This is a genomic window from Nesterenkonia halobia (assembly GCF_039536005.1).
Lineage (GTDB): Bacteria > Actinomycetota > Actinomycetes > Actinomycetales > Micrococcaceae > Nesterenkonia > Nesterenkonia halobia.
On sequence record NZ_BAAAYG010000002.1, the window covers coordinates 55781 to 113451 of the forward strand.

At 71.3% G+C, this 57671-nt stretch carries 48 protein-coding genes and 1 riboswitch (2 of these 49 running past the window's edge); of the genes, 38 read left to right on the top strand and 10 right to left on the bottom strand.

All coding sequences use genetic code 11. The features are described 5' to 3' along the window. The 13 genes from ABD652_RS01050 to ABD652_RS01110 all read left to right on the top strand — a co-directional run. Nucleotides 1–576: the 3' portion of a PHP domain-containing protein gene (locus tag ABD652_RS01050; RefSeq protein ID WP_344717342.1), read on the top strand. It extends 282 nt beyond the left edge of the window; 576 of the gene's 858 nt are visible here — the last part of the coding sequence; the start codon falls outside the window, past its left edge; it ends in the stop codon at nucleotides 574–576. 83 nt (nucleotides 577–659) lie between these two features. Continuing rightward, a complete protein-coding gene (locus ABD652_RS01055; RefSeq protein WP_344717343.1) occupies nucleotides 660–1328 on the top strand; it encodes a TetR/AcrR family transcriptional regulator in 669 nt (222 codons plus the stop codon). A 241-nt stretch (nucleotides 1329–1569) separates the two neighbouring features. Then, nucleotides 1570–1803, top strand: a complete 234-nt coding sequence (locus tag ABD652_RS01060; RefSeq protein ID WP_010525176.1) for a DUF3107 domain-containing protein — start codon at nucleotides 1570–1572, stop codon at nucleotides 1801–1803. A gap of 8 nt (nucleotides 1804–1811) precedes the next feature. Then, nucleotides 1812–3521, top strand: a complete 1710-nt coding sequence (locus ABD652_RS01065; protein WP_344717344.1) for a DEAD/DEAH box helicase — start codon at nucleotides 1812–1814, stop codon at nucleotides 3519–3521. A 28-nt stretch (nucleotides 3522–3549) separates the two neighbouring features. Next, complete coding sequence (locus ABD652_RS01070) at nucleotides 3550–4488, top strand: DNA-methyltransferase (protein ID WP_344717345.1); 939 nt, start codon at nucleotides 3550–3552, stop codon at nucleotides 4486–4488. Further along, the gene (locus ABD652_RS01075) at nucleotides 4485–5333 is read left to right on the top strand and encodes an ABC transporter ATP-binding protein (protein WP_344717346.1); all 849 of its coding nucleotides are present in this window, start codon (nucleotides 4485–4487) and stop codon (nucleotides 5331–5333) included. Before ABD652_RS01070 ends, ABD652_RS01075 begins: the two co-directional genes overlap by 4 nt. Before the next feature lie 5 nt (nucleotides 5334–5338). Then, nucleotides 5339–6028 carry an ABC transporter permease gene (locus tag ABD652_RS01080; protein WP_344717347.1) on the top strand — a complete coding sequence of 230 codons (690 nt, stop codon included), beginning with the start codon at nucleotides 5339–5341 and terminating at the stop codon, nucleotides 6026–6028. Beyond that, entirely contained in the window at nucleotides 6025–6687 is a 663-nt protein-coding gene (locus ABD652_RS01085; protein WP_344717348.1) for an ABC transporter permease, read from the top strand. The genes ABD652_RS01080 and ABD652_RS01085 overlap by 4 nt, the downstream gene beginning before the upstream one ends. A 22-nt stretch (nucleotides 6688–6709) precedes the next feature. Next, entirely contained in the window at nucleotides 6710–7660 is a 951-nt protein-coding gene (locus tag ABD652_RS01090; RefSeq protein WP_344717349.1) for an ABC transporter substrate-binding protein, read from the top strand. 87 nt (nucleotides 7661–7747) lie between these two features. Beyond that, a riboswitch (SAM riboswitch) is annotated at nucleotides 7748–7858 on the top strand. Between the two features lie 5 nt (nucleotides 7859–7863). Continuing rightward, entirely contained in the window at nucleotides 7864–9591 is a 1728-nt protein-coding gene (locus tag ABD652_RS01095; RefSeq protein WP_344717350.1) for a nitrite/sulfite reductase, read from the top strand. Beyond that, nucleotides 9588–10346, top strand: coding sequence for a phosphoadenylyl-sulfate reductase (locus tag ABD652_RS01100; protein WP_344717351.1), 759 nt, complete (start codon nucleotides 9588–9590; stop codon nucleotides 10344–10346). Before ABD652_RS01095 ends, ABD652_RS01100 begins: the two co-directional genes overlap by 4 nt. Beyond that, complete coding sequence (gene cobA, locus ABD652_RS01105) at nucleotides 10346–11125, top strand: uroporphyrinogen-III C-methyltransferase (RefSeq protein WP_425574524.1); 780 nt, start codon at nucleotides 10346–10348, stop codon at nucleotides 11123–11125. The genes ABD652_RS01100 and cobA overlap by 1 nt, the downstream gene beginning before the upstream one ends. Further along, a complete protein-coding gene (locus ABD652_RS01110) occupies nucleotides 11122–12588 on the top strand; it encodes an FAD-dependent oxidoreductase (RefSeq protein WP_344717352.1) in 1467 nt (488 codons plus the stop codon). Before cobA ends, ABD652_RS01110 begins: the two co-directional genes overlap by 4 nt. Before the next feature lie 156 nt (nucleotides 12589–12744). On the opposite strand, the gene ABD652_RS01115 is transcribed toward ABD652_RS01110, so the two are convergent. Further along, nucleotides 12745–13119: a nuclear transport factor 2 family protein gene (locus ABD652_RS01115; RefSeq protein WP_344717353.1), complete on the bottom strand. Its 375-nt coding sequence runs from the start codon at nucleotides 13117–13119 to the stop codon at nucleotides 12745–12747. A 13-nt stretch (nucleotides 13120–13132) separates the two neighbouring features. Next, nucleotides 13133–14593 carry a glutamyl-tRNA reductase gene (locus ABD652_RS01120; RefSeq protein WP_344717354.1) on the bottom strand — a complete coding sequence of 487 codons (1461 nt, stop codon included), beginning with the start codon at nucleotides 14591–14593 and terminating at the stop codon, nucleotides 13133–13135. A 212-nt stretch (nucleotides 14594–14805) separates the two neighbouring features. Between ABD652_RS01120 and hemE the strand changes: the two genes are divergently transcribed. The 13 genes from hemE to ABD652_RS01185 all read left to right on the top strand — a co-directional run bounded on the left by hemE (nucleotide 14806) and on the right by ABD652_RS01185 (nucleotide 27556). Further along, a complete protein-coding gene (hemE, locus tag ABD652_RS01125; protein ID WP_425574525.1) occupies nucleotides 14806–15981 on the top strand; it encodes a uroporphyrinogen decarboxylase in 1176 nt (391 codons plus the stop codon). Then, entirely contained in the window at nucleotides 15978–17450 is a 1473-nt protein-coding gene (locus tag ABD652_RS01130; RefSeq protein ID WP_344717355.1) for a protoporphyrinogen/coproporphyrinogen oxidase, read from the top strand. Before hemE ends, ABD652_RS01130 begins: the two co-directional genes overlap by 4 nt. A 142-nt stretch (nucleotides 17451–17592) precedes the next feature. Further along, nucleotides 17593–18318, top strand: a complete 726-nt coding sequence (hemQ, locus tag ABD652_RS01135) for a hydrogen peroxide-dependent heme synthase (protein WP_344717356.1) — start codon at nucleotides 17593–17595, stop codon at nucleotides 18316–18318. A gap of 2 nt (nucleotides 18319–18320) precedes the next feature. Next, entirely contained in the window at nucleotides 18321–19457 is a 1137-nt protein-coding gene (locus ABD652_RS01140) for a ferrochelatase (RefSeq protein ID WP_344717357.1), read from the top strand. Further along, a complete protein-coding gene (hemC, locus tag ABD652_RS01145) occupies nucleotides 19457–20491 on the top strand; it encodes a hydroxymethylbilane synthase (RefSeq protein ID WP_344717358.1) in 1035 nt (344 codons plus the stop codon). The genes ABD652_RS01140 and hemC overlap by 1 nt, the downstream gene beginning before the upstream one ends. A gap of 117 nt (nucleotides 20492–20608) precedes the next feature. After that, complete coding sequence (locus tag ABD652_RS01150; RefSeq protein WP_344717359.1) at nucleotides 20609–21409, top strand: ABC transporter ATP-binding protein; 801 nt, start codon at nucleotides 20609–20611, stop codon at nucleotides 21407–21409. Continuing rightward, nucleotides 21406–22716 carry an FtsX-like permease family protein gene (locus ABD652_RS01155; RefSeq protein WP_344717360.1) on the top strand — a complete coding sequence of 437 codons (1311 nt, stop codon included), beginning with the start codon at nucleotides 21406–21408 and terminating at the stop codon, nucleotides 22714–22716. The genes ABD652_RS01150 and ABD652_RS01155 overlap by 4 nt, the downstream gene beginning before the upstream one ends. A gap of 5 nt (nucleotides 22717–22721) precedes the next feature. Further along, nucleotides 22722–23465 (top strand): uroporphyrinogen-III synthase, encoded by a 744-nt coding sequence (locus ABD652_RS01160; RefSeq protein WP_344717361.1) that lies wholly within the window; start codon nucleotides 22722–22724, stop codon nucleotides 23463–23465. A gap of 220 nt (nucleotides 23466–23685) precedes the next feature. Next, nucleotides 23686–24666, top strand: a complete 981-nt coding sequence (hemB, locus tag ABD652_RS01165; protein WP_344717362.1) for a porphobilinogen synthase — start codon at nucleotides 23686–23688, stop codon at nucleotides 24664–24666. A gap of 82 nt (nucleotides 24667–24748) precedes the next feature. After that, nucleotides 24749–26062 (top strand): glutamate-1-semialdehyde 2,1-aminomutase, encoded by a 1314-nt coding sequence (hemL, locus tag ABD652_RS01170; protein WP_344717363.1) that lies wholly within the window; start codon nucleotides 24749–24751, stop codon nucleotides 26060–26062. Nucleotides 26063–26150: 88 nt separating this feature from the next. Continuing rightward, a complete protein-coding gene (locus ABD652_RS01175) occupies nucleotides 26151–26621 on the top strand; it encodes a hypothetical protein (protein ID WP_344717364.1) in 471 nt (156 codons plus the stop codon). Between the two features lie 260 nt (nucleotides 26622–26881). After that, a complete protein-coding gene (locus ABD652_RS01180) occupies nucleotides 26882–27205 on the top strand; it encodes a prevent-host-death protein (RefSeq protein ID WP_344717365.1) in 324 nt (107 codons plus the stop codon). A 3-nt stretch (nucleotides 27206–27208) separates the two neighbouring features. Beyond that, a complete protein-coding gene (locus ABD652_RS01185; protein WP_344717366.1) occupies nucleotides 27209–27556 on the top strand; it encodes a hypothetical protein in 348 nt (115 codons plus the stop codon). Between the two features lie 86 nt (nucleotides 27557–27642). Here the strand turns inward: ABD652_RS01185 and betC are convergent, their stop codons facing one another. Continuing rightward, the gene (gene betC, locus ABD652_RS01190; RefSeq protein WP_344717367.1) at nucleotides 27643–29226 is read right to left on the bottom strand and encodes a choline-sulfatase; all 1584 of its coding nucleotides are present in this window, start codon (nucleotides 29224–29226) and stop codon (nucleotides 27643–27645) included. A 412-nt stretch (nucleotides 29227–29638) separates the two neighbouring features. On the opposite strand from betC, the gene ABD652_RS01195 reads away from it, so the two are divergent. The 4 genes from ABD652_RS01195 (at nucleotide 29639) to ABD652_RS01210 (ending at nucleotide 35286) form a co-directional block, all read left to right on the top strand. Beyond that, nucleotides 29639–29764, top strand: a complete 126-nt coding sequence (locus ABD652_RS01195) for a hypothetical protein (RefSeq protein WP_344717368.1) — start codon at nucleotides 29639–29641, stop codon at nucleotides 29762–29764. 398 nt (nucleotides 29765–30162) lie between these two features. Next, a complete protein-coding gene (locus ABD652_RS01200; RefSeq protein ID WP_344717370.1) occupies nucleotides 30163–32052 on the top strand; it encodes a BCCT family transporter in 1890 nt (629 codons plus the stop codon). A 168-nt stretch (nucleotides 32053–32220) separates the two neighbouring features. Further along, nucleotides 32221–33699 carry an aldehyde dehydrogenase family protein gene (locus tag ABD652_RS01205; RefSeq protein ID WP_344717371.1) on the top strand — a complete coding sequence of 493 codons (1479 nt, stop codon included), beginning with the start codon at nucleotides 32221–32223 and terminating at the stop codon, nucleotides 33697–33699. 12 nt (nucleotides 33700–33711) lie between these two features. Next, nucleotides 33712–35286, top strand: coding sequence for a GMC family oxidoreductase (locus ABD652_RS01210; RefSeq protein ID WP_344717372.1), 1575 nt, complete (start codon nucleotides 33712–33714; stop codon nucleotides 35284–35286). A gap of 123 nt (nucleotides 35287–35409) precedes the next feature. Here the strand turns inward: ABD652_RS01210 and ABD652_RS01215 are convergent, their stop codons facing one another. Together ABD652_RS01215 and ABD652_RS01220 are read right to left on the bottom strand one after the other, a co-directional pair. Then, complete coding sequence (locus ABD652_RS01215; RefSeq protein WP_344717373.1) at nucleotides 35410–36495, bottom strand: hypothetical protein; 1086 nt, start codon at nucleotides 36493–36495, stop codon at nucleotides 35410–35412. Then, complete coding sequence (locus ABD652_RS01220) at nucleotides 36492–37256, bottom strand: DUF6318 family protein (RefSeq protein WP_425574526.1); 765 nt, start codon at nucleotides 37254–37256, stop codon at nucleotides 36492–36494. The genes ABD652_RS01215 and ABD652_RS01220 overlap by 4 nt, the downstream gene beginning before the upstream one ends. A gap of 191 nt (nucleotides 37257–37447) precedes the next feature. On the opposite strand from ABD652_RS01220, the gene ABD652_RS01225 reads away from it, so the two are divergent. Next, nucleotides 37448–38428 carry an SUMF1/EgtB/PvdO family nonheme iron enzyme gene (locus tag ABD652_RS01225; protein ID WP_344717375.1) on the top strand — a complete coding sequence of 327 codons (981 nt, stop codon included), beginning with the start codon at nucleotides 37448–37450 and terminating at the stop codon, nucleotides 38426–38428. Nucleotides 38429–38464: 36 nt separating this feature from the next. On the opposite strand, the gene ABD652_RS01230 is transcribed toward ABD652_RS01225, so the two are convergent. Beyond that, nucleotides 38465–39178 carry a 3'-5' exonuclease gene (locus ABD652_RS01230; protein WP_344717376.1) on the bottom strand — a complete coding sequence of 238 codons (714 nt, stop codon included), beginning with the start codon at nucleotides 39176–39178 and terminating at the stop codon, nucleotides 38465–38467. 174 nt (nucleotides 39179–39352) lie between these two features. On the opposite strand from ABD652_RS01230, the gene ABD652_RS01235 reads away from it, so the two are divergent. From ABD652_RS01235 to ABD652_RS01245, 3 genes are all read left to right on the top strand, one after another. Next, entirely contained in the window at nucleotides 39353–43081 is a 3729-nt protein-coding gene (locus ABD652_RS01235; RefSeq protein WP_344717378.1) for a UrvD/REP family ATP-dependent DNA helicase, read from the top strand. 80 nt (nucleotides 43082–43161) lie between these two features. Next, nucleotides 43162–46938 carry an ATP-dependent DNA helicase gene (locus ABD652_RS01240; RefSeq protein WP_344717380.1) on the top strand — a complete coding sequence of 1259 codons (3777 nt, stop codon included), beginning with the start codon at nucleotides 43162–43164 and terminating at the stop codon, nucleotides 46936–46938. Nucleotides 46939–47002: 64 nt separating this feature from the next. Then, entirely contained in the window at nucleotides 47003–47938 is a 936-nt protein-coding gene (locus tag ABD652_RS01245) for an HNH endonuclease (protein ID WP_344717381.1), read from the top strand. A 197-nt stretch (nucleotides 47939–48135) separates the two neighbouring features. On the opposite strand, the gene ABD652_RS01250 is transcribed toward ABD652_RS01245, so the two are convergent. The 4 genes from ABD652_RS01250 to ABD652_RS01265 all read right to left on the bottom strand — a co-directional run bounded on the left by ABD652_RS01250 (nucleotide 48136) and on the right by ABD652_RS01265 (nucleotide 52214). Continuing rightward, nucleotides 48136–48363: an SHOCT domain-containing protein gene (locus ABD652_RS01250; protein WP_344717382.1), complete on the bottom strand. Its 228-nt coding sequence runs from the start codon at nucleotides 48361–48363 to the stop codon at nucleotides 48136–48138. Between the two features lie 167 nt (nucleotides 48364–48530). Continuing rightward, on the bottom strand, nucleotides 48531–48764 hold the full coding sequence (locus tag ABD652_RS01255) for a hypothetical protein (protein ID WP_344717383.1): 234 nt from the start codon (nucleotides 48762–48764) through the stop codon (nucleotides 48531–48533). A 152-nt stretch (nucleotides 48765–48916) separates the two neighbouring features. Beyond that, nucleotides 48917–50176: an MFS transporter gene (locus tag ABD652_RS01260; protein WP_344717384.1), complete on the bottom strand. Its 1260-nt coding sequence runs from the start codon at nucleotides 50174–50176 to the stop codon at nucleotides 48917–48919. A 259-nt stretch (nucleotides 50177–50435) separates the two neighbouring features. After that, nucleotides 50436–52214 carry a phosphotransferase gene (locus ABD652_RS01265; RefSeq protein WP_344717386.1) on the bottom strand — a complete coding sequence of 593 codons (1779 nt, stop codon included), beginning with the start codon at nucleotides 52212–52214 and terminating at the stop codon, nucleotides 50436–50438. Nucleotides 52215–52413: 199 nt separating this feature from the next. On the opposite strand from ABD652_RS01265, the gene ABD652_RS01270 reads away from it, so the two are divergent. From ABD652_RS01270 to ABD652_RS01285, 4 genes are all read left to right on the top strand, one after another. Then, a complete protein-coding gene (locus tag ABD652_RS01270) occupies nucleotides 52414–53403 on the top strand; it encodes an arsenic resistance protein (RefSeq protein ID WP_344717387.1) in 990 nt (329 codons plus the stop codon). Nucleotides 53404–53715: 312 nt separating this feature from the next. Further along, a complete protein-coding gene (locus tag ABD652_RS01275) occupies nucleotides 53716–54897 on the top strand; it encodes a sensor histidine kinase (protein WP_344717388.1) in 1182 nt (393 codons plus the stop codon). A 76-nt stretch (nucleotides 54898–54973) separates the two neighbouring features. Next, nucleotides 54974–56029 (top strand): NAD(+) diphosphatase, encoded by a 1056-nt coding sequence (gene nudC, locus ABD652_RS01280; RefSeq protein ID WP_344717390.1) that lies wholly within the window; start codon nucleotides 54974–54976, stop codon nucleotides 56027–56029. Beyond that, nucleotides 56026–57671, top strand: partial view of an ATP-dependent DNA helicase UvrD2 gene (locus tag ABD652_RS01285; protein ID WP_153143426.1) — the 5' portion only. 535 nt of this gene lie beyond the right edge of the window; only the first 1646 of its 2181 coding nucleotides appear in the window; the start codon lies at nucleotides 56026–56028; the stop codon falls past the right edge of the window. The genes nudC and ABD652_RS01285 overlap by 4 nt, the downstream gene beginning before the upstream one ends.

Below are 57671 nucleotides of genomic sequence, written 5' to 3' on the forward strand. Positions count from 1 at the left end.
GCCCGCGGCGGTCGCTGGGAGCGGGCGCGGCGGATGACCGAGCTGCTCGCCCAGGACTTCCCGCTGACCTGGGAGGACGTCCTGGCACACGTGGCCGACGGCGCCACGCTGGGCCGGCCGCACCTGGCCGACGCGCTGGTCGCCGTCGGGGTCGTCGCCGATCGACAGCAGGCCTTCGACCGTCTGCTGCACCGCAGCTCGCCCTACTACGTCCCGCAGCTGAACATGCGTCCGGACGAGGCGATCCGGCTGATCCGCCGGGCCGGGGGAGTGCCGGTGCTCGCCCACGGGATGGCCTCCGCACGCGGCCGGACGCTCGCGGCCGAGCAGCTGGAGGACCTCGTCGAGGCCGGGCTCGGCGGCGTCGAAGTCCGGCACCGGGACAATCCGCCGCAGGGGCGGCAGGTGCTGCTCGAGCTGGCCGCGCGCCACGATCTGCTCGTCACCGGGTCCTCGGACTACCACGGTGCGGGCAAGCCGAACCTGATCGGGGAGAACACCACGGATCTGGACACTGTCGCCGAGCTGCTCGATCTCGCCACCGGCGTCCCGGCGTACGGACATCTGCCGCGCTGAGGCGCGGGCGAGCTGGGGCCGGAGCGGCGGCTCCGACCCCGCGGGCGGACAGCCGCGGGCGAGGTCCCGTAGACTGGGAGACCATGACCGACGACGTGCTCCCCGCCCCCGCGCCGCAGCGGGCCCGGCGGCTGCCGCGCGCCCAGCGTCGGCGCCAGCTGCTCGACAGCGCGCTGCAGGTCTTCGTCGCCAAGGGGTACCACAGCACCTCGATGGACGACATCGCCGAAGTCGCCGAAGTCTCCAAGCCGGTGCTCTACCAGCATTTCCCGGGCAAGCATGAACTCTTCCTGGATCTGCTGGAGACGCATCTGGGCCAGCTCGAGGAGATGCTGGTGGCCGCGCTGAGCTCCACCGAGGACAACAAGGAGCGCGTCACGGCGACGATGACCGCCTTCTACGAGTTCATCTCCCGCGAGGACGAGGCCTACCGGCTGCTGCTCGCCTCCGGGATGGACAACGACGAGGCCGTCGAGTCCCGGCTGGACCGCTTCTTCGACCGCATCGCCGTCCGGATCGCCGAAGTCATCGTCGACGACACCGGCCAGCCGATGGCCGAGGCCACGCTGCTCGGCCACGGGCTGATCGGCATGGTCACCGCGGCCGCGCGGCACTGGTCCCGGCTCTCGGAACGTCCTGACCTCGACGTCTCCTCGCAGCTGACGGCACGGCTGGCCTGGCGGGGGATCTCGGGCTTCCCGAAGGAGGGCGAGGCCGCCTCCGGCGACTCGGCGGCCTCGGCTCCCGAGTGAGCCGGCGACGGCGCGGGCCGACGTCGCGCCGACCGCCGACCTGACCGCCGTCCCGATCGCCGACCCGTCCACGGGCCCGCCCGCCGGTCCGGTGAGGTGCTGAGCCGACGTGGTGGGTAGTATCGGGGAGGATGACGACGTCGCCCCGTCGGCCGTGCGCGGCCGCGGGGGCCGGCGTCGGAGCGGAGACGTCAGGGCCGCGCGGGCTCCGTGCGGCCCTGCAGAGACACGGAGGAGCACCATGGAAGTACGTATCGGAGTGCAGAACGTCACCCGCGAGATCGTCGTCGAGACTGATGCCACCGCCGAGGACGTGCAGCAGCGCGTCGCCGAGGCGGTCGAGCAGAACAAGCCGCTGCTGAGCCTGCAGGACCGTCGGGAGAAGACCATCGTGGTCCCCGTCGCGTCCATCGGCTATGTGGAGATCGGCTCCGACACCAAGCAGACTGTCGGCTTCGCCGCAGTCGCCGAATGAAAGAACCTATGACTGAACAGACCACTGCATCGGCCGACGAGGCCGAGTCCGCCGAGACCGTCGAGGCGCCGCAGACCGCCGAGGAGCAGGTGACCTTCGCCGACTTCGCGGTCCGCCCCGAGATCGTCGAGGCGCTGGATCAGAAGGGCATCGTCACGCCCTTCCCGATCCAGGCGGAGACGCTGCCCATCGCGCTGGGCGGCAGCGACATCATCGGCCAGGCCAAGACCGGAACGGGCAAGACCCTCGGCTTCGGCATCCCCGCGCTGCAGCGGGTGACCACGCCCGATGACGCCGGCTTCGACGAGATGGAGGCGCCGGGCTCCCCGCAGGCGCTGATCGTCACGCCCACGCGCGAGCTCGCCGTCCAGGTCGCCCAGGACATCAGCGTCGCCGGCGCGAAGCGCGGCGCCCGGGTGGCCACGATCTACGGCGGCCGCGCCTACGAGCCGCAGATCGAGGAGCTGCAGCGCGGCGTCGAGATCGTCGTCGGCACCCCGGGCCGACTGATCGACCTGCACCGTCAGCGCTACCTGAAGCTGAAGAACATCAACATCGTCGTGCTCGACGAGGCTGACGAGATGCTCGACCTCGGCTTCCTGCCCGACGTGGAGAAGATCCTCTCGGCGGTGCCGGAGATCGGCCGCCAGACCATGCTGTTCTCGGCGACCATGCCGGGGCCGGTGGTCTCCATGGCCCGCCGGTACATGACCAAGCCGACCCACATCCGCGCGGCGGATCCGGCCGACGAGGGCGTGACCAAGAAGGACATCCGGCAGGTCATCTACCGGGCCCACCAGCTGGACAAGGACGAGGTCATCGCCCGGATCCTGCAGGCCGAGGGCCGGGGGCGGACGATCATCTTCACCCGGACCAAGCGGCAGGCCGACAAGCTCTCCGCCGAGCTGATCTCCCGCGGCTTCGCCGCCGGGGCCATCCACGGCGACCTGGGCCAGGGTGCGCGCGAGCAGGCGCTGCGGGCCTTCCGCACCGAGAAGATCGACGTGCTGGTGGCCACCGACGTCGCCGCCCGCGGCATCGACGTCACCGATGTCACCCACGTCATCAACCTCACCGCGCCCGAGGACGAGAAGGCCTATCTGCACCGCGTCGGCCGCACCGGCCGTGCGGGCCAGAAGGGCACCGCGGTGACCTTCGTCGACTGGCAGGACGTCCCGCGCTGGAAGCTGATCAACAATGCGCTGGGTCTGGGCGTGGAGGAGCCGGTGGAGACCTACTCCTCCTCGCCGCACCTCTACGAGGACCTGGACATCCCGAAGGGCACCAAGGGGCGCCTGCCGCGCCACAAGCGCTCGAAGACCGGACTGGACGACGAGACGCTCGAGGAGCTGGGCGGCGCCGACGCCGACAGCCGCAAGAGCTCGTCCTCGCGCGGCCGGAGCCGGGACGACGCGGCGCAGAGCGGTTCGGGACGCGGCGGTTCGGGCCGGAGCGGCTCGGGACGCGGCGGCCGACGGCGCACGCGCCGGTCCTCCGACGAGGCCGGAGGCCGGAACGGCCAGGCCGAGGGCCAGAGCGGCCAGGGCCGCCAGAACGGCCAGGACGGCGGCACGGCGGAGGCCGGCGAGTCGAGCCGGAGCGGATCCGGCGGCGGGCAGCGGCGCCGGCGGCGTCGTCGTCGCGGCGGGTCCTCGGGCTCCGGCGCGCAGAGCGGCTCCACGAACGGCGACGGCGGACAGGCGGGCTCGGGCGCCTGAGCCCGGGGCCGAGTGAGGACCTGCATCGGTGACGACCGCATTCGACCCGGACGGTCCGTCGCTGGTGCTCGAGGGCGAGAACCTCGAGCACCTGCGCGGGCTGCCGGACGGCGGCTTCGCCATGATCTATCTGGACCCGCCGTTCAACACCGGCCGGGCCCGGACCAGCGTCCGCACCAGCACCACCCGGCACGCCGAGGGCGACCATGTCGGCTTCGGCGGCCGACGCTATGAGACGGTGCGTCGGCTGCTGGCCGCCTACGACGACTCCTTCACCGACTACTGGGAGTTCCTCGAGCCGCGGCTGCTGGAGGCCTGGCGGCTGCTCGACCGGACCGGCACGCTGTATCTGCACCTGGACTACCGCGAGGTGCACTACGCGAAGGTGATGCTCGACGTCGTCTTCGGCCGGGAGTGCTTCCTCAACGAGATCGTCTGGGCCTACGACTACGGCGGCCGGACGAAGAAGCGCTGGCCGACGAAGCACGACACCATCCTGGTCTACGTCAAGGATCCGCAGGCCTATCACTTCGACGCCGAGGCGGTGGACCGCGAGCCGTACATGGCGCCCGGGCTGGTCACCCCGGAGAAGGCCGCCCGCGGCAAGCTGCCCACCGACGTCTGGTGGCACACCATCGTCTCTCCGACGGGCCGCGAGAAGACCGGCTACCCGACGCAGAAGCCCACCGGACTGCTGCGCCGGATGGTCGCCGCCTCCTCCCGGCCCGGCGACTGGGTGCTGGACTTCTTCGCCGGCTCCGGCACGCTGGGCGCAGTCGCCGCGGAGACCGGCCGGCGCTTCGTCTGCATCGACTCCTCGCCGCACGCCGTCGAGGTGATGGGCCGCCGGCTGGGCGCCCACGCCGAGGTGCATCCGATCGATCCGGAGCGGAGCTCCGGCACGGGGACGGACGGACGGAGCCTGCCGCTCGGACCGCCCGCCGCGGGACAGGAGGCGCCGTCGTGATCGAGTTCCGTCAGGTGTCGAAGACCTACTCCGACGGCACCGCCGCCGTGGAGGACTTCAGCCTCACCGTGCCCTCGCACACCACCACAGTGCTGCTGGGCTCCTCGGGCTGCGGCAAGACCACGCTGCTGCGGATGGTCAATCGCATGGTCGAGCCCACGGCCGGCTCGGTGCGCATCGACGACGTCGACGTCGGCACTGTGCGGCCGGTGGCGCTGCGGCGCAGCATCGGCTACGTCATGCAGAACTCCGGGCTGATGCCGCATCGTCGCGTGGTCGAGGACATCGCCACCGTGCCGCGGCTGAACGGCGTCCCGCGGGCCGAGGCCCGCCGGCGCGCGATGGAGCTGATGGAGGTCGTCGGCCTCGATCCGCAGCTCGCCCGGCGCCATCCCGGCCAGCTCTCCGGCGGCCAGCAGCAGCGCGTGGGCGTCGCTCGCGCGCTGGCCGACGACCCGAACATCCTGCTGATGGACGAGCCCTTCGGCGCCGTCGACCCGCTGGTGCGACTCGAGCTGCAGCGGGAGCTGCGCCGGCTGCAGGACGACCTGCGCAAGACGATCGTCTTCGTCACCCACGACATCGACGAGGCGCTGGCGCTCGGCGACCAGATCGTGGTCCTCCGGCCCGGCGGCCGCACCGCCCAGACGGGCACGCCGCGCGAGCTCGTCGAGGCGCCCGCCGACGACTTCGTCTCCCGCTTCCTGGGGCTCGGCGCGGGGCGGCGGAAGCTCCGCGCCGCGCCGCGTCCCGGCGGGGGACAGGTGGTCACCGACGACGCCGGCCGGCCGCTGGGCGTGCTCGACGACGCCGACGGCGGGCCCTCCGCCGGCGCCGGGGAGTGACCGCCGTGCAGTGGATCCTGGAGAACCTCCCGCAGATCCTGGAACTGACCGTCGACCACCTGCTGCTCACCGTCCCGGCGGTGCTCGCGGCCTTCCTGCTGGCGCTGCCGCTGGGCCGGCTCGCCGTGCGGCTGCCGCGGCTGCGCGAGGCGCTGGTCGGCGGCATCGGACTGCTCTACGCGATCCCCTCGCTGCCGCTGTTCATCGTGCTGCCGCTGATCCTGGGCACCAGCATCCGGGAGCCGGTGAATGCGGTGATGGCGCTGACGCTGTTCGGTCTGGCGCTGATGGTGCGCTCGGCCGCCGACGCCTTCGGCTCGGTGGAGGAGGACGTGCGGCTGGCCGCCGTCGCCGTCGGGCACTCCGCCGCCGGCCGCTTCCTGACCGTCGAGCTGCCGCTGGCCGGCCCGGCGCTGCTGGCGGGGCTGCGGGTGGTCTCGGTCTCGACGATCAGCCTGGTCAGCGTCTCGGCGGTGCTGGGCATCACCAGTCTCGGCTCGCTGTTCACCGATGGCTTCGAACGTGGCATCGTCGCCTCGATCGTCGCCGGCATCGTGATGACCGCCGTGCTGGCGCTGGTGCTGGATCTGCTGCTGGTCGCCCTCGGCCGGGTGCTGATGCCCTGGCGGCGGCCGGCGCCGCGCCGTGCCGGCTCCCGAGAGGCGGCGCGGGCCGCGGAGCGGGGCGCGGCATGACCCCGCTGCTGGAGGCGCTGGACTGGGTGCTGACCGCCGACTCCTGGACGGGGCCGGGCGGACTCGGCGTCCGCGCCGGCGAGCACCTGCTCTACTCGCTGCTCGCCGTCGGGCTCTCGGCGCTGGTCGCGCTGCCGGCAGGGCTGTTCATCGGCCATACCGGCCGCGGCCGGGGGATCGCCGTGGTCAGCACCGGAGTCACGCGGGCGCTGCCCACGCTGGGGGTGATCACCCTGGTGGCGCTGGCCGCCGGGATCGGACTGACCGCTCCGATGGTCGCCTTCATCGTGCTGGCGGTTCCCTCGATCCTCGCCGGCGCGTACTCCGGCGTCGAGGCGGTGGACCCGCAGGTCGTCGACGCCGCCCGCGCCCAGGGGATGAGCCCGCGGCAGGTGCTGCTCGGCGTGGAGGTGCCGCTGGGCCTGCGGCTGATCCTCGGCGGCGTGCGGCTGGCGACGCTGCAGGTCGTGGCCACGGCGACGCTGGCCGCCTACGTCGGCGCCGGGGGCCTCGGCCGGCCGCTGTTCCTGGGCCTGCGCAACCACGACTATGCCATGATGCTGGGAGCGTCGATCGTGGTGATCCTGCTGGCCGTCGTGCTCGACGCGCTGTTCGCCCTCGGGCAGCGCCTGCTCGCCCGCCGGCCCGGCATCGCCTGATCCACCAGGAAGGGGAACGACTATGAACCATGCCTCGCCTCGCAGCACCCGTCTCCGCGGCAGGACGGCGAGCATCACCTCGCTGGCGACCGCCGCGCTGCTGGGCCTGACCGCCTGCTCCTCCTCGGATCCGCTGGCCGAGGGCGACGACGGCGGCGGGGGAGCGGGCGACGGCTCGGCCCTCGTCGTCGGCTCGCAGCAGTACTACTCGAACACGATCATCGCCGAGCTCTTCGCCCAGCGGCTCGAGGCCGAGGGCCACGAGGTCGAGCGCGAGTTCGAGATCGGACAGCGCGAGGTCTACATGCCCGAGGTCGAGTCCGGCGCCATCGACCTCTTCCCGGAGTACGCGGGCAACTTGCTGCAATACCTGGACTCGGAGGCCGAGGCCGCCACGCGCGAGGAGATCCTCGCCGGGCTGGAGGAGGCCCTGCCCGAGGGCGTCGAGACGCTGTCCGCCGCCGAGGCCACCGATCAGGACTCCTACGTGGTCACTGCCGAGTTCGCCGAGGAGCACGACCTGTCCAGCGTCGGCGACCTCGCCGACGTCGACGGCGGGGTGCGCATCGCGGCCAACTCCGAGTTCGCCACCCGGCCCTACGGGCCCGAGGGGCTGGAGGAGGTCTACGGGGTCGACGCCGAGGTGGTGCCGGTGGAGGACTCCGGCGGGCCGCTGACGGTGCGCGCGCTGACCGACGGCGACGCCGACGTCGCCGACATCTACAGCGCCGACCCCACGATCGAGGAGAACGACCTGGTCGTGCTCGACGATCCCGAGGAGCTGGTCCCGCCGCAGCCGGTGGTCCCGCTGGCCTCCGAGGCCGTCGGCGAGCAGGCGCGCGCGGCCGTCGAGGACGTCACCGCCGAGCTCACCAGCGAGGAGCTGCTGGCGCTGAACGGGCGCAGCATCGACGAGCAGGCCGCGGCCGAGGACATCGCCGCCGACTGGCTCGCCGAGAAGGACCTCGACTGAACACATGAACATTCATGACGATATGTGACATGTCGTCTTCTCTTCCTCCGGGGACCTGCAGTAGCGTGGGGCCCTGAACAACAGAATGACCCATCCAGAGCGGCTGAGAGATCTGGCTCGACGATGCCGCAGCAACCCGGATGACGTCCCTGCCGAGCAGGGCTTCGTGCCGGGTGCTAACGCCAGGACCGATGGAGGATCCATTGAGCACTGACGTGCCCGCGAAACCCGCAGCGCCCCGCCCGACCAAGCGCCCCAACGGGCAGTGGAAGGTCGACGGCACCGACCCGCTGAACCACAACGAGGAGTTCAAGCAGGAGGACAACGGCCTCAACGTGCGTCGCCGCATCGAGGAGGTCTACTCCAAGCAGGGCTTCTCCTCGATCTCGAACGACGACCTGCGCGGCCGCTTCCGCTGGTGGGGGCTGTACACCCAGCGGCGTCCCGGCGTGGAGGCCGGCGCGCACAACTCGCTGCCGCCCGAGGAGGTCGACGACGAGTACTTCATGCTGCGCGTGCGCATCGACGGCGGCGGGCTGAGCACCGAGCAGCTGCGCGTCGTCGGCGAGGTCTCCCGGGACTTCGCCCGCGACACCGCCGACGTCACCGATCGGCAGAACGTGCAGCTGCACTGGGTCGCCGTCGAGGACGTCCCGGAGATCTGGCGCCGGCTGGAGGCAGTCGGCCTGCACACCACCGAGGCCTGCGGCGACACCCCGCGGGTGATCCTCGGTTCGCCGGTGGCCGGGATCTCGGCCGACGAGGTCATCGACCCCACGCCGGTCATCCGCGAGATCTCCGACCGCTACATCGGGGATCCGGAGCTGGCGAACCTGCCGCGCAAGTACAAGACCGCGATCACCGGCCACCCCAGCCAGGACGTGGTCCACGAGATCAACGACTGCTCGCTGGTCGGCATCGACCACCCCGAGCACGGTCCCGGCTACGACCTGTGGGTCGGCGGCGGGCTGTCCACCAGCGCCCGGCTGGCCGAGCGGCTCGGCGCCTTCGTGACCGAGGAGCAGGCCGCCGAGGTCTGGCACGGGGTCACGCGGATCTTCCGCGACTACGGCTACCGCCGGCTGCGCAACAAGGCCCGGCTGAAGTATCTGATGGCCGACTGGGGCCCGGAGGAGTTCCGGCGCGTGCTCGAGGAGGAGTACCTCGGCTATGCGCTGTCCGACGGTCCGGCTCCGCCGACGCCGAACGTCCCCGGCGACCACATCGGCGTGCACCGGCAGAAGGACGGGCTGAACTACATCGGCGCCGCGCCGACCGTCGGACGGGTCTCCGGCACGCTGCTGGTGCAGCTGGCCGACCTGCTCGAGGTCCACGGCTCGGCCCGGCTGCGCACCACGCCGTTCCAGCACCTGGTGATCCTCGACGTCGCCGACGAGCACGTCGCGGCGGTGCAGGCCGGACTCCGTGAGCTGGGCCTGGACCCGGCGCCGTCGGTGTTCCGCCGTTCGACCATCGCCTGCACCGGCATCGAGTTCTGCAAGCTGGCCATCGTCGAGACCAAGGCCAACGCGGCCACCGCCGTCGGCGAGCTCGAGGAGCGGCTGGCCGACGTCGCCGAGCAGATGCCGCAGCGGCTGACGCTGCACATCAACGGCTGCCCGAACTCCTGCGCCCGCATCCAGACCGCCGACATCGGCCTGAAGGGCCAGCTGCTGCCCGACGGCGACGGCGGCAAGTCGCCCGGCTATCAGGTCCATCTGGGCGGCGGGCTGACCTCCGAGCAGCGTGACGACCCGGGACTGGGCCGGACGGTGCGCGGGCTCAAGGTCACCACGGAGGAGCTCGTCGACTATGTCGAGACGCTGGTCCGCCGCTTCCTGGCGGAGCGGACCGCCGGCGAGACCTTCGGCCAGTGGGCCCACCGCGCCGACGAGGAGCGCCTGCAGAAGGAGGAGGTGACCGCCGCATGAGCGCCGCGACCGACCGCGCCTGCGCCGTCGCCGAGGCGCCCGTCGACGTCGACCGACTCCGTGCGCTGGCCGCCGAGGGGGCCGAGACCCTGGGCTGGGAGGCCTCCGCCGAGGAGGTCATCGCCTGGGTGGGCGAGCACTTCTCCGTCGAGGACCTGGCGGTGGCCTGCTCCATGGCCGACGCCGTCGTGCCCTCGCTGGTGGCCGACCAGTTCCCCGGCGTCGACGTGCTCTTCCTGGAGACCGGATATCACTTCACCGAGACGCTGGCGACCCGCGACGAGGTCGCGCGCCAGCTCGACGTGACCGTCGTCGACGTCACCCCGAAGCTCAGCGTCGCCGAGCAGGACGCCGCGCACGGCAAGGACCTCTTCGCCAGCGATCCGGCGGCCTGCTGCCGGATGCGCAAGGTCGAGCCGCTGAACGACGCGCTGGCCGGGTACCGCGTCTGGTTCTCCGGCGTGCGCCGCGAGGAGGCCCCGACGCGGCTGAACACTCCGCTGGTGACCTTCGACGAGGCCCACGGGCTGATCAAGGTCAACCCGCTGGCCACCTGGCGCCACGAGGACCTGGTGGACCACTCGGCCCGGCGGCGGCTGCCGGTGAACCTGCTGCGCGACAACGGCTACCCATCGATCGGCTGCAAGCCCTGCACCCGACCGGTCGCGCCGGGGGAGGACCCCCGGGCCGGCCGCTGGTCGGGCAGCGGCAAGATCGAGTGCGGCATCCACACCGCCGCCGCGACGGAGAGCTGATGAGCACCGGACACGTCGCCCTGGTCGGCGGCGGGCCGGCCCCGAGCGAGCTGATCACCGTGCGCGGCCGCGAGCTGCTGACCGCCGCCGACGTCGTCGTCGCCGACCGGCTGGGCCCGCGGGGCCTGCTGGACGAGCTCGGCGCGGACGTCGAGGTCGTCGAGGTCGGCAAGGAGCCCGGTCGGCAGTCGGCCACGCAGGACGAGATCAACGAGCTGCTCGTCGACCGCGTGCGGGCCGGCCGCCGGGTGGTGCGGCTGAAGGGCGGCGATCCCTATGTGCTGGGCCGCGGCGGCGAGGAGCGCGAGCACTGCCGCGCCCACGGCGTCGACGTCGAGGTGGTCCCCGGCATAACCTCGGCCTCCGCGGTGCCGGCGGCCGCCGGGATCCCGCTGACCCATCGCGGGCTGGCCCGCGGCTTCACCGTGATCACCGGCCACGAGGATCTGGACGTGGTGCCGCGCTCGGCGCAGCACACGCTGGTGATCCTCATGGGAGTCTCCACGCTGCCGCGGGTGAGCCGCCAGCTGATGGCCGACGGCCACGACCCCGAGACGCCGGTGGGCGTGGTGGAGTCCGGCGGGACCGAGGCGCAGCGCGTGACGCTGGGTCGGCTGCACAGCATCGCCGAGACCGCCGCTCAGCGGCAGGTGGCCAACCCCGCAGTGATCGTCGTCGGGCAGGTGGTCACCCTCGCCGACGACTGGACCGACGAGACGACCGGCGCGACGACGCCCCCGCGACCCGCTTCCGACACGAAGGACGGACACAGACCATGACTGCTGAGAACCTGACCGCCGCGTCCGAGTTCATCCCCGACGCGGCCCGCCGCATCGCTGTGATCGGCTCCGGACCCGCAGGGGTCTACGCCGCCGACAACCTGGCCCGCTCCGAGGGCGGCGAGGCGCTGGCGATCGACCTCTTCGACCGCTACCCGACGCCCTTCGGGCTGATCCGCTACGGCGTCGCGCCGGACCACCCGCGCATCAAGGGCATCGTCAAGGCCCTGCACAAGGTGATGGAGCGCGACGGCATCCGCTTCATCGGCAACGTCGACTACGGCACCGACATCACGCTCGAGGAGCTGCAGCGGCATTACGACGCCGTCGTCTTCGCCACCGGCGCCGTCGACGACGCCGCGCTGAACATCGAGGGGATCGACCTCGACGGCTCCTTCGGCGCGGCAGATTTCGTCTCCTGGTACGACGGCCACCCCGACTACCCGCGCGAGTGGCCGCTGGACGCCACCGAGGTCGCAGTCATCGGCAACGGCAACGTCGCCCTGGACGTCGCCCGGATGCTCTCCAAGCATGCCGACGACCTGCTGACCACCGAGATCCCGCAGAACGTCCACGAAGGGCTGAAGGCCTCGCCGGTGACCGACGTGCACGTCTTCGGCCGGCGCGGTCCGGCCCAGGTGAAGTTCACCCCGCTGGAGCTGCGCGAGCTGGCGCACTCGAAGGACGTCGACATCGTGCTGCACCCGGAGGACTTCGAGTTCGATGAGGGGTCCGACGAGTCCATCAAGTCGAACAACCAGGTCAAGACCATGGTCAACACGCTGACCAACTGGCTGGTCGAGCAGGACGAGCGCGAGGAGGACCCGGACCACCAGCCGGCCTCGCGGCGGCTGCACCTGCACTTCCTGCAGTCGCCGACCGAGATCCTCGCCGGCGAGGGCGAGGACGCCGGGAAGGTCGCCGGCATCCGCATGGAGCGCCAGGAGCTGGACGGCACCGGCAACGTGCGCGGCACCGGCGAGTTCCTCGACTACCCCGTGCAGTCGGTCTACCGCGCCGTGGGCTACTTCGGCTCGCCGCTGGCCCACGTGCCCTTCGACGCCGACCGCGGCGTGATCCCGAACGAAGCCGGTCGGGTGCTGGACGAGGACGGCGCCGCAGTGCCCGGGGTCTACTCCACCGGCTGGATCAAGCGCGGCCCGGTCGGGCTCATCGGCCACACCAAGGGCGACGCGATGGAGACCGTCGCCTGCCTGCTCGAGGACCTCCCGCAGCTGCCCGGCCGCGGGACCGCCGCCGGGGACGTCGACGTCGTCGAGGTGCTGGAGTCCCGCGGCGTGCAGACGACCTCCTGGGCCGGCTGGCTGCAGCTGGACGACCATGAGCGCGGGCTCGGCGAAGAGGCCACGGCGGACGGTCCCGTCGAACGTGAACGGGTGAAGATCGTCCCCCGCGAGGACATGGTCGAGGTCTCCCGGCAGAGCGCCCGCGTCACCGTCTGAGCGGCGCGGCGGGCGTCACCGGCCGGACGCTCCGACCGACCGGGCCGGGGTGCTCGATCCATCGAGAGGGCGATCTGTGCAGGTTCCCCACGGCACCGCCGTGAGTTTCCTGCACAGATCGCCCTCTCGATGTTTCACCAGGCTGTCGGCGCGTCCTCAGGGCGTGGCCGTCTGCTGGTACAGCACCAGGCGAGGCACCCCGTCGAGGAAGCGGTAGGTGCTGGTCATCTGCGCCCGGAAGGGCTCCCGGCCGGCGCGCGTCGCCTCGGCACGGTAGACCAGCGCGGCGACGTCGCGGCCCAGATCCAGCGCGCGCGGCTCGGCCAGCGCGTAGCCGTCCCACGGCGGCGCGCCGTCGAGCGAGGCGACGACGGCGTCGCGGTCGAGGATCGAGCCGTCGACCAGGACCATCAGCCCGTCCGGGGTCATCAGGGTCCCGAAGTGGGCGCCGCCGCGCTGCGCGCAGAGGGCGCGCCATCCGGCGTGCTCGACCTCCAGCAGCGTGGTCAGCAGGTCGTCGGCGCGCGTCATGCCGACGAACGTATCAGGAGGCCTGCGCCTCGGTCAGCCGCTGGGCGACCTCGAGCCGCTCGACCTGGAACTCGCCGGGGCTGTGGTGCCGGCAGAAGCCGCCGTCGGGGACCTTCTGCAGGTGGGCCGCCATCTGGGCGAGCTCTGCGGCGGAGAACTCCTCGGCGCGGCGGCGCTTGGCCGGCTGGCGCCGCTCGGTCTCCTCGCGCGAGCCCACCTCCAGGCCGAAGAGATCCTCCAGGGCCTGGACGTAGTCGTCGGAGCGGCCCTCGGCGGCCATCTCGCGGGCCCGGACCGTGGGGGTGTGCAGCAGCTTGCGCACGATCCGCCGGGCGGCGAACTCGACCTCCTCAGCGGCGGCCGTGCAGCCGTGCTGCTTGCGGACCTTCTCCATCTCGCCGTCGAGCAGCTGCTGGGTGTGCTTGCGCAGCGCGACGATCGCGTCGTCGGCGGTGCGGCGGCGCCGTTCCTCGAGGTACTCCCGGACCGAGGCCTGCACGACCTCGCGCGCCTGCTCCACCGAGTTCTCGGTCTCCTGCGGCGCGGCCATCTTCACCGACTCCAGGGTGATCAGCTCGACGTCGTCCAGCTCGGCGACCTCCGGGGTGAAGTCGTGGGAGAGCGCGAGGTCGATGACCGTCAGCGGACGGTCGCGGCCGTCGTCGCCGACGCCGGCCAGCCGCCGGATCTCGTCGGCGGTGATCTGCCGGTTGCCGCCCGAGCAGCCGACGATCACGTCGGCGCCGGCGAAGGCCGCCGGCAGCTCCTCCATGGCCAGCGCCCGGGCCCCGCCGCCGCGCTCGGCGACGAACTGCCCGGCGCGTCCGGAGCCGGAGAAGACCGAGATGTCGGAGACGCCGCGCTCCTGCAGCTGGGCCAGCGCGGTGCCGGCGTAGGCGCCGGTGCCGATGAGCACCACGGAGGCCCCGGGGTAGAAGGCGGCGCCGTCGCCGTGCAGATCGCCGGCGACGTCGAGGGCGACCGAGACGATCGAGCGGCCCCTGCTGCCCAGCGCCGTGCGGGCGCCGACGTCCTTGGCGGTGCGGGTGGCCGATTCGAAGAGCCGGGTGAGGGTGCCGTTGACGGTGCCGGCCTCCTGGGCCTCGGCCAGCGACTTGCGCACCTGGCCGGCGATCTCCCGCTCGCCCACCACGGCGGAGTCCAGTCCGGCGCCGACTTCGAAGAGGTGGCCGACGGCGTCGTCCTCGACCAGCGTGCGGAAGGAGGAGGAGATGGTGTCGCGGGCGACCCCGGAGGCCTCGGCGACGGCCTCGACCAGCTCGTCGCGGCTGGCGGCGAGGTCGTGCTTCGACTCGGACGGGGCCTCGGCGTAGATCTCCAGGCGGTTGCAGGTCGCCAGCGTCACGGCAGGAACGTCCACAGAACCGGCCACATCGGCCGCTCCTGAGCTGAGGGTGCCGACAGTCTCGAGATCGAGATCGGCATGCGTCGCCACGAGTGAGAAGAGAACCACGACTTCCCGATTCTACAGCCTGGACGGTCACCTGTGGGGAGAAGGTGACATACGAGACGCCCGCGCCCGCGCGCGGATGAGATGGTGAGCGGAGCGCGATGGGCGAAGATCTCGACTGACAATCGAACGGCCGCCGGATCGCGCGCCGGGCTCGGCGGGGGAGGGCGAGGCCCCGGTGCCGCCGAGCCCCGGGGCGCAGTAGGCTGGGCGGCATGACTCCCTCCGCCTTCCACAGCATGGCCGCCTCCTCGCCCACGACGGTGCCGACCCGCCCGGTCGCCCCCGCCGCCGCGACGCTGCCGGCCGAGCATCCGCTGCGCACCGGGGCCACCGCCGATTCCTCGCTGCTGGTGGAGTACCGCGGCGGACGCGACTCGCAGGGCCGGCCCGCCCGCCCGCAGCGCCGCCCGGTGTGGTTCATGCGCCAGGCCGGCCGCTCACTGCCCGAGTATCGCGAGCTGCGCGAGGGCACCGCGATGCTCGACGCCTGTCTGGACCCGGCGATGGCCTCGGAGATCACGCTGCAGCCGGTGCGCCGCCACGACGTCGACGCCGCCATCTTCTTCTCCGACATCGTGGTGCCGCTGCGCCTGGCCGGCATCGACGTGGAGATCGTGCCCGACGTCGGCCCGGTGCTGGCGCATCCGGTGCGCACCCGCGCCGACGTCGAGGCGCTGCCGACGCTCGACGACGACGCCTTCGCCCCGGTCGCCGAGGCCGTCCGGCGCACTGTGGCCGAGCTGGGCTCGACCCCGCTGATCGGCTTCGCCGGCGCGCCCTTCACGCTGGCGGCCTACATGGTCGAGGGGCGGGCCTCCCGCGACCACCTGGGGCCGCGGACGATGATGCACGCCGACCCGGAGACCTGGGAGGCGCTGGCCTCCTGGGCCGCCGACGTCTCCGGCCGCTTCATGCGCGCCCAGCTGATGGCCGGCGCCTCGGCCGCCCAGCTCTTCGACTCCTGGGCCGGCTCGGTCGGCCGCGCGGACTACGCCGCCCACGTGCAGCAGCACTCGGCCGCCGCGCTGTCCCATGTGCAGGGGCTGGGCGCGCCGCTGGTGCACTTCGGCACCGGCACCTCCGAGATCCTGGACCTGATGAAGGACGCCGGCGCCGATGCAGTCGGCATCGACTACCGGCTGAGCCTCGCCGAGGCCACCCGCCGGCTGGGGGAGGAGACCCCGCTGCAGGGCAACATCGATCCCGCGCTGCTGGCCGCCGGGCCCGAGGCGCTCGAGGCCCACGTCCGCGAGGTCGTCGCCGCCGGATCGTCGGCCGCCGGCCACGTGGTCAACCTCGGCCACGGCGTGCCGCCGTCGACCGACCCGCAGGTGCTCACCGACCTGGTCTCGCTCGTCCACCGGATCGAGGACGAGCGCGAGGCATGAGCCGCACGCTGATCGTCGGCGGCGGCATCGCCGGGCTCACCGCGGCCTGGGACCTGGCCGGCGCCGACCGGGCGGTGACCCTGGTCGAGGCCGCCGACCGGCTCGGCGGCGCCGTCGGCGTCCACCATCTGGCCGGACTCGCCGTCGACGCCGGCGCCGAGGCCTTCGCGACCCGCTCGACGGCGGTGCCGCGGCTCGTCGAGGAGCTGGGGCTGCAGCAGCAGATCGTCGAGCCCCGCCCCGACGGCGCCTGGCTGCGACTGCCCGACGTCGCGGCGCCGATGCCGCCCACCGGCATGCTGGGCATCCCCGCCGATCCGCACGGGGACGAGGTCGTGCGGCTGATCGGCGCCGAGGGGGCCGAGCGCGCCGCGCGGGACCTGGTCGCCGACGTCGCGGCCTGGCGGGACCGGGAGGCGGTCACCCTCGGCGAGGTCGTGCGCGACCGGATGGGCGAGGCTGTGCTCGAGCGGCTGGTCACCCCGATCGTCTCCGGAGTGCATTCGGCCCGCGCCGACGACCTGGACCTGGAGACCGCCGCCCCCGGGCTCTTCGCCGCGATGCTGCGCGAAGGCTCGCTGGCCCGCGCCGTCGCCGCGGTCAAGGCCCAGGCGCCGGCCGGCTCGGCGGTGCAGTCGCTGCACGGCGGGCTGAACACGCTGATCGAGGCCTTCGCCGCGCAGCTGCCGCAGCGCGGAGCCCGCGGCGTCGACGTCCGGCTCGGTCGGAGCGTCGACGCGCTGCCGACGCTGCTGGACGAGCTGGCCGCCGAGGACGCCGGGCCGGTGACCGACGTGGTGCTGGCCGTCGACGCTCCGACCGCCGTGCGGCTGGCCGCCGGGCTCGTCGCGCTGCCGGACGCCGGGGAGCACGACGGCGACGCCGACCACGCCGACGACCACGACGGCGGCCGGGACGCGCCCCGGACGGGCCGCGGCGTCGCGCTGGTCTCGATGGTGCTCGACGCCCCGGAGCTCGACGACCGCCCGCGCGGCACCGGCATGCTGGTGGCCCCGTCGACGCCGGGGATCGCGGCGAAGGCGATGACCCACGCCAGTGCGAAGTGGGAGTGGCTCGACGCCGCCTGCGGCCCCGGCCGGCACCTGGTGCGGCTGTCCTACGGGCGGGTCACCGACCTCCCCGGATCCGGCGCCCTCGGCTTCGCCTCCTCGGACCAGGAGCTGCTCGCCGCGGCCGCCGCCGACGTCGGGACGCTCTTCGACCGGCCGATCGCCGCCGCGCAGATCCTCGACGCCGACGTGGTGCGCTGGCAGAAGGCGCTGCCGCGCAGCGCGGCCGGCCAGGCCGGGCAGATCGAGCGGCTGCGCGCCGGGCTGCGCGAGGCTCCGGCCGATCCGGACGCCGGGCTGCCGCGGCTGCATGCCGCCGGCTCCTGGTTCGCCGGCACGGGGCTGGCCCGGGTGATCCCGGACGCGCGCGCCGTCGCCGGCGAGATCCTCGCCACGTGACCCTGTGCAGGACGTTATAGCCCCAGGTCAGAAGGGGATGTGCGGGAATGTGGCGTGCCACGCGCGGTGCGGGCCGTCGGCTCGACGGTAAGCTGGGCCCCGGTGCCGGCGACGACCCGCCGGAGCGTCGAAGGAGGAGCAGATGAGCTACGGCCGCAATGCCGCGAGGACCGCCGAGGACGTCAACGCCTCGGGGCTGGACTGGTACACCCTCTACACCGTCTTCCGCCGCACCGGGCCGCGTCGTGCGGCCGCGGACGGGCAGGCCGGCGCGCAGGTCGAGGAGTTCGACGCCGCCGTCGCAGGCTTCGCCGAGCAGGACATCGTGCTCCGCGGGGCCTACGACGTCTCGGGGATGCGCGCCGACGCCGACGTGATGACCTGGCTGACCGGCCACGACCCGGCCGCGCTGCAGCAGGCGCTGCGCACGCTGCACCGCACCGGGCTGCTCGCCGAGACCGAGCAGACCTTCTCCGCGATGGGCGTCCACCGCACCGCCGAGTTCGCCACCCGGCACGTGCCGGCCTTCAGCCTCGGCGTCGAGGCCGAGGACTGGCTGGTCGTCTACCCGTTCAACCGCTCCTACGACTGGTACCTGATGGACCCGGCCAAGCGCGGCGAGCTGCTGCGCGAGCACGGCCAGCTGGGCCAGGAGTTCCCCTCCGTGCTGGCCAACACCACCAGCGCGTTCGCGCTCAACGACTGGGAGTGGCTGCTGGGCCTGGAGGCCCCGGAGCTGACCGACCTGGTCGACATGATGCGCCGGCTGCGCTCCTCGGAGACGCGCTACCACGTCCGCGACGAGACGCCCTTCTTCACCGGACGCCGCCTGAAGACCACCGCCGAGATCACCGAGGTGCTGCGCTGACCATGACTCCCGCATCCCCGGCCGGCTCCGCGTCCGGCACCCAGCAGGCCCGCTGCGACGCCATCCTGCTCGCCTCCTTCGGCGGGCCGGAGGGGCAGGACGACGTCATCCCGTTCCTGCGCAACGTCACCCGCGGGCGCGGCATCCCGGACGAGCGTCTGGAGGAGGTCGCCACCCACTACCGCGCCAACGGCGGCGTGAGCCCGATCAACGAGCAGAACCGCCGGCTGAAGGCCGCGCTGGAGGCCGAGCTGGCCGAGCGGGAGATCGAGCTGCCGGTCTACTGGGGCAACCGCAACTGGGATCCGTACTTCGCCGACACCTTCCGGCAGATGCACCAGGACGGGCACCGGAGGGTGCTGGTGCTGGTCACCTCGGCCTACGTCGGCTACTCCAGCAACGACCAGTACCTGGAGGACTTCGACCGCACGCTGGCCGAGACGGGCCTGGAGGGCGAGCTCGAGCTGGTCAAGGTCCGCGAGTTCTTCCACGACAAGGCCTTCACCCGCCCCAACGCGGAGTTCCTGGGCGCCGGCATCGACGACGTGCGCGCCCAGCTGGTCGCCGACGGCCGCGACGGCGAGCCGATCAAGGTCCTCTTCGTCACCCATTCCATCCCGACGGCGGCGGCGGAGAAGCAGGGCCCGGAGCGGATCCGCGAGCTCTTCGGCACCGACGTCTACACCGCTCAGCACCAGGCGGTGGCCGACCATCTGATGGACGAGGTGCCGCAGGCCGAGGGACTGGCGCACCAGGTGGTCTTCCAGTCCCGGTCGGGCGATCCGCGGACTCCGTGGCTGGAGCCGGACATCAACGATCAGATCGCCGAGGACGCCGCGGCCTTCGGCGGCGTGGTGGTCATGCCCTTCGGCTTCGTCTCCGACCACATGGAGGTCATGTGGGACCTCGACACCGAGGCGAAGGAGACCGCCGAGGAGCACGGGATGGCCTTCCACCGGGCCCCGACCACCGGAGTGCATCCCGCGTTCGTCTCCGGGCTGGTCGACATCATGGGCGAGTACCTGCGCGGCGAGGACGGCGAGCCGCGGACCTCCGGCGAGCAGACCGTCGCCGGCGACTGGAGCGACCTGACCGGCGACGGCGGCTGGGGCACTCTGCGGCAGGGCGAGGCGTCCTGATGCAGACCATCCGCGTCGGCACCCGCGGCAGCCGCCTGGCGATGACCCAGTCCACCACTGTGGCCGAGATGCTCTCGGCCGCGGCGGGGATCGACCACGAGCTGGTCACCATCCGCACCGAGGGCGACGTGCTCACCGGCCCGCTGGCCCAGATGGGCGGCACCGGCGTCTTCGCCTCCGCGCTGCGGCAGGGTCTCTTCGACCACCGCTGCGACGTCGCGGTGCATTCGTTGAAGGATCTGCCGGCCAAGGATCTCGAAGGGCTGACCATCGCCGCGGTCCCGGCGCGCGAGCAGGTCCGTGACGCGCTCTGCTCGGCCGGGGACCTGCCGCTGGCCGAGCTGCCCGCCGGCGCGAAGGTCGGCACCGGGTCGCCGCGGCGCGCCGCCCAGCTGCGTCTGGCCCGGCCGGACCTCGACGTCGTCGACGTCCGCGGCAACGTCGGCACGCGGCTGGCCCGCGTCCGCGGCCGCGAGGACGCCGCCGAGACCTCCACGCAGGCGCCCGACTCCGCCCGCGGAGACCTGGACGCCGTCGTGCTGGCCGGCGCGGGGCTGGCCCGACTGGGACTGGCCGACCACATCTCCGAGCTGCTGGACCCGTCGGTGATGCTGCCGGCCCCCGGCCAGGGCGTGCTGGCGGTGGAGGTGCGCAGCGAGGACGCCGCCGGGGCGCCGCTGGGATCGGCGCTGACCGCCGCCGACGACCGCCGCGCTCGGCTGGAGACCACGGCGGAGCGGGCGCTGCTGGCCCGGCTCAATGCCGGCTGCTCGGCGCCGATCGGCGGGCTGGGGCGGCTGCTGGAGGCGACGGAGTCCGAGACCGGCTCCGGCGCGGGCTCCGTGCTGCGGCTGGACACTGTCGTCTGCTCGCCGGACGGCACCTCCGCGCAGCGGGCCGAACAGCAGGTCGAGCTGGACGCCGGACTGAGCGCCGAGGAGGAGATCGCCGCGGCCGCGGCGCTGGGCCGGCGCGCGGCCGAGCAGCTGCTCGCCGAGGACACCGGGCTGCTGGCCCACGTCGTCGACACCTGAGCCGCCGCCCTCCTCCACAGGGGTGAACCGGACGGCCGCCGCTCATCCTGCCGGGCGAGGTCGGATTCGCCCGCCGGGCCGATGTGCCGGCGGTGCCGCGCGGGCGATGCTGGGGCCATGACGACATCTGTTCCGGCGGTGCTGCAGGCCCGCGACCTCTCCAAGACCTATGACGGGGCTCCACAGGCCGCTCCGGCGCTGCACGGGGTGGGCCTGACCGTGCGGCCGGGGGAGTCGGTGGCCATCATGGGCCCCTCCGGATCCGGCAAGACCACGCTGATGCATGTGCTCTCCGGCATCCTGCCCCCCGACGCCGGAGAGGTGCAGCTGGCCGTGGGCTCCGACTCCGCGCCGATCGCCTTCTCCGGGCTCGACGCCGAGCAGCGCGCCCGGCTGCGCCGCGAGCACCTCGGTTTCGTCTTCCAGGAGGGGCTGCTGCTGCCCGAGCTCACCGCCCTGGAGAACGTCGCCGTGGCGCTGATGGTCTCCGGGGTCCGTCGCTCGACGGCCGAGCAGCGGGCCGCCGAGCACCTGGGTGCCCTCGGGCTGTCCGGCTGGGAGCAGCACCGCCCCGGCCAGCTCTCCGGCGGACAGGCGCAGCGCGTTGCCATCGCGCGGGCCCAGGTCGCCGGCCCGGCCGTCGTCTTCGCCGACGAGCCCACCGGCGCGCTGGACTCGACGACCTCCGCGGCGGTGCTCGACGCGCTGCTGGACTCCACCGTCGGTCGCCGGGCGTCGCTGGTGATGGTCACCCATGATGAGACGGTCGCCGCCCGCTGCGCACGGATCGTCCGGCTGCAGGACGGACGCCTGGTCTCCGACTGCGCGACCGGTGCAGACGGTGCGGACGGTGCGACCAGTGCGGACCGCGCGCCTGATGCCGAGGGTGCGGCTGCGGCGACGGGGGAGCGGCGATGATCCGGCTCTTCCTCGCCCGAACCTTCCAGGACCGGAGCGTCTGGCCGCTGCCGGTGCTGGCCTGCATGCTGACCAGCGGCATCGCCTTCATGGTCGTCGGCGGCTCCCGCTATTTCTTCACCCTCGAGCACCCGCTGGCCGGGTTCTACGCCGTGCTGGCCGCCGTCGCGCTGATCCTGCTGACCGTGCCGATGGTCTCGCTGCTCTCCTCCTCCGCGCGGCTGATGGCCCGGCGCCGCGACGAGCGGCTCTCCAGCCTGCGCCTGCTGGGAGCGACGACGTCCCAGCTGCGGCTGCTCGCCGTCTCCGAGGCGGTGCTGCTGGCCGCCGCCGGCGTCCTGGCCGGGACGGTGCTCTACGCGGTCCTGATGCCCCTGGTCGGGCTGATCCCCTTCGCCGGAACGCCGATGGGCGTCTCCGGGCTCTGGATCGGTCCCGGGCTCTGGGGACTCACCGCGGCAGCCCTGATGCTCCTCGCCGCGGGGGCCTCGCTGGCCGGCATGCGCCGCATCGAGATCACGCCGCTGGGGGTGCGCACGATGGCCGCCCCGGCACGGGTGCACTGGGTGCGGATCGTCGTCGCCGTCCTCGGCGTGCTGGCGGCGCAGCTGCTGGCCCAGCTGGCCGGCGTCGGCGGCATGGCCGCGGCGATCACGATGATGCTCGCCGCCGTCGCCGTGCCGCTGGTGGTGGTGCAGCTGGTCGGGCCCTGGGTGCTGAAGCTGGTCACCACCGGCCAGCTGCGGCGGGCGAGGACGGCGGAGCGGCTGATCGCCGCGCGCAGCGTGCTGGAGTCCCCGCAGCAGATGTTCAGGCAGGTCGGCGGGGTCGCGATCACCACCTACGCCGGGGTCATCGCCGGCTCCGGGCTGGGCCTGGTGAGCCTGGCCGACCCGTCGCAGGCGGATGCGGGACAGACCCAGCTGATCGCCGACATCCAGCGCGGGGTCTGGCTGACGCTGGCGATCTCCTTCCTGATGGCGGCCTGCTCAGTGGGCATCAATCAGACCGCCCAGCTGCTGGACCGGCGCCGGCTGTACGCCTCGCTGCACATGATGGGGATGAGCCGCGGCCAGCTGCAGCGCATCCGCACGCTGGCGGTGATGCGCGCAGTGGGCGCCGTGGTCGGCGTCGCCCTGGTCGCCGCGGCGGTCACCGCGTTCCCGCTGGTCGGGGCGGCGGTGCTCGTGGCTCCGGCGGCGGTGGCGACCTCGTTGGGCGTGCTGGGCCTCGGCGTGCTCTGCGTGTTCCTCGGCGCCCAGGTCACGCGGCCGGCGCTGCACAGGGTGCTGGCTCCGATAGGCTGAGCGCCATGCGTGTGGTGATCACCCGGGACGCGGCGCGGGCCGGCGGGCTCGAGGAGGGCCTGCGCGCCGCCGGCCTCGCCGTGGACTTCCTGCCGCTGACCGAGCAGCGCCTCGTCGCCGACGTCGCCGCGCTGCGCGGCGCCGTCGACCGGCTGCGCGCCGGGGAGTTCTCCTGGCTGCTGGTCACCAGTGCGACCACGGTGCGGATGCTGGCCGCCGTCGGCTGGACCGGCGAGGTGCCCGCCGGCACGCGGCTGGCGGCCACCGGCGCGGCCACCGCCGCCGCGCTGGCCGAGCGCACCGGCGTCGAGGAGATCTGGACGCCGTCGTCCGAGGCCAGTGCCTCCGGTCTGCTCGCCGAGATGCCGACGCCGAGGCCGGGGGAGCGGCTGCTGCTGCCGCAGTCCGCGCTGGCCCGGCCGCAGCTGCGCGACGGTCTGGCCGCAGCCGGCTGGGACGTGACGGCGGTGACCGCCTATGAGACCGTCAGCCGGCTGATCGACGGCGTGCCGCCGGAGGGCGTGCCGCGGCTGGAGGCCGACGACGTCGTGCTGATCACCAGCTCCTCGGCCGCGCAGGCCTGGGTCGAGCTGGTCGCCGGCGCCGAGCGCCGCGGCGACGAGCTCGCGCCGGCGCAGGTGCTGGCCATCGGTCGTCCGACCGCCCGCACGCTGGAGGAGCGCGAGTCCCCGGCCGACGTCGTCCTCGACGAGCCCACGGCCGACGGCGTGCGCCGCGCCCTGGGCTGAGGGCGTCATCCTGCGTTGCCTCTGGACTTCGGGCCTTAACCCCCTTGCGAATCGAGGGGGTTAAGGCTCAAAGTCCAGAGGCAACGGATGGGGAGTCGCACGTGAGGCGAAAGACGGCCGACGACGACGCCGGGCCCGGCGCGCGACGGCGGTGCGGGATTAGACTGGATGCGCCGGTCCTCCGGCCCGCATCCCGCCCGGCGACCACAGGAGTTCCTTCGTGACGTTCCCCGCCGACAGGCCCCGGCGCCTGCGCCGCACCCCCGCCCTCCGCCGTCTCGTCGCCGAGACCCGGCTGCATCCGGCCGACTTCATCCTGCCGGTCTTCGTCCGTGAGGGCCTGGACGAGCCGATGCCGATCAGCTCGATGCCCGGCGTCGTCCAGCACACGGAGCAGAGCCTGCTCGAGGCCGCCGAGGAGGCAGCCGACCTGGGCCTGGGCGGGATCATGCTCTTCGGCATCCCCGCCGTCCGCGACGCCGAGGGCTCGGCGTCGCTGGATCCGCAGGGGATCCTCAATCGCAGCATCGCCGCGGTGAAGCAGCAGGTCGGCGACCGGCTGCCGGTGATGAGCGATCTCTGCCTCGACGAGTTCACCGACCACGGCCACTGCGGCGTGCTCACCGCCGAGGGCGCGGTGGACAACGACGCCACTCTGGAGATCTACGCGCGCATGGGGGTGGCCCAGGCCGAGGCCGGCGCCGACGTCGTCGCGCCGTCGGGCATGATGGACGGCCAGGTCGCGGTGATCCGCCAGGCGCTCGACGACGCCGGCCACCAGGACGCGGCGATCCTGGCCTACTCGGCCAAATACGCCTCGGCCTACTACGGTCCCTTCCGCGAGGCGGTCGACTCGCAGCTGCAGGGCGACCGGCGCAGCTACCAGATGGACGCCGCCAACCGTTCCGAAGGGCTGCGCGAGGCCGACCTGGACCTCGCCGAGGGCGCGGACATGCTCATGGTCAAGCCGGCCACCGCCTATCTGGACGTGCTCTCCGACGTCGCCGAGGCTTCCGACGTGCCGGTCTCGGCGTACCAGGTCAGCGGCGAGTACGCGATGATCGAGGCGGCCGCGGCGAACGGCTGGGTCGACCGCCGCGCCGTCGTGCTGGAGGCGCTGACCTCCATCCGCCGGGCCGGGGCCACCAATGTGCTGACCTATCACGCCGCCGAGGCCGCCCGCTGGCTGCGTGAGGGCTGACCGGCTCGACGGACCGCCGCCCCGCCGGTCGGCTTCGACCACTGTCCCGATCACCGATCCGAGCACCGATCCGAGAGGACCTATGACGACCAACCAGCAGCTCTTCGACGCCGCCAGCGACGTGATGCCCGGAGGCGTGAACTCTCCGGTGCGGGCCTTCGGCTCGGTCGGCGGGACCCCGGCGTTCATGGTCTCCGCCGAGGGGTCGCGGCTCACCGACGCCGAGGGGAAGGAGTACATCGACCTCGTCGGCTCCTGGGGCCCGGCCCTGCTGGGGCATAAGCACCCGGCGGTCATCGACGCCGTCCACGCCGCCGTCGACTCCGGACTGGGCTTCGGCGCCTCGCACCCCTCCGAGACCCGGCTGGCCGAGCTGGTGCGCTCGCGGGTGCCCGGCGCGGAGATGATCCGCATGGTCTCCACCGGCACCGAGGCGACGATGACTGCGGTGCGCCTGGCCCGCGGGGCGACCGGACGGAAGCTGGTGGTGAAGTTCGCCGGCTGCTACCACGGCCACTCCGACGGGCTGCTGGCCGCGGCCGGCTCCGGCGTGGCCACCCTCGGCCTCCCGGGGACGGCGGGAGTGACCGAGGCCCAGACCTCCGAGACCATCGTGATCGGCTACAACGACCGCGCCGCACTGGAGCAGGTCTTCGCCGACCACGGCGAGGACATCGCCGCAGTCATTACCGAGGGCGTGCCCGCCAACATGGGCGTGGTGCCGCCGCAGGAGGGCTTCAACGCCTTCATCCGGGAGATCACGCAGAAGCACGGCGCGCTGATGATCTTCGACGAGGTGATGACCGGATTCCGCATCACCGAGGCCGGCCAGTGGGGCGCCTCCGGCCGGCAGGAGGGCTGGACGCCGGACCTGTTCACCTTCGGCAAGGTCATCGGCGGCGGGATGCCCACTGCCGCGCTGGCGGGTCGTCGGGAGATCATGGAGCACCTGGCCCCGACCGGGCCGGTGTACCACGCCGGCACGTTGTCCGGGAACCCGGTGGCGATGGCCGCCGGTGCCGCGACGCTGGAGCACGCCACTGCCGAGGTCTACCAGCACATCGACTCCGCCGCCGAGGCCGTGGCGACCGGGCTGGGCGAGGCGCTCGACGCCGCCGGAGTGGACCACACGATCCAGAAGGCCGGATCGCTGTTCTCGCTGGCCTTCGGCACCTCGGCGACCGGTGTGCACGACTACGCGCAGGCCGGGGCCCAGGAGGCCTTCCGCTACGGGCCGTTCTTCCACGCGATGCTCGAGGCCGGGGTCTTCCTGCCGCCGAGCGTCTTCGAGGCCTGGTTCCTCTCGGCGGCGCACGACGACGCCGCCGTCGAGCAGATCCTGCAGGCGTTGCCGGGGGCCGCCCGTGCGGCGGCCGCCGCGCGGCCGCAGGGCTGACCTGCGGCGCTGTGCTTCACACGCCCCTCCTCGGTCAATAGACTCGAGTCAGCAGATGATTCGGGGAAGGTGCTGACTGAGGAGGGGTATGACGCAGGACGTCTCGGGTCGGGGCATCGAGCAGGAGGAGTCGGAGGGCGCGACGGAGGTGAAGCCGGCGCTCGGTGCGCCGCATGATGCGTATGCGGCGACGCTGCTGACGGTGAGTCTGGCGGGGGCGTTCGGCATGATGGCGCTCGTCCCGGACTCGTCGTGGGCTTGGTTGCCCACCGGTCTCTGCGGGGGTTTCGCCGCGTCGAGTCTGCACTACCTGCGGCGCGCCCACTTCTCCGCGCAGGGAGCCCGCGGGCATGCCGGCCGTCCGGCCGCGGGTCCATGGGCGCTGGTGATGCTGGCGCTGATGTCGCTGCCGGCAACAGTGCTCGGGCCGCTCCACGATGCGCTCGGCACCGGCTGGCACTGGGCGGTCGCCTGCCTGGCGCTGGCCACGCTGCTCGTCGCGCCGGTCCAGGCGGCCGCCAGCCTGAATCCGAGGGCCCGGGAGCTGATGACCCGCTGACCGGCGGCCTCCCGGTTCTGCATATGACGATGGCCCCGCCCGAGGAAGTCCTCGGACGGGGCCGTCGTCGTGCGTCATGGTGTGATGCACCCTTGAGTTCAGATCATATTCAGAAGTATCCTATGAGCATGTCGAGTACAGTCCCTGAGCGGTCCGAGTTCCGGTCCTCGGATCTGAGTCGTTCCTCTCCCGCGGTCTTCGCCGCGGCGTCGGACCATCCGATCCGCGTGACGCGGCGCGATGGTGAGCCGCTCGTCCTCATGAGCGAGTCCCGCGATCGAGCGCGCCGGCGCCTGCTTGAGCTGGCCGCCCAGCTGATCGCCGCGGCGACGGATAGTGAGGGGACGTTGAGCGATCGCCTGGTCAAAGTGTTGCCCTGGATGGAGGCGCTCTCCGACGGCGACCGTGCGGACTGCGCCGAAGAGCTCCTCTCGGCCGCGCGGGCTTCCTTCTCCACGAATCAGCCGCACCTGGCCGTGGCCACGCTGACCTCCTGGGAGGAGACCGCGGCGGCCATCGCCGCAGGGTTGCATACTGAGCCTGTGGAGTGGCTCGAGGAGGACGAGCCGGTGGAGCGTCCGTGACATATGGGCAAGAAGAACACGGATAGAGTCGAGCGCCCCACGAAGAAGTCTGAATATGAGCTGCAGTTCGCCGCCGGCGGGGCGAAGAAGGGATGGCGAGACCTTCAGGGCACGATCCGCAACGCACTGGCTGAGACGTGGGATTTCCTGACTCGGACGCCTCTCGAAGTGACGCCCACGAACTACCCGCTGAAAGGAGAGCTGGCCACCATCGTCCGGAGTGGCCGGGAGCACCAGCGGTGGCAGCACAAGCCGACTGCTCGGGGTGATGCGCGGATCTGGTTCTACGTGGACGGTCGGACCGTGTACCTCGAGCAGGTCCACACCAAGCATCCCAACCAGACGAAATGACGGGTGCCGATGACGACGGCCCCGCCCGAGGAACTCCTCGGACGGGGCCGTCGTCGTGCGTCACCGTCGGGCGGCGACTCGGCTGATCAGCGCCGGCTCGCGTCGGGGATGGTCCCGTACTTCAGCGCCGACCAGAAGTCGCCGCGGACGTAGCGGGTCTCCGCGTCGGGGACGAAGTCCCAGTGGCGCATGGTGCCCTTGGTCAGGGCCTCGGCCACCAGGCGGCGCTGCGACTGGCTGGTGCGCACCTGGGCGTCCAGCGCATCGAGGTCGTACCGCCGCTCGAGCTCGGCACGCAGGGTGGAGGCCACCTCGGCGTACTCGGGGGAGCGGGCGACGTTGGTGAACTCGTCCGGGTCGGCCTCCAGGTCGAAGAGCTGATCCGGGTCGCCGGGACAGATGACCATCTTGTGCTGCCCGCGGACGATGGTCAGCTGCGGCTTCACCGTGCCCTCGGCGAGGTACTCGACGATGACGTCGCGGTCCTCGGGGCTGATGTCGCCGGCGGCTTCGCGCCGGGCGGTCTCCAGCATGGAGCTGCCCTCGGTCTCGAGCGACGGGGCGCCGCCGAGGTCCATCAGCGTCGGCATCAGGTCCAGCAGCGACACCGGAGTCTGGTACCGGCCCTGCGGCACCAGGTGCTCCGGACCGTTCACGATCATCGGCACCCGGGAGGAGCGCTCGTACGGGGACATCTTGTACCAGAGGCCCTTCTCGCCGAGCATGTCGCCGTGGTCGGCGGTCACGATGATCACCGTGTTCTCCGCCAGGCCGAGCTCCTCCAGATGGGCGCGGATGCGGCCCACGTGGTCGTCGATGTAGCTCACGGCCGCGTAGTACGCCCGACGGGCGTTGCGGACGTCCTCGATCTCCGGGTCCCGGACGTCGAAGCCGGCCATCGCGCGGAGGCGGTGGCTGTGCGGGTCCTCCTCGACGGAGGGCACCTGGGGGTGCTTCGGGTCGGGGATCTCGCCCTCGCCGAACCGGTCCCAGTGCTCCCGCGGCGGCTCGTACGGGTCATGCGGGTGGATGAAGCTGGTGACCATCAGGAACGGCCGGTGCTCCTCGCCGTGCGCCTCGGCCCACTGGTTCGCTCGGACCCGGTCGTTGAGGTGGCGGATCGTCCGGAAGCCCACCTCGTCGTCGAAGTCCTGCTGGACGGTGGCCTTGGAGACGCCGGCGTCGAAGACTGCGCTCGCCTCGTGGTACCACTGCAGCTTCTGGTCGAAGGGCAGGTCCCAGTCCGGGACCATGTCCAGGTCGGCCGGGTAGACGTCGGTGGTCAGCCGCTCCTCGAAGCCGTGGTGCTGGTCGGCGCCGATGAAGTGCATCCGGCCCACCAGGGCGGTGTGGTACCCGGCGTTGCGCAGGTGGTGCGCGAACGTCGGGACCGAGGACGGGAAGTCGTCGCCGTTGTCGTAGCAGCCCAGCTGCGAGGGCAGCTGGCCGGTCATCATCGACGCCCGCGACGGCGAGCACAGCGGAGTGTTGCAGTAGGCCCGGTCGAAGACCGCGCCCTCGGCCGCCAGCGCGTCCATGTTCGGGGTCTTGGCGGCCTCGTCGCCGTAGGCGCCGAGCGCCTGCGCGGCCATCTGGTCCGCCTGCACCACCACGATGTTGGGAGGGGACACAGTCCCTGAGTTGTGCGAAGTGTCCTGAGCGTCGGACATGCCTGCATCCCTCCTTCTCCAGAGTCGTGGTGTGACGCGTTCGACCGTCCGGTGAACGCGAGCGTCACATTACAGGTCACTGCAATGGGGTGCATCCCAATCCGTGACGATGTGCGCTTCGTTCATGGCGGGGTCAGGATGATCTCTCCGGGGTTCCGCCCTGTCAGACGGCGGCGAGGGTGAGTTCTCGCCGACAGCGGCCATTGTGCTCGGCCCGAGGTCCTTGCGGCCTGACCGGCGGCTGTCACGTATCCGCTCAACTGGCCCAGTCTCGGTGACGCGTGGCGCCTTGCGGACGGAGTGTCTGCCGTCGGGATCGCGCCGTTGACAGTGACTCATGCCTCCAATAACGTCCTGGGGTATGACGGAGGTCACTGACAGGCTGCCCTGCGGCAGTCGTGGTGCGCGGGCGGTGCGAACAGGCAGCGTCGCGACCCTGCACGACTTCGTCAATCCCCTTGTTGCCGCCGACGAGGCGGGCTATGCCAACGACTCCTGGGCCGGCGAGGCGATCGGCTGGTACGGCGGCGAGCCCTAAGCACACCGCCCTGCGAGTGGTGGAGCGGCGTGCCGTCGAGGAGTGTTCGGACCCTGACTTGGTCGGGGTCTCCCCGCCTGCGGCATCGATGACGACTCCCGAGCGTGTGTGATCTTGCGCCCTGTCCCTGGGTCGTAGTTGCGGCTCATGTCGAGCTCAGGAAGCCTGCCGCCCCTCGCTGAATGACTGAACTCTATGTGCCTGGCTGCTGGATGATAGATCAGCAGATCCTATAGAAGGGTTTAATCGGCGTGCCAAAAAATAGAAGAAGGGCTGACGAGGGTCCAGCCGGCCCGTCGCACTCTCCGAAAGACGGCGGGGAAGCGGCCGCCCGCGAGTCTGATGGGGCGGTCGACGATCGAGCGAAGAGGGCGGGCTCTTCGAAGAGCTTGGACTATATGCGCCCGCAGTACCCCCACGACACGCACCCGGTTCTTGTTCCCGGTATCGCCGTCGATGAGCAGCGGCGGCGATACCGGATCGACTGGAGGGTCTTCTCGATCGCCGGTGCGCTGACCGTCGCCTTCGTGGTCTGGGGGATCGTCTCCCCGGAGAGTGTGGCGCCCGTCGCCGAGGCCGCCTTCTCGTGGTCCATGGAGAACCTCGGGTGGGTGTTCAACCTGGTCGCTATCGTCGTCCTGGTCGCGCTCGTGGGCATGGCGCTGTCCCCGTACGGGAGGATTCCGCTGGGGAAAGAAGGGGAGAAGCCTGAATTCAGCACGTTCTCCTGGACCGCGATGTTGTTCGCCGGCGGCCTCGGCGTCGCTGTTCTCTTCTGGGGGCCGTCCGAGCCGCTGACATACTTCATCTCACCGCCACCGTTGACGAATGAGCCCGAATCCGTCCGCGCCATGCATCGAGCCTTGGCGCAGATGTACTACCACTGGGGATTCCACGCATGGGCGTTCTACGCTCTGGTCGGCGGCGCGATCGCCTACTCCGCCTATCGTCGCGGCCGGTCACTGCTGATGTCGTCGATCTTCCGCGCCCTGTTCGGCAAACGGCATACCGAGGGACTGGCCGGCATGCTCGTCGACGTCTTCGCCATCATCGCGACGCTCTTCGGCACGGCGGCGGCCCTCGGCATCGCGGCGATGCAGATCGGCTCGGGCGTCAGCATCGTGTCGAATGCCGGCGAGCTGACGAACTCCATGCTGATCGTCATCATCGCGGTGCTGACCGTGGGGTTCGTGATCTCGGCGGTGTCCGGCGTCGCACGAGGAATCCGATACCTCTCGAATATCAACATCGTGCTCACGCTCGTGATGATCTTGGCGGTGCTCTTCCTCGGGCCGACGCTCTTCCTGCTGAACCTGCTGCCCTCAGCCGTCATCGAGTACCTGTTCTCCCTGGGGGACCTCATGGGGCGCTCCCTCTCGTGGGGTGAGGAGACGCAGGAGTTCCAGTCGGTGTGGACTGTCTATTATTGGGCCTGGTGGATCTCGTGGTCGCCGTTCGTCGGCATCTTCGTCGCCCGCATCTCCCGAGGGCGCACCATTCGGCAATTCACCCTCGGCACGATCATCGTGCCCTCCTCGCTGCTCTTCGTGGCCTACGGCATCATGGGCGGAGCCGCGATCTGGATGCGGCGTGAAGGGGCTAGCGGCTTCGACGAGGAGATGGCGCCGCCAGACGTGCTCTTCACGCTCATCGACAACCTTCCCTATGTGGAGTGGCTGCCGTATGTCGTGATCGTGATCCTGGCGATCTTCTTCATCACCGCGGCTGACTCCGCTTCAGTGGTCATGGGGATGCTCACCATGCAGGGGGATCCTCGGCCGCGCCGCTGGGTGGTCATCTTCTGGGGCCTGGTGATGGCGGGCATCGCGATCGTGATGCTCCTGCTCGGGGACGCGACGGCGCTGACCGGTCTGCAGCAGCTGGTCACTGTGACCGCCGCACCGTTCGCCCTCGTGCTCATCATCGTCATGATCGCGTGGTTCCGAGAGCTGCGCACCGATCCGATGGCGCTGCGGATGCACTATGCCCACACTGCAGTGGACAACGCCGTGACCGAAGGCGTCGACCGATATGGCGATGACTTTTCGATCCACGTCGTGGAGGCGGAGCCAGGCACGGGGGCCGGCGCGGATGTCGACTCGTCCGATGACTGTTTCACCGAGTGGTATCAGCGCACCGATGAGAACGATGAGCCGGTCGGATATGACTTCACGACGGGAGAATGGGCCGATGGATATGATCCGGCGACGGGTGAGATCTCCATCGTCTCCGCGGAAGAGCAGATTTCAGGTGAGACGGGCGACGAGTCGGATGCTCAGACTCGGTGAACTGTTCTGGGTCTCGTCCCGTTCCCTATGAGGGGAGCGAGACCCAGGGCCGCTCGGCGGCTCGCCGATCGAAGGGACGAGTCCCTTTCTGTTTTCCTCTGAAGAATAGGGCGAGAAGCCCTGAAGCAGGGCGAAATATGTCCCTGGTGATCGAAGGAGCGTCTGTATATGTCTGCAACTCTGTACATTGATGGTCGGTGGGTGCCGGCCGAGTCCGGTGAGACCCGCACGATCACCTGCCCGGCCGACGGCTCCGAGGTCGGCGTCGTCGCCGAGGCCGGCGAGGCCGACACCCTGAAGGCCATCGCCGCGGCGAAGCAGGCCTTCGAGTCCCGGATCTGGGTCGAGACCCCGGCCGCCGAGCGCGGCGCGCTGGTGATGAAGGTCGCCGAGGCCATCGCCGAGCGCAAGGACGAGTTCGCCCGCGCCGAGGCCCTCGACACCGGCAAGCGGTTCGTCGAGGCCCAGATCGATATGGACGACATCATCGGCTGCTTCCGCCACTTCGGCAAGCTCGCCGATGCTGATGCCGGTCGCCTCGTCGATGCCGGCGACCCGACGGTGGTCTCGAAGGTCGTCCACGAGCCGGTGGGGGTCTGCGGGATGATCACTCCGTGGAACTTCCCGCTGCTGCAGGCGGCGTGGAAGATCGCCCCGGCGCTGGCGGCCGGCAACTCGCTGGTCCTCAAGCCGGCCGAGCTGACTCCGCATACTGCGATCCTGATCATCGATGTCCTGGACAAGCTGGGTCTGCCGGCCGGGGTGGCGAACCTGGTCCTCGGTGCTGGTGCGACTGCGGGTGCGCCGTTGTCCTCGCATCCGGATGTCGATCTGATCTCGTTCACCGGGGGTCTGGTCACTGGTCGCAAGATCGCTGCGGCCGCCTCACAGACGGTGAAGAAGATCGCTCTGGAGCTGGGTGGGAAGAACCCGAATGTGGTCTTCGCCGACGCCGACTTCGAGGCGGCCGTCGACAACGCGCTCAACGCCGGATTCCTGGACTCCGGCCTGGTCTGCTCCGCGGGCAGCCGGCTGATCGTCGAGGAGTCGATCGCGGAGGACTTCGTCGATGAGCTGGTCCGCCGCGCGGAGAACATCCGCATGGGCGGCCCGTTTGACGAGACCGCCGAGACCGGCCCGCTGATCTCGGCCGAGCACCGCGAGAAGGTCACCGGCTATGTCGAGCAGGGCGTCGCCGAGGGTGCGCGGCTGCGCACCGGCGGCCACTGGGGCGGCGAGGAGCACCAGGAGGGCTGCTTCTACGCCCCCACCGTCCTGGACCAGGTGGAGCGTGGGATGAGCGTCGTCGTCGAGGAGGGCTTCGGTCCGGTGATCACTGTCGAGACCTTCTCCACCGAACAGGAGGCGATCGCGACGGCCAACGACACCCAGTATGGGTTGGCTGGGGCGGTGTGGACTTCGGATGCCGGCACGGCTCACCGGGTGTCGTCGAAGCTGCGGCACGGCACGATCTGGATCAACGACTACCACCCCTACCTGCCGCAGGCGGAGTGGGGCGGCTTCAAGCAGTCCGGCGTCGGCCGCGAGCTCGGCCTGGGCGGGCTGGAGGAGTACCGCGAGACCAAGCACATCTATCAGAACACCGAGCCGGCGGTCAGCGGCTGGTTCTCGATGCCGGAGAAGTGAGGACAGGAGAGAATGACTGAGAACACCACTTTCGACTACGTCGTCGTCGGCGGCGGCTCCGCCGGTGCGGCGGTCGCCGCGCGGCTGAGCGAGGACCCCGGGGTCAGCGTCGCGCTGCTGGAGGCCGGCCCGACCGACGCCGACAAGGACGTCGTCCTGCAACTGAACCGCTGGATGGAGCTGCTCGAGTCCGGCTACGACTGGGACTACCCCATCGAGCCGCAGCAGAACGGCAACTCCTTCATGCGTCACGCCCGCGCCAAGGTGCTGGGCGGCTGCTCCTCGCACAACTCCTGCATCGCCTTCTGGGCGCCGAAGGAGGACCTGGACGAGTGGGAGTCGATGGGCGCGACCGGCTGGAACGCCGAGGCGACCTACCCCCTCTACCAGCGCCTGGAGACCAACGACGCCGCCGGCGACCACCACGGCCGGACCGGGCCGGTGAACCTGATGACCATCCCGCCGCACGACCCCTGCGGCGTCTCGCTGCTGGACGCCTGCGAGCAGGCCGGCATCCCCCGGGTGCAGTTCAACTCGGGTGAGACCGTGGTCAAGGGCGCGAACTTCTTCCAGGTCAACCGCAAGGAGGACGGCACGCGCTCGTCGTCGTCGGTCTCCTACCTGCACCCGATCCTGGACCGGGAGAACCTCACCATCCTCACCGACACCTGGGTGAAGGAGATCCTCGTCGACGGCGACCGGGCCGTCGGGCTCTCCGCGGTCGGCGGGGCCTTCGGCAAGGCCCACACGATCACCGCGAACCGAGAGGTCGTCCTCTCCGCCGGCGCGATCGACTCGCCGAAGCTGCTGATGCTCTCCGGGATCGGGCCGGCCGAGCATCTGGCCGAGCACGGCATCGCCTCCCGCGTGGACTCCCGCGGCGTCGGCGAGCACCTGCAGGACCACCCGGAGGCGGTCATCGGCTGGGACGCCAAGAAGCCGATGATCGAGGAGGGCTTCCAGTGGTGGGAGATCGGCATCTTCGCCGACACCAAGGAGGGCACCGGCGAGTCCGACAAGCCGGGCCGTCCGGACCTGATGATGCACTACGGGGCGGTGCCGTTCGACATGCACACGCTGCGTCAGGGCTACCCCACCAGTGAGAACACGTTCTGCCTGACCCCGAACATCACCCACGCCAAGTCGCGCGGCACCGTGCGGCTGCGGTCGCGGGACTACCGGGACAAGCCGCACGTGGACCCGAAGTACTTCACCGACGCCGAGGGCCACGACATGCGCGTGGCCGTCGAGGGCATCAAGCTGGCCCGCGAGATCGTCTCGCAGCCGGCGATGGCCGAGTGGGCCGGCGAGGAGCTCTACCCGGGCAAGGACGTGCAGACGGACGAGGAGATCGCCGACTACGTCTCCCGCACCCACAACACCGTCTACCACCCGGCCGGCACCGTCCGGATGGGCGCGGTCGACGACGACATGTCCCCGCTGGACCCGGAGCTGCGGGTCAAGGGCGTGAAGGGTCTGCGCGTCGCCGACGCCTCGGCGATGCCGGAGCTGACGACGGTGAACCCGAACATCACCACGATGATGATCGGCGAGCGCTGCGCGGATTTGATCAAGGCCTCACGCTGAGGCTCCCCGTGCCGGATTGATCGGGCTGAGGGGCGTCGACGGGCACTGTCTCGTCGGCGCCCCTCAGCCGTTCGGGCGGCTCGTGCGCTGCCCGACGTGGAGCAGAGCAGATGGTGAGTGAGGTCAGTTGACCGGACCGATCCAGCGGCCGTTCTCGTCGTACTGATCCTGATAGATCTTCGGCGGGCGATCCGTGGACGGATCGAACTGCACCGGTCCGTTGCAGCCCCACTGGTCCTGCGACTCGCAGGCGCCGGAGACCCAGCGGGAGTTCTGGGTCCAGATGTCGGCCTCGCCGGGGGAGGACTCGACGCGGAGCTGGCCTGGGAGGCTTGTCCAATCACGTCCGGCATAGCGGAACTCGCCGACGTAGACGGTCGTCACAGTCACCGGATAGATGCCCGTCTCCTCGTAGACGAGCGATGTCTTGGTGGCGAAGTCCGTCTTGTTGATCTTTTCGCCCGTTCCGTCGTGCTCCGGCAATGGCCCGCCAGGGTCAGTGGTTGTCCTCGACATTCCATCTCCGTAGTCCCAGTGATAGATCACCGGCGAGGCCCGGATCTCTACCGTCTGCCCCAGAAACTCTTCCGATATGGACTGCTCGTCAACCTCGGCGTACATGTTCGTGTGCCGTCCCTTATAGCCGAATCCCAGGAGGTGGGGTTCGAACCTCACTCTCGGAGCGTCAGGGCTCATCGACATGAAAGCTGACTCTGCCACAGTGGCCGGTGATGGCTCATCGACATTCTCTTCGTCACCGGGATCGTCTTCTAATTCCCAGCCTGGGGCGCACTGGACAGTGTAGCCTTCGACATCCTCATAATCTCCTTGATTCTCACAGGGCTTGTTCAGGAAGTAGATGCTGGAGCACATCATATTGTACTCCAGGGTTTCTTCATCGATGCAGGTATTCTGAAGATCGTAGAGGGTCTCGGCATGGTCGATGTCATTGTCGGCCGAGGGTGTAGTGTTGGGGGTTTCCGAGGCAGGGGGAGAGTCGTCGTTTAATTCTTCGTATGAAGTCTCATCGGTGTACTGATCTTCGAGTTCGAGTTCCCACTCATTATCGCCGATTCCTGCTGTACTTTCAGGAACTTCTGCAGGCTCTGTCGTATCTGCCCGCCCAGGAGATTCTAGTCCGACGATCATCAGGCAACCGATAGCGAGCGACGCGCTCCAGATATTTCTGATGCGCATGCTGTAAATCACGAGTCGTCTTCTGTGTTCGAGTCGTCAGGCAGTGAGCTGAGGTCTCGAACAACCCAGTGTTCTCCGTCGTACTTCAGAAGAGCGCCCCAGGACTGTCCCTCTTCTCCTTCGACGGGCTCAGCCTCGGCGGTATCGTAGTAAGCGGTGAAAGACCCCTCATCGATCTCGAACAGCCCCTTGAAGGTACCGTCGCCCTGGTTCGTCAGTCCGACCCTGCCGACCTTATGTGACTCCTGCGTCCACCAGTCGCCTTCGTCGTAGGTTTTGATGACGCGGTTCACCCGATTGATGCAGAATGTGCAGTCGTCACCTGAAATCGCCTTGAGGGGGTCCGTGTCGCCCGTGTTCCGGGCGTAGGCGTCGAGCTCCCACCAGTACTTCAGGGTTGCTTCTGCGCCTTCTTCGCTGTTCTCCGTGAGCTGCGCAGGAGCCGCAGGCTCCGACCAGTTCTCCGCAGGGCCTTCCGACGAGGCCGGCACCGATTCGCCGGAGCCCTCCTCGCTCGAACCATCGTTCCCAGACGTGCCCGAGGGCTCATCAGGCGACGCAGACTCCTCGCCCGAGCCGCCGTCGCCTGTCTCCTCAGACGAGGACGACGCGCTCGGCTCCTCGGATCCGGCCTCAGCGCCTTCCTCCGGCGACCCGCCGCAGGCGCTGAGCAGCAGTGCTCCGGCGAGCACCACCCCCATCAGGGGCAGGCGGCGCACGCGGGCGGCGCCGTCGTCGGTCGTCAGGTCGGTCTCAGTGGCCACAGGCGTCATGGGGGCTCCCGCGTCGTTCCGGCAAGATCAGGGGCCACCGGGCAGGGCGGAGGCCGCTCAGCCCGCCAGTCTAGAGACCACACCAGCCGCCGCAACTCCGCCAGGTCAGCTTGTGGACGAGGCCCCGGGCGCCGGCCGATAGGCTGGAAGCCAACCCGCCCGGACTCGACGCATCCGCCCTGGAGCAGCCCATGGACACCGCCCAGCACGCCTCTTCCGACGATGCCCCTCGTCAGCCGACCAGCCCCTGCTGCGCGCCGAGCAGCAGCGCACCGGCCGAGGCCTCCAGCGACGGGGACGCGACGTCGCCCTCGGGATCCGTCTCCGGTCCCTCGCCGGAGCTCCTCGAAGCCCTCGCCGCCCACGCCCCGGAGCAGCTGACGATGATCGGGCTGTCCGCGACCACCTTCCGCATGGGATCCGAGGACGAGCTGGCCTACCCCGCCGACGGTGAGGGCCCGGTCCGCGAGGTCGCCGTCGGGCCCTTCGCCATCGGAGCCGCCAGCGTCACCGTCGCCGAGTTCGCCGCCTTCGTCGCCGCCACCGGCCACCGCACCGATGCCGAGACCTTCGGCGACTCGATGGTCTTCGCCGGGCGGCTCACCGACGAGCTGCGGGCGAGCACGCCGGCGGTCGCCGAGGCTCCGTGGTGGCGGCAGGTCCGCGGCGCGACCTGGTTCGCCCCCGATGGGCCCGACAGCACCGCCGCAGGCCGCGAAGACCACCCGGTCACCCATGTCTCCCACCGCGATGCGCAGGCCTATGCCCAGTGGGTGGGCGCGCGGCTGCCCACTGAGGCTGAATGGGAGTACGCCGCCCGCGGCGGGCTGGACCAGCAGCCCTACCCGTGGGGCGCGGTCCGCGATCCCGAGGGCGTGAGGCGGATGAACATCTTCCCGGGCGACTTTCCGGAGGACCCGCACGGCGAGGCGGGCACGATGCCGGCACGCTCCTTCGAGCCCAATGGCCTCGGCCTCTACAACACCACCGGCAACGTCTGGGAGTGGACCGCCGGCACCTTCGGCGCCACGGGCAATCCGGTCGCCCGCGGCGGCTCCTACATGTGCCACGAGAACTACTGCCGCCGCTACCGCACCACCGGACGTACGCAGGCGACGGCGGACACCACCCTGGGCCACACCGGCTTCCGCATCGCCGCCGACGTCGGCTGAGCCGGCAGCGCCGCCGGCGTCACCGGCGTCGCCGCCTCACATCGGCCAGCTGGGGTCCACCACGGCGTCGGGGCGGGTGCGGCGGAAGTACTCCTGCAGCGAGGCGGCCTGCTCGGCCTTCCACCCGATCTGCAGCTCGTGCAGCTCCTCGGCCGGGATCTGCAGCTGCGGATACTTCGCCGCCAGCGCGCCGGCGACCTCGACGGCGGCCCAGGCGTCCGGCGTCGCCGAATGGGCGTCGTCGAGCGTGATCCGGTAGTGCTCGCTGACGTGGCCCAGCGTGCGCTTGCCGCGGCGGAACCGGTCGACCTGCTTGTCGACGACCAGCGGATCGATGACCGGGGAGGGGAGCGGCACGTCGATGCCGTGCCGCTCGGCCTCGGCGGCCAGCACGGTGAAGTCGTACGGAGCATTGAAGACGATCACCGGATTGCCGGCTTCGAGCTGCTCGCGCACTGCGTGGACGATCTGCGGGATCGCCTCGGCGGCGTCCTGGCCCTCGGCCTGCACCTGTTCGGTGGAGATGCCGTGGACCGCGGTGGTCTCGGCCGGGATCTCCACACCGGGGTCGACCAGCCATTCGCGGGCGCGTTCGCGGCGACCGTCGGCGTAGACGGTCACCACCGCCGCGGAGACGATCCTGGCCACGCGGGGGTCTCGCGAGGTGGTCTCCAGGTCGAAGCCCGCTCGCGGACGGTCGTGCCAGCTCTGGCGGCTGGTCGGGAGGTCGAAGAGTGCCGGTTCATCCACGCCTCCAGCGTATCGTCCGCCGCCGACACGTCCGCGGACGACGCTCGCACAGACGGCGAGACCCAGGATGGCTCTGTGGCAGGTGTGGGAAAGCCCCGGTATTCCCACGCGTGCCGCGGAGTCATCCCGTCCGGCGGCGGGACCGTGTCGGAGGGCTCTGGTTGAATGTGGGCCATGAGCTTCGACGTCGCCGTCACTCCGGACGCCGCCCAGCAGGCCGTCCTCGACCGCGTCGCCGCCGGCGACCACGGCCCGCTGCTGGTCACCGGCGGGCCCGGCACGGGCAAGTCCACGCTCGCCGTCGAGCTGGCGCTGCGCTTCCTGCGCGCCGGCGGCGACTCCCACCACCTGCTGCTGCTCTCGCCCTCGCGCGCCTCCTCGGCCGCGCTGCGCGACGCGCTGGAGGCCCGGTGGGCCGCGGAGCCCGACGGCGGCTCGCTGACCGACCAGCCCTCGCGCTCCTTCGCCTCGTATGCCTTCTGGCTGCTCGGCGAGGCCCGCCGCCGCGGCTTCCTGGAGTTCGCCGCGCGGACTCCGCGGCTGCTCTCCGGCGCCGAGCAGGACCGCGAGATCGCCGCGCTGCTGGACTCCGAGCACACCGCCATCGACTGGCGGGTCACCGATCCGATCAGCGGGGCGGTGCGCATCGACCTGCGCGAGGCCGCCGCCACCGCCGGCTTCCGCAAGGAGATCCGCGAGCTCTTCGACCGTGCCGCCGAGTACGGCGTCAGCCCCGAGGAGCTCATCGCCTGGGGCGAGCAGGCCGCCCCCGGCGCCGGCCCGGGCGATCCGGCCTGGCTGCCGGCCGGCCGGCTCTACGCCGAGTACCTCGAGCAGCTCGGCCAGCGCGCGCCCAACGCCTTCGACCCGGCCGGGCTGATCAGCCGCGCCTGCGACGTGCTGGAGGACAGCCCGCAGCTGCTGCACGAGGAGCAGGACCGGCTGCGGCTGATCCTCGCCGACGACCTGCAGGAGGCCAATCCGAACATCTACCGGCTGCTGCGGCTCATCGGCGCCGGCCGCCGCGTCGTCGCCTGCGCCAACCCCGACGTCGCCGTCCAGGGCTTCCGCGGCGCGCGCCCGGACCTGCTGGCCCACTGGACCGGCACGACCGGCGACCGTCCGGCCCAGGCGCAGCATGCCGAGGGCGCCGACCAGTCCGGAGCGCCGGAGGAGCCCGAGGCGCCGGAGGAGCACGACGACGGGACGGTCACCCTGCGCGGCCGGCGCGGCTCGATGCGCCCGGACGAGGGGCTGCCCGGCCGCACCCCGGAGGTCCTCGCCCTCGACGGCGACCACCGGCTCGACGAGCCCGTCGGCGAGGTCTACGGCCGGGTCGTGCAGCGCATCGGCGCCGTCGGCGACAGCCGTGCCCACCGCGGACGCTGGGCGCAGCTGGCCACTCTGGCCCAGCAGCGCCTGGACGCGCTCGCCGAGGACCAGCGCGCTGAGGCCGAGCGGCGCGCGGCCGCGGGGGAGAAGCCCTCCTCGGGCCGGAGGCTGAACGTCGCCGCCGACGTCGACGCTCGCGGCCGCGGCGTGCACGTCGCCGTCGTCGGCGGCCAGTACCACGCCGAGCAGATGATCCTGCAGGAGGTCCTCGACCGGCACCACCGCGGCGGCGACGCCGGCGAGCCGCTGCCGCTGGACGAGATCGCCGTCGTCGTCCGCAACGGCCAGATGGTCCAGCAGATCACCCGGCTCTTCCACTCCCACGGTGTGCCGGTGCGGCGCTCGATGAGCGAGATCGTGCTGCACGAGGAGGTCGCCGTCGCCCCGCTGCTGCGCATCCTGCGGGCGGTCACCGCCGAGGATCCGCTCGCCGGCGCCGACGCGAAGCGGCTGCTCGCCGGACCCTACGGCGCAGTGGACTCGGTGGCGCTGCGCCGCATCCGCCAGCGGCTGCTGACCGCCGAGCGGCGGCTGCGCCCGGAGACCGTCGACCAGCGCGACTCCGAGGAGCTGCTCGCCGTCGGGATCTCGGCTCCGGAGGATCCGACCGTCGCCGAGGCGCTGGCGACCAAGGGCCCGGCGCTGTCCGGACTGCGCCGGCTCGGCGCGATGGTCGCCGCCGCACGGACGGCCTGGGAGCAGCTGGGCGAGTCCGCCGGCGCCGGCGATCTGCTCTGGGAGGTCTGGCAGGCCTCCGGCCGCGAGGCGCTGTGGGTGCGCCGCTCGGCGCGCGGCGGCGAGGAGGCCCGCCGTGCCCACCGTGACCTGGATGCGGTGGTCTCGCTGTTCCAGGCGGCCGAGCGCTACGCCGAGCAGCTGCCCGGCCACAGCGTCAGCGGCTTCGTCACCCATATGGAGGAGATGGAGCTGCCCATGGACACCCTCGCCGAGGCCTCCACGGCCCAGGATGCGGTGCACGTGCTCACCCCGGCGACGGCGGCCGGCCAGGAGTTCGACACTGTGGTCATCGCCGGGCTGCAGGACGGGGTCTGGCCGAACCTGACGCCGCGCGGCGAGCTGCTGGGCTCCTCCCGGCTGGTCGACGTCGTCGACGGCGACGATCCGGCCGCGGCCTCGACGCGGGCGAAGCGGCTGCAGGTCCTGCAGGACGAGCACCGGCTCTTCGCCGCGGCGGTCTCGCGGGCGAAGCATCGGCTGGTGGGCATCGGCATCGAGAACACCGACGAGACGCCCAGCATGCTGCTGGATCTGATCCTGCCGCCGCTGCTGCGTCCCTCCTCGGAGCTGGCGCGTCCGCGGGCGATGACCGCACCGACGCTCCTCGCCGAGCTGCGCCGGCGACTCGAGCATCACCACAGCGCCGATGCTCCGCAGACCGCTGAGCCTCAGGCGCAGGAGGCCGCCCGAGCCCTGGCGCTGATGGCCTCCGCCGAGGATCCGCACAGCGGCGACCGCATCCCCGGCGCCGACCCCGAGGAGTGGTGGGGGACGGTGGATCCGCGCGAGGTCGAGCCGCTGATCACCGAGGCCGAGCTCGACGACGGCGCGCCGATCCGGCTCTCGCCCTCGGCGCTGGACACTGCGTTCAACCAGCCGCTGCAGTGGTTCACCCAGCGGGCCGGCGGCGTCGCCCCGACCGACCAGGCGCGCAGCCTCGGGCTGCTGATCCACTCCATCGCCGAGGACCACCCCGAGCCGCGTGCGCGCCCGCACGAGACCCAGCAGATGCTGCTCGACGCGCTGGCCTCCCGCTGGCCGGAGCTGGGCCTGGATCCCGACTCCTGGCGCACGGCCGGCGAGTATGCCCGGGCCCAGGAGATGATCAAGCGGATCGCCTGGTACCTGCATGCCGCCGAGGAGTCCGGCCGCCAGCACCTCATCTCCGAGGCGCACTTCACCACTGGGTCCCAGCTGCCGGTGCGCGGCACGATGCGCGAGGTCACCGTCTCCGGTCTCATCGACCGGCTGGAGCGCGAGGTCGACGACGCCGGCGAGCCCACCGGCCGCTTCTTCATCCTGGACTATAAGACCGGCCGTCACGCCCCGCGGCGCTGCGCGCACCACACTCCGCCCGGCAGCGCCCGGACCAAGCCCGAGACCTGCGAGCTCTGCGGCCACCTGCAGCTGGGCATCTACCAGACGATGCTCACCACCCCGGCCGAGGAGAAGACCGTCGTCCGCGGCGAGGACCCGGTGGAGCTGGAGCTGACCGGCGAGGTGCTCGGCGCGGCGCTGCTGCAGGTCGGCGAGGACCGCAAGAAGATCGAGGGGATCGAGTACCGCCAGGAGCCGATCACCGACGTCGACCGCCAGGACGACTGGCCGGACGGCGTCGAGCACTGGCCGCAGCTGGCGCTGCGCGAGGCCGCCGAGGTGGTCTCCGGAGCCCGCTTCCGTGCGGTGCACAGTCCCGGCGATCAGCAGTGCCGGGTCGGGGCGCTCTGTCCGCTCTGCGCCTCCGGCACCGAGGTCACCCAGCCGCTCGAATGACCTGTCAGCCCCAGCACCCGCCGGAAGCACCCGCTGGAAACACCTGCCCCGAAGCACCCAGGAGAGGACGCGACGAGCCCATGACCTCCCAGACCGCCTCCGGCGTCGTCGGCTCCGGCCTCAGCGCCGCCGGCCTCGCCGAGATGCTGCACGAGCCGCTCGACGGCACCTTCTTCCCGCCCACCGAGGATGAGCAGGCCCCGGTCATCGAGGCCGGGCTGGAGCCGATGCTGGTCGTCGCCGGCGCCGGCTCGGGCAAGACCGCGACGATGGCCGACCGCGTGGTCCATCAGGTCGCCGCCGGCGCGGTCAGCCCCGACGAGGTGCTCGGGGTGACCTTCACTCGCAAGGCCGCCGGCGAGCTGCGCGAACGGATCGTGGCCAAGCTGCGGCGCCTGGAGCAGAAGGGGCTGCTGAACCCGGCCGATCTGCTGCCCGAGGGCTCGGCGGCCGCCGCCGTCGGGGCCGGGGGACTGGTCGAGCTGCTGGCGCCGACGGTGGCGACCTACCACTCGTATGCGAACTCGCTGGTGCAGGAGTACGGGCTGCAGCTGGGTCTGGAGCCGGAGACCACGATGATCAGCGACGCCGATGCGTGGCAGATCGTGATGCGGCTGGTCGAGGAGCATGAGCCCTCGGACCCGCAGAAGCTGGTCGATCTGGAGGTCAGCCCGCGCAGCCTGGCCAGTCAGGTGCTGAAGCTGGTCGGCGACTGCAGCGAGCACCTGATCGAGGATCTCGACGTGGTGCGCAGCTTCCTGGACGCCGAGATCGCCCGCGTCGACTCGCTGCCGTGGGGCAAGTCCGGCAATCGGGACAAGCAATGGGGCGCGGCCGAGGACAAGCTGCTCGACAACCTGACCATCCGCCGGATCGTCGTCGACCTCGCCGAGGAGTACCGCCGGCAGAAGGCCGAGCTGAAGGTCATGGACTACGGCGACCTGCTGGTCCACGCGGTGCGCATCGCCGGAAGCACCACCGCCCGTGGGGCCGAGCAGGAGAAGTACCGGCTGGTCATGCTCGACGAGTTCCAGGACACCTCGCACGCCCAGCTGGAGCTGTTCTCCCGCCTCTTCGCCGGCGTCGAGGGCATCGGCGTCACCGCCGTCGGCGACCCGAACCAGTCGATCTACGGCTTCCGCGGCGCCTCGGCGGGCCAGCTGTTCAGTTTCCTGGACCGCTTCACCTGGACCGAGTCGGCGACGACGGCGCGGCGGGTCCCGCAGCAGCTGCAGCTCACCCGCGCCTGGCGGAACGGGCAGGTCATCCTGGACGCGGCGAACCGGCTGGTCGAGCCCTTCCGCGAGCACCAGCCGCGCTGGGCGCCGTCGTGGAAGCGGCATAAGCAGGAGCAACGGCGGATCGCCCGGCTGCGCGCCGGCAAGGGCCACCGCGGGGCGGTGCGGTTGGGCTGGTACGAGACCGGCGACGCCGAGGCCGCCGCCGTCGCCGACCAGCTCGCCGCCGAGCTCGCCGCCGGCGAGGAGTCCGGCGAGCGGCCCACCGCCGCGGTGCTCTCCCGGAAGCGCAGCCACCTGAGCACGGTGGCCGAGGAGCTGGCCCGCCGCGGAGTGCCCTATGAGTTTGTCGGACTCTCCGGGCTGCTCTCCACCCCGGAGGTCGTGCAGGTGATCGCCTTCCTGCAGGTCATCGCCGACGCCTCGCGATCGGATGCACTGATCCGGATCCTGGCCGGGCCGAAGTACCAGGTGCCGCCGCGGGATCTGATGCGGCTGAACCGGATGGCCTCCTCGCTGGTGAAGCGTCGCGAGAAGCGGGCGACGCGGGATGCCGAGGAGCGCGCCGCGGGCGAGGCCGGTGCCGCCGGCAGCTCATCGGGCGACGACGTCGACGCCGCGGCCCCGGCCCAGGAGGTCGCCGAGATGGCCTCGCTGGTCGAGGCGCTGGCCCAGCTGCCGGAGGAGTCCGAGCACGGTGACCTGGAGGGCTTCAGCGCCGAGGGCCTGGCCCGGCTGCGCGCGGCCCAGCGGGATCTGCAGCGGCTGCGCGGTGCCGCGGGCCTGGATCTGTCCTCGCTGATCGAGCGGATCATCGAGGACACCGGGCTCGGCGTCGAGGTCCTCGCCCGGCCGGGGGAGGAGCAGCACACCGCCACCCGCCAGCTGGATGCGCTGATCCAGCACGCCGAGTCCTTCGTCGCCCAGGCTCCCGGCCGGGCGGATCTCACCGGTTTCCTGGAATGGGTCGACGCTGCCGAAGACCAGGAGAACGGGCTCAACCAGGCCCCGGTGGAGCCGACGCCCGGGGCGGTGCAGCTGCTGACCGTCCACGCCTCGAAGGGGCTGGAGTGGGAGGTCGTCGCCGTCGTCGGTCTGCGCGAGGGGCAGTTCCCTTCCGACCGCTCCGACCAGTGGCTGGGGAAGAACGGCCAGCTGCCGTGGCCGCTGCGCGGGGACGCCGAGAGCCTGCCGCAGTGGCAGAGCGACCAGGAGACGGTGGCGATGTGGTCGGCTGCGGCCTCCTCGAAGCCGCCGAAGGGCTATAAGCAGGCCGAGGCCGAGCGCCTGGGCATCGACGAGTCCCAGGTGAAGTCCTTCAAGGAGCAGGTCGCCGAGTTCTCCCGGCAGGAGGAGCGACGGCTGGCCTATGTGGCCGTCACCCGGGCGGAGCGGCTGCTGCTGGCCACCGGGGCGCGGTTCTACGGGGCGACGAAGGGGGATCTGCCGTCGGCGTTCCTGCGCGAGCTGGCCGAGGTCGACGGCGTCGAGTGGCTGACCGATCAGGACGAGGAGACCGGCGAGTCCCGGGAGCTGCGGCTGCCTGAGGAGGTCGCCGATCCGCTGCTCGAGGAGTTCGACGACCCGGACGCCGAGGCGATCGCCAAGGAGTTCACGAATGAGCCGAACCCCCGCGGTGCGGAGAAGCTCGGCGTGGACTGGCCGATCGACCCGTTGGCGACCACCCCGGTGCGCCGCTACGCCGAGCGCCGCTTCGCCGACCAGCCCTGGCGCGCCCCGGAGCTGGAGCCGGTCGACGACGCCGAACCCGCACCGACCACGCGCCGTCCGGCGGTGGAAGCGAGCCTGCAGGACGTCCGTCGCGCAGTCGCCGAGGGCGTGCAGCCGGATCCGGCCAGCGAGGTCGAGCAGGAGGCCCAGTGGGTGGTCGACCGGTTCCTGGCGGCCCGTCGGCCCGTCGGCCGGCCTCATATGCCGCAGAACCTGAGCACCTCGCGGTTCGTGGAGCTGGAGAAGGACAGCGCCGACGTCGCCCAGCAGTACCTGCGGCCGGTGCCGAAGAAGCCCTCCCACGTCATGCGACGGGGCACGGCGGTGCACGCCTTCATCGAGGACTTCTACGGTCACAAGGCCGGCCTCGACGGCGTGGAGGACCCGCTGGAGGGCGACCAACACCTGGACGAGGCCTTCGGCATCGCCGAGGTGCGCGAGGCGCTGGAGGTCTCGCCGTGGGGGAGCCGGCAGATGGCGGCGATGGAGATCGCGATGAAGACCTCGCTGGACGGGGTGACGATCAGCGGGCGCATCGACGCGGTCTTCGGCACCACCGCCGACGGCGACGACGTGCTCACCGCCGACTTCGACCGCTGGCAGATGCTGCCCCGCGACGAGCGCAACGCGCTGATGAGCCGGTGCAGCTGGCACCTGGTCGACTGGAAGACCGGGCGCGTGCCCAAGGGCGAGGACCTGCGGAACAAACAGCTGCAGCTGGCGATCTACCGGCTGGCGTTCAGCCTGAACTACGGAGTGGACCTGGGGCAGATCCAGGCCTCGTTCTACTACGTGGATCACCGCACACCGGTGCATGCGGAGAATCTGCCCGACGCTGACCAGCTGCGGCAGATCATCCGCTCGGCGCGGCGACACTTCGCGGAGTGAGCGGCAACCGCGTCAGTTCGTGCGATGCTGAGGCCTGAGGCTTCGTTAGGGAAGGAGACATCGGATGCCGACAGAAGAGCAGCTTGCGTGGGACGCGCGTGTGCGACAAACGGCATTCGACTGGCTGAACCAGATGACAGGCGGCCAGCAGACCACAATCACGTGGCAAGACATTCTCAAGTTCAAAGAGATGAACCCATGGGGTGTGGTCCTGGCGAACCGTCAGCGGGGGATCTTTAAGCCCAAGGAGATGGTGGGTGCGCTCTCCCTTAAGAGCTCTCCTCCTCGTAACCGGAATGACCGCCCATTCGTCTACAACGACGATTATTCAGAAGAGGGGTATCTCCGGTACAGCGAACAAGCCTCACAGGACGAGGACAATGCCAACGTTCGGCGAGCGTATGAGCACCGGCTTCCCATGGTGTACCTCAAGGGCATAGCCGAGGGGATATACCGTGCGACTTTCCCCATCTACGTAATTGGCTACGACTCCAAGCAGCGTCAGTATCTGATCGACGTGAGTGGCGCGAACCCGGATACGGGGCGAGTGGACTTCCAATTCGCAGCAAAGAGTGAAGTCGGAAAAAGCTATGTTTCACGAACAGTCGAGGTTCGCGAACACCAGCGCGATTTTCGTGCATTGGTGATGACTGCATATCGAACCACCTGTGCGGTATGCGCATTGAAGCACGGTGAACTACTCGACGCCGCCCACGTCATCGGCGATCGGGAAGCGGGCGGAATTGCCGCGGTGAAGAACGGTCTCGCCCTGTGCAAGATCCACCATTCAGCCTTCGACAGTCACGTCCTGGGTGTGGATCCGGATTACACAGTGCACATCCGCGAAGACATCTTGCACGAAATTGACGGGCCAATGCTGAAGTATGGACTTCAGAGCCATCACGGGCAGAGGCTGCGTGTTGTCCCGGAGAAGACCCCCGAGCGTCCCCAGCGTGAACTGCTTGCTCACCGGTTTGAGCAGTTCAAGGCGGCTGTCTAATCCCAGGGGCTGTCATCGAGTCTCTGGGGTGGGGAGCCCTCCGCGGGGGAGTCAGTGTATTCACAACGCCGCGTCGTTGACCTGGAAATCTGCGGCGCTCGATTTCAGCTCCCGCGGAATGTGTCGAATGTGGTGTGAGGCGTGAGTGGCAGCTGCCCACCGCTGTACAGCGTGGGGTATCCAAGTGCAGCGGAGTGCTAGAACCTGTCGAGCAGCTCTGCCTTCTTCGACGCGAATTCCTCGTCAGAAAGAACTCCTGAAGAATGTAGCTCGCCAAGCTTCTTGAGCTGTTCAAGCGCATCGGCCGATTCGTTGGAAGGCGCAGGGGCTGTCGGTGGTGTCGCCGTTGGCGTATCCAGAGAATCCAAGACGCCGCGACCGGCCGTCTCGAGTCCAAGTGCCGATTTGTCATCGGTGCGTCCCACGGACCCCGTAGCCTTCAACGTGTGAACTCGCTTGTCCGTTACGAGCGTAAGGAATATCGTTCGCTTCTCGTTTGAAGCGAGATAGTTGATTCCCCCTGTGGCCAGTCCCGTAAGTGCACGACCACCGGCGCTCTTGTCCTGGACCTGGAAGGAGTGTTTGATTGATTTCAGCTTTTCGTACGGGGTCTTCTTCGAGATGAAGGGGCAACTCGAACGTACCCACGGTCGTAAATTTCAACCGTCGACCCGCCGAAAGACTGCGTTATCACGAGGTTGCCAACCTTCTCGCGCGCCCGTAGCGCTCGCGCATCGCTCTCTTCAGCGGCCTTCTTCGCGTCCGCAGCGACTTTGGCCCAGAACCCCTGTTTCTTGCCAGATCCCGGCGAGGTGTCTTCGCTCATGTCCCTATTATGCCTATGGAACGGAGCGCTGCAACTGCCAGAATGCGTGGTGATCGCCTGGTCCAGGCGTTCCTGAGGTTGCGTCGATATGGGTTGTGAACTCCACCCAAACCCCGAAGTTCACGTAACGCTTAGCGCTGTCAGTCGCCCCTTCACCCCCGCACTGGCTTCAGCACCGGCTGTCCGGGGTGCGCGCGGCGGGCCAGAACCACCGCATACATCGTGATGGCCACGCCGATGACCGCCGCGATCGAGCCGACGTAGCTGGGCGCCCGCAGGCCCCAGTCGAGGTCGATCACGGCCGCGCCCATGGCCGCACCGAGGGCGTTGGCGGCGTTGAACGCCGAATGGTGCAGCGAGGCCGCCAGCTGCGGCGAGTTCGGGGTGGCGTCGATCAGGTGGGTCTGCATCGCCGGGCCGAGGGCGGAGGCGGAGACGCCGACGAGGAACAGGAAGAGCAGCGCCGGTACCACCACGTGCGCGGTGGCGGCGAAGAGCACCATGAACACCGCCACCAGGCCCATCGCCAGCACCACAGTGCCCAGCACGGTCTTGTCCGAGCTCCAGCCGCCCAGGAAGTTGCCGCAGACCATGCCGAAGCCATAGAGCCCCACGACCCACGGCAGATACGACGCATCCAGGCCGGTCACGTCGGTCATCACCGGCGAGATGTAGGAGTACAGCGCGAACATCCCGGAGAAGCCGATCACCGAGAGCCCGATGCCGACCCACAGCCGCCGGTTGGCCAGGCCCTTGAGCTCGCCGCGCTTCGAGGCCGAGGCATGCGGCTCCTGGCGCGGGGTCAGCGTGGCCACGGCGATCATGGTGATCACCGCCAGCAGCATCACGATGGCGAACATCCAGCGCCAGCCGAACTGCTGGCCCGCCCAGGTCACGATGGGCACACCGATGACATTGGCGACGGCCAGACCGCCCATCACCACGGCGATCGCCCGGGAACGCTTGGTCGGCCCGGCCAGATGCGCGGCCATCAGCGCGGCCACGCCGAAGAACGCCCCGTGGGGCAGCCCGGAGATGAAGCGGGCGACGAGCATCAGCTCGTAGTTCGGCGCGATCAGGCTCAGCAGATGCCCGACGGTGAACAGCCCCAGCAGGATCAGCGCGTAGCTGCGCCGCTCGCGGGTGGCGCCAAAGAGTCCCAGCACCGGAGCGCCGACGACGACGCCGAGCGCGTAGGCGCTGATCAGCAGTCCGCCCTGCGAGCGGGTGACGCCCAGATCGGCCACGGCCTCCTGGAGCAGCCCCATGATCGCGAACTCGGTCGTGCCGATCGCGAAGCCGCCGGTGGCCAGCGCGAGGATCGCCAGCACCACCTGCTTGCGCGAGAAGCGCGGAGCATCGGTGACCAGCGGGGCGCCGTCGTGGTCGGGAGTCTGGGTCGAGGTTGCCAAGCAGCAGCCCTTTCATCGGTCGTCGGAGCGATCGCCTGCCCGGCGGATCGCAGCGTCAGAGTCGGAGCCGTGGCACGGCTCGGCCCCGCACACCGATGTGCAGCGCAACAGTCCCCAACCGACGCGGCGGGGACGCCATTCCCCGCACACGCCCGATGAGAGACAGATCAAACGGAGCCCGCCGACGCCGCGGCCGGACGTCGTCGCGGAGACCACGGCCGGCCCGGGGAGCGAGTCGGCCGCGGCAGGGGAGCGGGCCTCAGGACTTCGGCGGGCGCAGACCCGGGAAGGTCGAGTAGACCGAGTCGGAGGTGTCCGTCAGCCGGCTCGGCCGGGAAGACGACGACGGCGCCTCCGGTTCGGACGTCGCGTCCTCCTGCTCCTCCTGCTGCGCCGGCTCGGCCGCGTCCTCCGGCTCCTCGGCGGAGTAGGAGCTCTGCGACGGGAAGAAGCGCTTCTCCCGGGCTCGCCGGTCGGCGTCCTCGTCGGGGGCGATGGGAAGCTCCCCGGTGATCGGTCCGGTGGTCTCGGTGGTCTCGGTGGTTTCGGCGTTCTCAGCGGACTCGGCGGTGTGCTCCGGCTCCTCTGCGGCGACGGCGGGGAACGCGCCGGTGGGCTGCTCGTCCGGGGCGAGGGCGGCGTCGCCGTCGTCGGGCGCACCGGAGCCCAGCGGCGGGATCTCGCCGGTGGGCTGCTCCTCGGCCGCCGCAGGCTGCTGCGGGCGCGGCACCGGTGCCGTGTGCTGGGCGCCCTCGTCCGCCACGGACGGCGAGCGCTCGGCGTCCGGTTCGGACTGCGGCCGGGGCTCGGTCGCCGGCGCGGCCGTCCCGGCGGAGGAATCGCCCGCTTCCTCGCCCGTTTCTTCGTCGGCTTCCTCGAGCGGTGCGTCGTGCTCGGGCTCGTCGGCGCTGGCGTCGGTGATCACGGCCGGCTCGTCGTCGCCGACGCCGGAGTCGGACCAGTCGCCGGTGTCGGCCACGGTGGCCGCCGCCCCGGGGCGGGCCACCGGCTTCGAGTCCTGCGTCCCGGCGTGCCCCGCCTGGTCGGTCTGACCACTCGCACCGGCCGGGTCGACGGCGTCGGTCGGTCCGGTGTCCGGCGAGCTCAGCGAGATCGGCTGCCCGCCGTGGGCGAGGACGTCCTCCTCGAGCTGGCGCAGCAGCTCGCGGGCCTCGTCGACCATCTCCTGGTTCTCGGTGGCGTGTCCGCGCACGAGCCACTGGGCCAGGGCGAACTCTGCCGAGAGCGCCGCCCGGCGCATCAGGTGCGGGTCCGAGGGCCCGCGGCGGTGGGAGCGGTAGGCGGCCAGCACCGCGTCGGAGAACTCCACCTCCGGCGAGGCGGTCAGCCAGGCGAAGTCGGCGGCCGGGTCCCCGATGTGCAGGTCGGTCCAGCCGGTCACCGCGACCACGCGCTGCTCGTCGATCAGCAGAGCGTCCTCGTGCAGATCGCCGTGGGTGACCGTCGGGGTGAAGTCCCAGAGCTCGCGCTCCTCCATGGCGTGCTCCCAGCGGCGCAGCAGCGTCGAGGGGATCTGGCCAGTGGTCGCGGCCTGGTCGAGCTCGTTGAGCCGGCGCTGGCGGAAGCGCTCGGCGGAGTAGCGCGGCAGGTCGGCGTCGTCGACGACGTTCTCGTCCAGGTCATGGATCGCGGCGATGGTGGCGCCGATGTCGTCGATCATCTCGGCCGGGCCGCGGTTGAGCTCCTCGAGCTCCGCCGAGTCCCCGGGCAGGTGGTTGTAGACGAAGGTGCGCAGCTCGCCGCGGCGGACGGCGCCGGCCACCGAGGGCAGTCGGAAGGGCAGCTCCGCCCGGATGCCGGTGGAGAAGCCGCGCAGCACCTGCAGTTCGGTCTCCAGGCGCATCGCGGCCTCCTGGTGCTGCGGCGAGCGCACGCGCCAGCGGCCGCCCTCGACGTCGACGACGATCGCCGAGGTGAAGTCCCGCGCATCGTCGGCGGCCGCGGCCACACCCGTGGGGGAGAGTCCCGGCACGGCGGCGGTGGCCATCGCCGCCAGCTCCATCGAAGTCCATCGCACGCACCCCAGCGTATGGGACGTCACCGGCGACGGCACGATGGGCCACGGTGTTTCCCCGAAATCGCCTCCCCGGCGGCGGTCCGACGGCGGTCCGGCGACCGTCGACGGCGCGCCGCGGACGCGGATCATCCGGGTGGCCGTCAGGGAGGGCGCCCGGGAGCGCGGCAGGGAGTGTGTCCGGGCTGGAAGAATCGCAGGCATGACCGACTCCGCCGTGCCCGCGGGCTCCTGGATGCGCCGCCGCCAGGTGCCGCTGTACCTCGCCGCGCTGGTGGCCGGCGCCGTCGTCGGACTGGCCGCGCCGTCGCTGGCCGGCGTCGCCGAGGTGCTGATCCACCCGGGGCTGGGGCTGCTGCTCTACGCGACCTTCCTGGAGGTCCCGGCGGCCGCCGTCGGGCGTGCCGTGCGCGACCGTCGCTTCCTCGCCGCGGCGCTGGGCGTCAATCTGCTGCTCGTCCCGCCGGTGGTGTGGCTGCTCTCCCGGCCCGTCGCCGACGATCCGGCGGTGCTGCTCGGCGTGCTCTTCGTGCTGCTGACCCCGTGCGTGGACTACGTCGTGGTCTTCGCCGGGCTGGCCGGGGGAGCGCAGGAGCGGCTGCTGGCGACCACGCCGCTGCTGATGATCGGGCAGATGGCGCTGCTGCCGCCGGCGCTGTGGCTGCTCGCCGGGCCGGAGGCGCTGGCCACGCTGTCTCCGGAGCCCTTCCTGGCCGCCTTCGTGCTGCTGATCGTGCTGCCGCTGGCGGCGGCCTGGATCACCCAGGCCGCCGCGCGGCGCACGCGGCCGGCGGCGGCGCTGGCGCAGGCCGGATCCGGGGCGATGGTGCCGCTGATGATGCTCACCCTGGCGACGGTGGTGGTCTCGCAGATCGCCGCCGTCGCCGATCAGCTCGCCGCCCTGCTGCAGGTGATCCCGCTCTATGTGCTCTTCGCGGCGATCATGGTCGTCCTCGGCCTGGCCGTCGGGCGGCTGGCCGGTCTGGACGTCGCCGGCCGGCGGGCGGTGATCTTCTCCGGGGCGACGCGCAACTCGCTGGTCGTGCTGCCGCTGGTGCTCGCTCTGCCGGACCGGTTCGCGCTCGCCGCACTGGTGGTGGTGACCCAGACCCTGGTCGAGCTGGTGCTCCTGGTGCTCATGGTCCGGGCGGTGCCGCGGCTGGTGCCGCAGCGCCTCAGGGGCAGGGGATGACCCAGCAGTAGAACGGGTCGCCGGCGGCGGTCACAGTGGACAGCAGGGTGGCCACAGATGTCAGGAGGTTCATCGGACCTCTCCTCTCGGGGGATGCGAGTGTGATGGCGAGACGGTCAGTCTCCGGTGCCAGTCTCCTGCAGGACGGTGACGGGGACCAGACCTGCCGGCTCCCCTCGGGTGACCGGCAGGTGACCATCCGGCGGCCCGACGGCGGCGATCGATGCCGGTGTCGTCGCCGACGGTGCGTAGGATGCCTGCTGTGATCCCGGAGACGACCGCCGCGCCGGAGAGGCCGAGGAAGGGCCGCTGATGGACCCTGTGCTGCCCCGCATCGGCCGCTCGCTGCGCCGCCATCTCAGTGCGCCGCCGCTGAGCTGGCGCACCCGACTGATCATCTGGGGATTCCTGGTCGCGTATCTGGCGCTCGAGCTCGCCTCGGCGCTGGGCATGTTCGGCGAGACCACCGCCGGCGTCGGCCGGGACGGCTTCGCCGAGGTCGCCGTGGTCGGGCTGCTGATCGTGCTGGCCTCGATCTCCGCGCCGGCCGGGGCGCTGCTGATGTTCGTCTTCGCCTTCGGCACCGTCGCCGACTGGTACCCGATGAACTTCGCGATGGGCTTCGTGTTCATCGCCGCCTGCCTGGCGCGCACCGCGACCTGGGGCTTCACCGCCTTCAGCGCGATCCTCTACCTGGTCTGGGCCGCGGCGGTGCTGCGCGTCGGCCATCCGGTCGCCGTCGTGCTGGTCTCCTTCTTCCTGGTGCTGCTCGGCACCACCATCGGCTGGTACTTCCGCGCCCACGACGCCCGGGTGCGGCGGATCGTACAGGACCTGGACCGCCAGGCCGAGATCCGCGAGGAGGCCGTCGCCGCCGAACGTCGACGGATCGCCTCGGAGATGCACGACGTCGTCGCCCACGGGATGACGGTGGTCGCCATGCAGTGCTCGGTGCTGGAGATGCTCGACGAGCCCGAGGCCCGCCGCTCGGTGCAGCGCACCATCCGGGAGGCGGCCGGCCAGTCGCTGGTGGATCTGCGGCGGCTGCTGGTCGCGCTGCACGGCAGCCAGCGGTCCGACGGCGCGGACGCGCCCGACGGCGGCGAGGGCCTGGACGCGCTGCGGCGCTTCGGCGAGCGGCTCGAGGAGGGCGGCTACACCGTCCGGCTGCGCCTGGAGGCGCCCGAGGACCTGCAGCGCTCGCTGGAGCTGACCGTGCTGCGGGTGGTCCAGGAGTCGGTGACCAACATCCTCAAGCACGGCCCGGGCGAGGGCGAGGTGTCCTTGGAGGTCGTCGCCGAGGACGGGCAGATGCGCGTCGAGGTCTCCAGCCCGATCCCGGATCAGCAGGCGGAGCGCAACACCGCCGGCGCCGGGATGGGGCTCGCCGGGATGGAGGAGCGTCTGCGCGTCTTCGAGGGCACGCTGGGCTGGGGCCCGGCCGACGGACGCTGGCTGGTCTCGGCGAGGCTGCCGCTGCGCGGACAGGGCTGAGGCTCCGGAGGGCCGGCTCCTGCACAGCCGCGCTCCGGATGCGTCGGGGGCGCATCGGAGCGATACGCTGGAGGACATGCACGTCGTCAGCTCGGCCCTGGATGAAGGCCCTCTCGCTCTGCCGCAGACCGGCCACCGGATCGACCGGCACGACGCCGATCGGCAGCGCGAGGACTGGCTGGCCGAGGTCTGGCGGCGCCCGGAGACGCGGGTGCTGCGGGTTGCCGGAGACCGGGTGCGCCGCACCGCGGACGGCGCGCGGCCGGTGCTGGAGCCGGCGCGCGGCGAGCTGCCGGACGGAGCCGTCTACCTGGGCGAGGTGCCCGCGGCCGATCTCGCCGTCGATCCCGCCGCCGACGCGTCCGGCGGCGTCCACGTCCTCGCCGTCGAAGAGCCGGAGGACGACCACGCCGACGCCGCCGCGGAGATGGTCTCGACGATCATGCTGCGCCGCGACGCCGCCGAGCTGGCCGCCGTCGACGCCGGGCTGCTCACCCAGGCCGTCGCGATCCTCGCCTGGCACCGCGCCGCGGGCTTCTGCGCCGCCTGCGGAGCGGCCACCGAGATCCGCAGCTCCGGCTGGATGCGCGCCTGTCCGCAGTGCGGCGCCCAGTCCTTCCCGCGCACCGACCCGGCGGTGATCACCGCCGTCGTCGACCGCGACGACCGGCTGCTGCTGGGCTCGGCGGTGCGCTGGGACGCCTCCCGCTACTCGACCTTCGCCGGATTCGTCGAGGCCGGCGAATCGGTCGAGCAGGCCGTCGCCCGCGAAGTCGCCGAGGAGGCCGGCGTCGACGTCGTCGAGGTCCGCTACCTGGGCTCGCAGTCCTGGCCGTTCCCGCGCTCGCTGATGCTGGGACATCTGGCGGTGGTCGACGACGCCGAGCGAGCCGTCGCCGACCGCGAGGAGATCCGCCACGTCCGCTGGTTCACCCGCGAGGAGCTCGCCGCCGAGACCGCCGCCGGCCGGATCGGGCTGCCGCCGCGCTCGTCGATCTCCCGGGCGCTGATCGAGCACTGGCACGGCGGCCGGATCGATGACGCCGGTCCGCGCACCGGCCCGCAGCCGGCGTCCGACAGTCGAGACCGCAGCCGAGACCACCGACGAGACGAAGGGGGCGATCGCCGATGACGGCGTCCGCGCAGCCCGCAGGAGCAGACGCGCAGGCGGCACAGCCGCCGGAGGCGGTGCTCGCCGGACTCGACGACGAGCAGCGCGAGGCCGCGGCGACGCTCACCGGGCCGCTGTGCATCCTCGCCGGCGCCGGCACCGGCAAGACCCGGGCGATCACCCACCGCATCGCCTACGGGGTCCGCTCCGGGGTCTACGACCCGCATCGGCTGCTGGCGGTGACCTTCACCGCCCGCGCGGCCGCCGAGATGCGCTCGCGGCTGAACTCGCTGGGCGCCCCCGGAGTGCAGGCGCGGACCTTCCACGCCGCCGCGCTGCGCCAGCTGCAGTACTTCTGGCCGATGGCCATCGGCGGGACGATGCCCGAGATCCTCGACCACAAGGTGCGGCTGCTCTCCGAGGCCGCCCGGCGGCTGCACATCACCACCGACCGGGCCGCGCTGCGCGATCTGGCCTCGGAGATCGAATGGGCCAAAGTCTCCACGCTGACGCCGGACTCGTACCTGGAGGTCGCCGCCGGCCGCGCCGAGCCCGGGGGAGTGGACCACCGCACCTTCGCCAAGCTGTACCAGTCCTATGAGGACGTGAAGCTGGACAAGCACCTGATCGACTTCGAGGACGTGCTGCTGCTGATGGTCGGCATCCTCGAGGACGACGAGCGCGTCGCCGCCCAGGTCCGCCAGCAGTACCGGCACTTCGTCGTCGACGAGTACCAGGACGTCTCGCCGCTGCAGCACCGGCTGCTCGACCTCTGGCTCGGCGGCCGCGACGAGCTCTGCGTGGTCGGCGACGCCGCCCAGACCATCTACTCCTTCACCGGCGCGACGCCGTCGTACCTGCTGGAGTTCACCCGCCGGCACCCCGAGGCGAAGGTGGTCAAGCTCGTCCGCGACTACCGCTCCACGCCGGAGGTGGTCCAGCTGGCCAACGGGCTGCTGACCGACCGCACCCGCGAGCAGGCGAGCCTGCAGGCGCGCAGCCGCGACACCGGCGAGACGGTGCCGGCCTGGCCGGACCCGCTGCGGCTGGTCTCGCAGCGCGAGCACGGCCCGGACCCGCAGATCACCCTGCACGATGACGACGACTCCGAGGCCGCCTGGATCGCCGACCAGATCGCCGGGCTGCAGCGCTCGGGGGTCTCGCTGGGCGAGGTCGCGGTGCTCTACCGCACCAACGGCCAGTCCCAGGCGATCGAGCAGGCGCTGGCCAAGGTCGGAGTCTCCTATCAGCTGCGCGGCTCCGAACGGTTCTTCTCCCGGCGCGAGGTCCGCGAGGCCATCGCGGCGCTGCGCACCTCCTCGCTGGTGGCCGAATCCGAGGAATCGGTGCCCAAGACCGTCCGCGACATCCTCTCCGCCCACGGCTGGCGCCGCGAGGCCCCGGAGTCGACCGGCGCGGTGCGCGAGCGCTGGGAGTCGATGGCCGCGCTGGTCTCGCTGGCCGACCAGCTCGACGCCGAGCGCGAGGACTTCACCATGCGCCAGTTCCTCGCCGAGCTGGAGGAACGCTCGGCCGCCCAGCACGCTCCGACGGTGGAGGGCGTCACGCTGGCCTCGCTGCACTCGGCCAAGGGACTGGAGTGGGACGCGGTGTTCCTCGCCGGGCTCTCCGAGGGGCTGATGCCGATCACCTTCGCCAAGGA

Coding starts and splice junctions, on each gene's coding strand:
- ABD652_RS01055 (WP_344717343.1), top strand. CDS start 660: ATGACCGACGACGTGCTCCCCGCCCCCGCGCCGCAGCGGGCCCGGCGG.
- ABD652_RS01085 (WP_344717348.1), top strand. CDS start 6,025: ATGACCCCGCTGCTGGAGGCGCTGGACTGGGTGCTGACCGCCGACTCC.
- ABD652_RS01065 (WP_344717344.1), top strand. CDS start 1,812: ATGACTGAACAGACCACTGCATCGGCCGACGAGGCCGAGTCCGCCGAG.
- ABD652_RS01090 (WP_344717349.1), top strand. CDS start 6,710: ATGAACCATGCCTCGCCTCGCAGCACCCGTCTCCGCGGCAGGACGGCG.
- ABD652_RS01180 (WP_344717365.1), top strand. CDS start 26,882: ATGAGCGAGTCCCGCGATCGAGCGCGCCGGCGCCTGCTTGAGCTGGCC.
- ABD652_RS01220 (WP_425574526.1), bottom strand. CDS start 37,256: ATGACGCCTGTGGCCACTGAGACCGACCTGACGACCGACGACGGCGCC.
- ABD652_RS01200 (WP_344717370.1), top strand. CDS start 30,163: ATGCGCCCGCAGTACCCCCACGACACGCACCCGGTTCTTGTTCCCGGT.
- ABD652_RS01240 (WP_344717380.1), top strand. CDS start 43,162: ATGACCTCCCAGACCGCCTCCGGCGTCGTCGGCTCCGGCCTCAGCGCC.
- ABD652_RS01155 (WP_344717360.1), top strand. CDS start 21,406: ATGATCCGGCTCTTCCTCGCCCGAACCTTCCAGGACCGGAGCGTCTGG.
- ABD652_RS01110 (WP_344717352.1), top strand. CDS start 11,122: ATGACTGCTGAGAACCTGACCGCCGCGTCCGAGTTCATCCCCGACGCG.
- hemC (WP_344717358.1), top strand. CDS start 19,457: ATGCAGACCATCCGCGTCGGCACCCGCGGCAGCCGCCTGGCGATGACC.
- hemQ (WP_344717356.1), top strand. CDS start 17,593: ATGAGCTACGGCCGCAATGCCGCGAGGACCGCCGAGGACGTCAACGCC.
- ABD652_RS01210 (WP_344717372.1), top strand. CDS start 33,712: ATGACTGAGAACACCACTTTCGACTACGTCGTCGTCGGCGGCGGCTCC.
- hemL (WP_344717363.1), top strand. CDS start 24,749: ATGACGACCAACCAGCAGCTCTTCGACGCCGCCAGCGACGTGATGCCC.
- ABD652_RS01060 (WP_010525176.1), top strand. CDS start 1,570: ATGGAAGTACGTATCGGAGTGCAGAACGTCACCCGCGAGATCGTCGTC.
- ABD652_RS01130 (WP_344717355.1), top strand. CDS start 15,978: ATGAGCCGCACGCTGATCGTCGGCGGCGGCATCGCCGGGCTCACCGCG.
- ABD652_RS01255 (WP_344717383.1), bottom strand. CDS start 48,764: ATGAGCGAAGACACCTCGCCGGGATCTGGCAAGAAACAGGGGTTCTGG.
- ABD652_RS01175 (WP_344717364.1), top strand. CDS start 26,151: ATGACGCAGGACGTCTCGGGTCGGGGCATCGAGCAGGAGGAGTCGGAG.
- cobA (WP_425574524.1), top strand. CDS start 10,346: ATGAGCACCGGACACGTCGCCCTGGTCGGCGGCGGGCCGGCCCCGAGC.
- ABD652_RS01205 (WP_344717371.1), top strand. CDS start 32,221: ATGTCTGCAACTCTGTACATTGATGGTCGGTGGGTGCCGGCCGAGTCC.
- ABD652_RS01235 (WP_344717378.1), top strand. CDS start 39,353: ATGAGCTTCGACGTCGCCGTCACTCCGGACGCCGCCCAGCAGGCCGTC.
- ABD652_RS01245 (WP_344717381.1), top strand. CDS start 47,003: ATGCCGACAGAAGAGCAGCTTGCGTGGGACGCGCGTGTGCGACAAACG.
- ABD652_RS01185 (WP_344717366.1), top strand. CDS start 27,209: ATGGGCAAGAAGAACACGGATAGAGTCGAGCGCCCCACGAAGAAGTCT.
- ABD652_RS01100 (WP_344717351.1), top strand. CDS start 9,588: ATGAGCGCCGCGACCGACCGCGCCTGCGCCGTCGCCGAGGCGCCCGTC.
- ABD652_RS01275 (WP_344717388.1), top strand. CDS start 53,716: ATGGACCCTGTGCTGCCCCGCATCGGCCGCTCGCTGCGCCGCCATCTC.
- ABD652_RS01160 (WP_344717361.1), top strand. CDS start 22,722: ATGCGTGTGGTGATCACCCGGGACGCGGCGCGGGCCGGCGGGCTCGAG.
- hemE (WP_425574525.1), top strand. CDS start 14,806: ATGACTCCCTCCGCCTTCCACAGCATGGCCGCCTCCTCGCCCACGACG.
- ABD652_RS01150 (WP_344717359.1), top strand. CDS start 20,609: ATGACGACATCTGTTCCGGCGGTGCTGCAGGCCCGCGACCTCTCCAAG.
- betC (WP_344717367.1), bottom strand. CDS start 29,226: ATGTCCGACGCTCAGGACACTTCGCACAACTCAGGGACTGTGTCCCCT.
- ABD652_RS01140 (WP_344717357.1), top strand. CDS start 18,321: ATGACTCCCGCATCCCCGGCCGGCTCCGCGTCCGGCACCCAGCAGGCC.
- nudC (WP_344717390.1), top strand. CDS start 54,974: ATGCACGTCGTCAGCTCGGCCCTGGATGAAGGCCCTCTCGCTCTGCCG.
- ABD652_RS01115 (WP_344717353.1), bottom strand. CDS start 13,119: ATGACGCGCGCCGACGACCTGCTGACCACGCTGCTGGAGGTCGAGCAC.
- ABD652_RS01270 (WP_344717387.1), top strand. CDS start 52,414: ATGACCGACTCCGCCGTGCCCGCGGGCTCCTGGATGCGCCGCCGCCAG.
- ABD652_RS01225 (WP_344717375.1), top strand. CDS start 37,448: ATGGACACCGCCCAGCACGCCTCTTCCGACGATGCCCCTCGTCAGCCG.